The organism is Bartonella rattimassiliensis 15908 (assembly GCF_000278215.1).
Classification (GTDB): Bacteria; Pseudomonadota; Alphaproteobacteria; order Rhizobiales; family Rhizobiaceae; genus Bartonella; species Bartonella rattimassiliensis.
The window spans coordinates 96,547-154,217 of the sequence record NZ_JH725065.1 but is presented as its reverse complement, the minus strand read 5'-3'; the positions used below and the strand labels follow the sequence as shown (position 1 = coordinate 154,217).

General features: G+C 36.2%; 45 protein-coding genes and 1 pseudogene (1 of these 46 running past the window's edge). 22 read left to right on the top strand and 24 right to left on the bottom strand.

The features are described from left to right. Window positions 1-439: the 5' portion of a glycosyltransferase family 4 protein gene (locus tag MCY_RS03595; RefSeq protein ID WP_007347011.1), read on the bottom strand. Its footprint begins 620 nt before the window's first position; the window shows 439 of its 1,059 coding nt (coding positions 1-439); its start codon is at window positions 437-439; its stop codon lies beyond the left edge, outside the window. A gap of 17 nt (window positions 440-456) precedes the next feature. Then, a complete protein-coding gene (gene greA / locus MCY_RS03590) occupies window positions 457-930 on the bottom strand; it encodes a transcription elongation factor GreA (protein ID WP_007347010.1) in 474 nt (157 codons plus the stop codon). Window positions 931-1,213: 283 nt separating this feature from the next. Between greA and MCY_RS03585 the strand changes: the two genes are divergently transcribed. The 3 genes from MCY_RS03585 to MCY_RS03575 all read left to right on the top strand — a co-directional run bounded on the left by MCY_RS03585 (window position 1,214) and on the right by MCY_RS03575 (window position 6,097). Then, entirely contained in the window at window positions 1,214-1,555 is a 342-nt protein-coding gene (locus tag MCY_RS03585; protein ID WP_007347009.1) for an SH3 domain-containing protein, read from the top strand. A gap of 299 nt (window positions 1,556-1,854) precedes the next feature. Then, entirely contained in the window at window positions 1,855-3,984 is a 2,130-nt protein-coding gene (gene uvrB / locus MCY_RS03580; protein WP_007347007.1) for an excinuclease ABC subunit UvrB, read from the top strand. Window positions 3,985-5,374: 1,390 nt separating this feature from the next. Beyond that, window positions 5,375-6,097: a BA14K family protein gene (locus tag MCY_RS03575; RefSeq protein WP_007347006.1), complete on the top strand. Its 723-nt coding sequence runs from the start codon at window positions 5,375-5,377 to the stop codon at window positions 6,095-6,097. A 53-nt stretch (window positions 6,098-6,150) separates the two neighbouring features. Here the strand turns inward: MCY_RS03575 and MCY_RS03570 are convergent, their stop codons facing one another. Continuing rightward, window positions 6,151-6,801 (bottom strand): MBL fold metallo-hydrolase, encoded by a 651-nt coding sequence (locus MCY_RS03570; protein ID WP_007347005.1) that lies wholly within the window; start codon window positions 6,799-6,801, stop codon window positions 6,151-6,153. A gap of 121 nt (window positions 6,802-6,922) precedes the next feature. Between MCY_RS03570 and MCY_RS03565 the strand changes: the two genes are divergently transcribed. Both MCY_RS03565 and MCY_RS03560 read left to right on the top strand, forming a co-directional pair. Next, complete coding sequence (locus tag MCY_RS03565; RefSeq protein ID WP_007347004.1) at window positions 6,923-7,627, top strand: response regulator; 705 nt, start codon at window positions 6,923-6,925, stop codon at window positions 7,625-7,627. 8 nt (window positions 7,628-7,635) lie between these two features. Continuing rightward, the gene (locus MCY_RS03560; protein ID WP_007347003.1) at window positions 7,636-8,976 is read left to right on the top strand and encodes an ATP-binding protein; all 1,341 of its coding nucleotides are present in this window, start codon (window positions 7,636-7,638) and stop codon (window positions 8,974-8,976) included. A 46-nt stretch (window positions 8,977-9,022) separates the two neighbouring features. Here the strand turns inward: MCY_RS03560 and MCY_RS03555 are convergent, their stop codons facing one another. Together MCY_RS03555 and MCY_RS03550 are read right to left on the bottom strand one after the other, a co-directional pair. Beyond that, window positions 9,023-9,523 carry a type III secretion system chaperone family protein gene (locus MCY_RS03555; protein ID WP_007347002.1) on the bottom strand — a complete coding sequence of 167 codons (501 nt, stop codon included), beginning with the start codon at window positions 9,521-9,523 and terminating at the stop codon, window positions 9,023-9,025. Window positions 9,524-9,893: 370 nt separating this feature from the next. Beyond that, window positions 9,894-10,151 carry an accessory factor UbiK family protein gene (locus MCY_RS03550; protein ID WP_007347001.1) on the bottom strand — a complete coding sequence of 86 codons (258 nt, stop codon included), beginning with the start codon at window positions 10,149-10,151 and terminating at the stop codon, window positions 9,894-9,896. 302 nt (window positions 10,152-10,453) lie between these two features. Between MCY_RS03550 and lgt the strand changes: the two genes are divergently transcribed. The 4 genes from lgt (at window position 10,454) to MCY_RS03530 (ending at window position 14,992) form a co-directional block, all read left to right on the top strand. Next, complete coding sequence (gene lgt / locus MCY_RS03545) at window positions 10,454-11,332, top strand: prolipoprotein diacylglyceryl transferase (protein WP_007347000.1); 879 nt, start codon at window positions 10,454-10,456, stop codon at window positions 11,330-11,332. Further along, entirely contained in the window at window positions 11,307-12,386 is a 1,080-nt protein-coding gene (locus MCY_RS03540; RefSeq protein ID WP_026088000.1) for a class I SAM-dependent methyltransferase, read from the top strand. Before lgt ends, MCY_RS03540 begins: the two co-directional genes overlap by 26 nt. A 102-nt stretch (window positions 12,387-12,488) precedes the next feature. Continuing rightward, window positions 12,489-13,271, top strand: a complete 783-nt coding sequence (gene pgeF / locus MCY_RS03535) for a peptidoglycan editing factor PgeF (protein WP_007346998.1) — start codon at window positions 12,489-12,491, stop codon at window positions 13,269-13,271. A gap of 788 nt (window positions 13,272-14,059) precedes the next feature. Further along, window positions 14,060-14,992 carry a ribose-phosphate pyrophosphokinase gene (locus MCY_RS03530; RefSeq protein ID WP_007346997.1) on the top strand — a complete coding sequence of 311 codons (933 nt, stop codon included), beginning with the start codon at window positions 14,060-14,062 and terminating at the stop codon, window positions 14,990-14,992. On the opposite strand, the gene MCY_RS03525 is transcribed toward MCY_RS03530, so the two are convergent. Next, window positions 14,989-16,488, bottom strand: a complete 1,500-nt coding sequence (locus MCY_RS03525; RefSeq protein WP_007346996.1) for a helicase HerA domain-containing protein — start codon at window positions 16,486-16,488, stop codon at window positions 14,989-14,991. The genes MCY_RS03530 and MCY_RS03525 overlap by 4 nt on opposite strands. Before the next feature lie 287 nt (window positions 16,489-16,775). Here MCY_RS03525 and MCY_RS03520 point away from each other — a divergent pair, with 287 nt between their 5' ends. Together MCY_RS03520 and pth are read left to right on the top strand one after the other, a co-directional pair. Further along, entirely contained in the window at window positions 16,776-17,396 is a 621-nt protein-coding gene (locus MCY_RS03520; RefSeq protein WP_007346995.1) for a 50S ribosomal protein L25/general stress protein Ctc, read from the top strand. A gap of 86 nt (window positions 17,397-17,482) precedes the next feature. Continuing rightward, entirely contained in the window at window positions 17,483-18,052 is a 570-nt protein-coding gene (gene pth, locus MCY_RS03515) for an aminoacyl-tRNA hydrolase (protein ID WP_007346994.1), read from the top strand. A 407-nt stretch (window positions 18,053-18,459) separates the two neighbouring features. On the opposite strand, the gene MCY_RS03510 is transcribed toward pth, so the two are convergent. Next, a complete protein-coding gene (locus MCY_RS03510) occupies window positions 18,460-19,203 on the bottom strand; it encodes a L,D-transpeptidase (protein ID WP_007346993.1) in 744 nt (247 codons plus the stop codon). A 255-nt stretch (window positions 19,204-19,458) separates the two neighbouring features. Between MCY_RS03510 and ychF the strand changes: the two genes are divergently transcribed. Next, window positions 19,459-20,562: a redox-regulated ATPase YchF gene (ychF, locus tag MCY_RS03505; protein ID WP_007346992.1), complete on the top strand. Its 1,104-nt coding sequence runs from the start codon at window positions 19,459-19,461 to the stop codon at window positions 20,560-20,562. 155 nt (window positions 20,563-20,717) lie between these two features. Here ychF and MCY_RS03500 read toward each other — a convergent pair whose 3' ends face one another. The 4 genes and pseudogenes from MCY_RS03500 to petA form a co-directional block, all read right to left on the bottom strand. Beyond that, window positions 20,718-21,158, bottom strand: coding sequence for a PRC-barrel domain-containing protein (locus tag MCY_RS03500; protein ID WP_007346991.1), 441 nt, complete (start codon window positions 21,156-21,158; stop codon window positions 20,718-20,720). 99 nt (window positions 21,159-21,257) lie between these two features. Then, on the bottom strand, window positions 21,258-22,160 hold the full coding sequence (locus tag MCY_RS03495; RefSeq protein WP_007346990.1) for a cytochrome c1: 903 nt from the start codon (window positions 22,158-22,160) through the stop codon (window positions 21,258-21,260). Beyond that, window positions 22,154-23,410 (bottom strand): annotated as a pseudogene (locus tag MCY_RS03490) (cytochrome b). The gene MCY_RS03495 and the pseudogene MCY_RS03490 overlap by 7 nt, the downstream one beginning before the upstream one ends. A gap of 4 nt (window positions 23,411-23,414) precedes the next feature. Beyond that, a complete protein-coding gene (gene petA / locus MCY_RS03480) occupies window positions 23,415-23,963 on the bottom strand; it encodes a ubiquinol-cytochrome c reductase iron-sulfur subunit (RefSeq protein ID WP_007346987.1) in 549 nt (182 codons plus the stop codon). 974 nt (window positions 23,964-24,937) lie between these two features. Here petA and MCY_RS03475 point away from each other — a divergent pair. After that, complete coding sequence (locus MCY_RS03475; protein WP_007346986.1) at window positions 24,938-25,414, top strand: tRNA (cytidine(34)-2'-O)-methyltransferase; 477 nt, start codon at window positions 24,938-24,940, stop codon at window positions 25,412-25,414. A gap of 586 nt (window positions 25,415-26,000) precedes the next feature. Here the strand turns inward: MCY_RS03475 and MCY_RS03470 are convergent. Beyond that, window positions 26,001-27,248 (bottom strand): CCA tRNA nucleotidyltransferase, encoded by a 1,248-nt coding sequence (locus MCY_RS03470; protein ID WP_007346985.1) that lies wholly within the window; start codon window positions 27,246-27,248, stop codon window positions 26,001-26,003. A gap of 186 nt (window positions 27,249-27,434) precedes the next feature. Between MCY_RS03470 and MCY_RS03465 the strand changes: the two genes are divergently transcribed. From MCY_RS03465 to MCY_RS03445, 5 genes are all read left to right on the top strand, one after another. After that, the gene (locus tag MCY_RS03465) at window positions 27,435-28,466 is read left to right on the top strand and encodes an AAA family ATPase (protein ID WP_007346984.1); all 1,032 of its coding nucleotides are present in this window, start codon (window positions 27,435-27,437) and stop codon (window positions 28,464-28,466) included. Next, window positions 28,467-29,378 (top strand): DUF58 domain-containing protein, encoded by a 912-nt coding sequence (locus tag MCY_RS03460; protein WP_007346983.1) that lies wholly within the window; start codon window positions 28,467-28,469, stop codon window positions 29,376-29,378. Further along, window positions 29,375-32,170, top strand: a complete 2,796-nt coding sequence (locus MCY_RS03455) for a DUF4159 domain-containing protein (RefSeq protein ID WP_007346982.1) — start codon at window positions 29,375-29,377, stop codon at window positions 32,168-32,170. Before MCY_RS03460 ends, MCY_RS03455 begins: the two co-directional genes overlap by 4 nt. Then, on the top strand, window positions 32,170-34,266 hold the full coding sequence (locus tag MCY_RS03450; RefSeq protein WP_007346981.1) for a glutamine amidotransferase: 2,097 nt from the start codon (window positions 32,170-32,172) through the stop codon (window positions 34,264-34,266). The genes MCY_RS03455 and MCY_RS03450 overlap by 1 nt, the downstream gene beginning before the upstream one ends. 938 nt (window positions 34,267-35,204) lie before the next feature. Continuing rightward, entirely contained in the window at window positions 35,205-36,095 is an 891-nt protein-coding gene (locus MCY_RS03445) for a metallophosphoesterase family protein (protein ID WP_007346980.1), read from the top strand. 1,021 nt (window positions 36,096-37,116) lie between these two features. Here MCY_RS03445 and MCY_RS03440 read toward each other — a convergent pair. The 12 genes from MCY_RS03440 to MCY_RS03385 all read right to left on the bottom strand — a co-directional run bounded on the left by MCY_RS03440 (window position 37,117) and on the right by MCY_RS03385 (window position 51,987). Further along, on the bottom strand, window positions 37,117-37,950 hold the full coding sequence (locus tag MCY_RS03440; RefSeq protein ID WP_007346979.1) for an outer membrane protein: 834 nt from the start codon (window positions 37,948-37,950) through the stop codon (window positions 37,117-37,119). Window positions 37,951-38,516: 566 nt separating this feature from the next. Further along, the gene (locus tag MCY_RS03435) at window positions 38,517-41,462 is read right to left on the bottom strand and encodes a bifunctional [glutamine synthetase] adenylyltransferase/[glutamine synthetase]-adenylyl-L-tyrosine phosphorylase (RefSeq protein ID WP_007346978.1); all 2,946 of its coding nucleotides are present in this window, start codon (window positions 41,460-41,462) and stop codon (window positions 38,517-38,519) included. 76 nt (window positions 41,463-41,538) lie between these two features. Further along, window positions 41,539-42,921, bottom strand: coding sequence for a sensor histidine kinase (locus MCY_RS03430; RefSeq protein WP_007346977.1), 1,383 nt, complete (start codon window positions 42,919-42,921; stop codon window positions 41,539-41,541). Next, a complete protein-coding gene (locus tag MCY_RS03425) occupies window positions 42,918-43,604 on the bottom strand; it encodes a response regulator transcription factor (protein ID WP_007346976.1) in 687 nt (228 codons plus the stop codon). The genes MCY_RS03430 and MCY_RS03425 overlap by 4 nt, the downstream gene beginning before the upstream one ends. Before the next feature lie 72 nt (window positions 43,605-43,676). Then, entirely contained in the window at window positions 43,677-45,188 is a 1,512-nt protein-coding gene (locus tag MCY_RS03420) for a Do family serine endopeptidase (RefSeq protein WP_007346975.1), read from the bottom strand. Between the two features lie 167 nt (window positions 45,189-45,355). Beyond that, window positions 45,356-45,808 carry a cytochrome c-type biogenesis protein gene (locus MCY_RS03415; RefSeq protein WP_007346974.1) on the bottom strand — a complete coding sequence of 151 codons (453 nt, stop codon included), beginning with the start codon at window positions 45,806-45,808 and terminating at the stop codon, window positions 45,356-45,358. A 5-nt stretch (window positions 45,809-45,813) separates the two neighbouring features. After that, complete coding sequence (locus tag MCY_RS03410; RefSeq protein ID WP_007346973.1) at window positions 45,814-47,790, bottom strand: heme lyase CcmF/NrfE family subunit; 1,977 nt, start codon at window positions 47,788-47,790, stop codon at window positions 45,814-45,816. 7 nt (window positions 47,791-47,797) lie between these two features. Then, window positions 47,798-48,277, bottom strand: a complete 480-nt coding sequence (ccmE, locus tag MCY_RS03405) for a cytochrome c maturation protein CcmE (protein WP_019224325.1) — start codon at window positions 48,275-48,277, stop codon at window positions 47,798-47,800. 307 nt (window positions 48,278-48,584) lie between these two features. Beyond that, a complete protein-coding gene (locus MCY_RS03400) occupies window positions 48,585-49,349 on the bottom strand; it encodes a tetratricopeptide repeat protein (RefSeq protein WP_007346971.1) in 765 nt (254 codons plus the stop codon). A gap of 296 nt (window positions 49,350-49,645) precedes the next feature. Then, window positions 49,646-51,064 (bottom strand): ATP-binding protein, encoded by a 1,419-nt coding sequence (locus MCY_RS03395; protein ID WP_007346970.1) that lies wholly within the window; start codon window positions 51,062-51,064, stop codon window positions 49,646-49,648. Then, window positions 51,061-51,729: a response regulator transcription factor gene (locus MCY_RS03390; protein WP_007346969.1), complete on the bottom strand. Its 669-nt coding sequence runs from the start codon at window positions 51,727-51,729 to the stop codon at window positions 51,061-51,063. Before MCY_RS03390 ends, MCY_RS03395 begins: the two co-directional genes overlap by 4 nt. A 21-nt stretch (window positions 51,730-51,750) precedes the next feature. Then, window positions 51,751-51,987, bottom strand: coding sequence for a hypothetical protein (locus MCY_RS03385; RefSeq protein WP_007346968.1), 237 nt, complete (start codon window positions 51,985-51,987; stop codon window positions 51,751-51,753). A 344-nt stretch (window positions 51,988-52,331) separates the two neighbouring features. Here MCY_RS03385 and MCY_RS03380 point away from each other — a divergent pair, with 344 nt between their 5' ends. From MCY_RS03380 to MCY_RS03365, 4 genes are all read left to right on the top strand, one after another. Beyond that, complete coding sequence (locus MCY_RS03380) at window positions 52,332-54,476, top strand: transglycosylase domain-containing protein (RefSeq protein ID WP_007346967.1); 2,145 nt, start codon at window positions 52,332-52,334, stop codon at window positions 54,474-54,476. Between the two features lie 17 nt (window positions 54,477-54,493). Further along, complete coding sequence (locus MCY_RS03375) at window positions 54,494-55,090, top strand: DUF1214 domain-containing protein (protein ID WP_007346966.1); 597 nt, start codon at window positions 54,494-54,496, stop codon at window positions 55,088-55,090. Next, the gene (locus MCY_RS03370) at window positions 55,083-55,622 is read left to right on the top strand and encodes a DUF1254 domain-containing protein (RefSeq protein WP_007346965.1); all 540 of its coding nucleotides are present in this window, start codon (window positions 55,083-55,085) and stop codon (window positions 55,620-55,622) included. The genes MCY_RS03375 and MCY_RS03370 overlap by 8 nt, the downstream gene beginning before the upstream one ends. 1,008 nt (window positions 55,623-56,630) lie before the next feature. Continuing rightward, on the top strand, window positions 56,631-57,416 hold the full coding sequence (locus MCY_RS03365; protein ID WP_007346964.1) for a DUF1499 domain-containing protein: 786 nt from the start codon (window positions 56,631-56,633) through the stop codon (window positions 57,414-57,416). Window positions 57,417-57,671: the final 255 nt, after the last annotated feature.

Here is a 57,671-nt window from a genome sequence, read left to right as displayed (position 1 = left end):
TCACATCCACCCCATGCATAATAACCTTATGAGGAACTTCTAAATAGGCACCCGTGTGTGTACTGCTCGCAATAACTCTATCCATACGGCGAATCAACCATTTGGTAAAAGGCTTATGATGGCGTTGAGAAGCCGATGTGAAAATAAGTTTCAGCTTCATTTTCAAGATATCGCGCAAAAAGATCCCACAAAGCATCTCAATATTGCGTCGTGCATGCCAAATACGAAACGGCTTGCCTTTCGGACCTTTCCAAAGTCTGAAAAGGTCCCTAAAGGCAAGAGCCGGTAAACTTTGAGGTAATCCAAATCCCAAAGTGGATATAAGCACCCCCTGTTCGTGCTGCAATGGAATAAGCTGAATAATCGTAGATGTCACTCCCGATAAACGCCTTTTAAAGTGAGGTGCAATAATCTCAGTTTCTTCCAAAGACACACGCATAACAATTTAGATATAGTTTAAATGTACTGAACCTTAATGATTTCGTAATTATGTGCACCACCGGGCGCATTCACTTCAATCACATCACCCTCTTGCTTGCCAATGAGGGCACGTGCAATAGGTGAAGAAATAGAGATCTTACCAACTTTTACATCAGCTTCTTGATCCCCTACAATCTGATACACCTTTTTTTCTTCAGTATCTTCATCCAAGAGTTTAATAGTTGCTCCAAACTTTATTTTGTCGCCTGAAAGACGCGAGACATCTATAACTTCTGCCCGCGCGATATAATCTTCAAGCTCATTTATACGCCCCTCATTATGACTTTGTGCTTCTTTAGCTGCATGATACTCAGCATTTTCTGACAAATCACCATGTGCACGCGCTTCAGAAATTGCTTCAATAATTCGCGGACGTTCCTGTTGTTGACGCCAACGCAACTCTTCTTTAAGACTTTCAAAACCAGCTGTAGTCATCGGAACTTTTTCCATAATCCGTCCCTTTCTATTACACGGAAAGTTTAATAAAAATACAAAAAACGGCTTCCAAAATTGCTTTTGGAATCCGAAAACTACGATATTTCCCATTATATAGTACAGTATCCTCGTTTTCCATATAAAAATAATGAAAGGAAACAAAACATACACCAATAGTGCTTAAAATATCTCATTTTTGTATTGAAAACGTTAAACTTCTCTCTCCTCCTGAAAATTTCCTAAAGAAGAAAGAGTTGTATTTTTTTTTGTTTTATCATAATCTGGAAAAAGAGGTCATATGTGTTGCAAAGAGAAAATGATAGGAAGTCTTTGCCGTAAAATGAAGAAAATCATATTTTTTTTTATGTTTGGCTCTTTCTTTTTAGCCACAACAATTTCTAAAGCAGCAGATGCCTTTGTTACGAAGAATCTTAATTTTAGAACAGGTCCCAGCACTCAGTATGCACTTTACGGTTCAATCTCTGCAGGAAAATTGGTCTTTGTTAAAAATTGTGAAGGAAATTGGTGTCATATCCGATATAACGCTCAAATAGGTTGGGTGTCATCTCGTTATCTTTCATTTAAAAATGGAAATGATCTTTATCACATATACACGGTGTCTTTAGTTCCAAAACCATAGTCTTTAATTCCAAAACATACCACATATGATTACTCTCCATAACAGCCATAATAAACTGTGCCCTCTTGAACATCATCATAGTAAAAATGCAATAATATTCACGAACAACCACAAATATGTTCCCTCCAAAGAAATAATTTGAAGAATGCGTCTCATAAAAAACTTGATTAATATCCTATGTAATACCCAGTAAACCAAAACGAAACTGCTAAATAACCTTTTGCAGTTATCGCAATAAAATTGTAAAAATTAGTATTTCCTTTAAAATTACCAGCACTTTTCTATCAAAGGATACAACAATGAAAAATGGTGTTACTGCAACAGTAGAAGCTCTTTCTGCTCTCATTGCTTCAGGTAATCCTCTTTTTAAGAATGGTGCATTATGGACACCTCACCGCCCTATTCGTCCTGAAAAGTCTGAAGGCGGTATTCCGTTTCAACTCGAAACATCCTTTAAACCGGCGGGAGATCAGCCTCAAGCTATTAAATCTTTAGTTGAGGGAATTAAAAAAAACGAACGTACGCAAGTGCTTTTGGGAGTTACAGGCTCGGGAAAAACCTATACGATGGCAAAAGTTATCGAAAAAACACAACGTCCAGCTCTTATCTTAGCACCCAATAAAATTTTAGCTGCACAGCTTTATGGGGAATTTAAAAGTTTTTTTCCTCATAACGCTGTTGAATATTTTGTTTCTTATTACGACTATTATCAACCAGAAGCCTATGTTGCACGTTCTGACACTTATATTGAAAAAGAATCCTCTATTAATGAACAAATCGACCGAATGCGCCATGCTGCAACACGTGCTGTCTTAGAGCGTGATGACGTTATAATCGTTGCATCTGTTTCCTGTATCTACGGAATTGGTTCCGTAGAAACTTATACAGCCATGACTTTCCAAATAGAAAAAGGGGATCGGCTTAATCAACGGCAACTCTTAACTGATTTAGTTGCTCAACACTATCACAGACAAGATATCAATTTCATTCGTGGTTCCTTTCGTGTCCGAGGGGATACAATTGAAATTTTTCCAGCCCATCTTGAAGATCGTGCTTGGCGTATCTCGCTCTTTGGCGATGAAGTAGAAAAAATTACGGAGTTTGATCCTCTAACGGGACAAAAAACAGATGATCTTCAATCCATTAAAATTTATGCTAATTCACACTATGTTACACCACGACCAACATTAAATCAGGCAATGAAACTGATCAAAAAAGAACTCGTTCAACGCCTTGATGAATTGAATGCAGCTGGACGCCTTTTAGAAGCACAACGCTTAGAGCAGCGTACAATTTTTGATTTAGAAATGTTAGAAACGATTGGTTCATGTCCGGGAATTGAAAATTATTCACGGTATTTAACAGGACGAAATCCCGGTGAACCACCACCAACTTTATTCGAATATATTCCACTTAATGCCCTAGTTTTTATCGATGAAAGCCATGTAACCATTCCTCAAATTGGTGGCATGTATCGTGGTGATTTTCGTAGAAAAGCAACTTTAGCAGAATATGGTTTTCGTCTCCCTTCCTGCATGGACAATCGTCCTTTGCGCTTTGAAGAATGGGATGCTATGCGCCCACAAACAATTGCTGTTTCCGCAACACCTGGGCATTGGGAAATAGAACAATCTCATGGTGTTTTTGCTGAACAAATCATTCGCCCAACAGGACTTATTGATCCAGAAACAGAAATTCGTCCAGCATGCACTCAAGTCGATGATGTTATCAATGAAATTCATAAAACTATTCAAAAAGGCTACCGCACATTAGTGACCGTCCTCACCAAACGTATGGCTGAAGATTTAACGGAATATATCCACGAACAAGGTATTCGTGTACGTTATATGCATTCTGACATTGATACATTAGAACGTATTGAAATTCTTCGTGATTTAAGGCTTGGCGCCTTTGATGTCCTCATTGGAATCAACCTCCTTAGAGAAGGTTTAGATATTCCTGAATGCGGTTTTGTTGCCATACTAGACGCCGATAAAGAAGGTTTTTTGCGCTCAGAAACTTCTCTCATACAAACCATTGGACGTGCCGCACGCAACGTAGATGGTCGTGTTATTCTTTATGCCGATACAATGACAGGCTCTATAGAACGTGCTTTACAAGAAACACAAAGACGTCGACAAAAACAGATAGCCTATAATAAAGAGCACCATATCACACCAACCAGTATCAAAAAAAACATCGACGATATTCTTTATGCAGACAATGAAAATATCAAAACTCTTACAAATATTCCTGAGTTTATTACGCGAAATAATATAGATCGTAACAATTTAGCAATCCATATTCAATCTTTAGAAAAATTAATGTGTAAAGCAGCAGCAGATCTCAATTTTGAAGAAGCAGCACGACTTCGTGATGAAATAAAACAACTCCAAAAAATAGAACTGGTAATCGCGAATGAGCCTTAAAATAGTATAGTGAAACCCCTCCCATCATCCTATTAACTTTTAGGTAACAAAAATCTTAATCACAAAGATGCAGTCATGGATACCAACATTTAGAAAAATTAAAAAAAGAAAAATAATATTTGAAAAACTTCAAATATTAGTTTTTTCTAATATTATTTTTTAAAATAATTTTCTTTATTAAATATATTAGACTAAAAGGCTATAATTTTTTCTAAAAGCATGACTAAGTTCCAAATCAATAATAACAAATTAAAGAGAATGTTTTTTTATGGCCTCAAAATTGATTTATAAATATAATTTATCGTTTTTTATATTGCATAAGAAGAAAAAGTACCATGATATTCTTTCATTAAAATAATGAAGAATTCTTCAATATAATGATGTCATTCCCCTTGTACCTTTATTAAGTGTCAAGATGATGCTGCATACCCTTTCCGAGCAATATGTTGAAATGGGAGTGAAAATAACAAGAAATATTTTGAATACACACATTGCTTTTCGTCTTACATAAAGAGCATGTCCTTGAAGAACACGATAAACAATAGCCTAAAGCAATATATAATCTTTTCTTTTAAAAACATTGCATGTGAATGCTTTTAAAAATCGTAAAACCGAATTAAAAAAAGGAACTCAACATAAGAGTGATTTTTTATCTTTACGCTTTACATATGGTAACATATGGTATGATTTTTATTGATCAATAAAAATATGCCAGTTTAATGCACTTTAAAAGTTGAAGAATACATTCATAAAAATAAGTAACAAAACTCTTAAACTTTCTCCACAAAACACTTCTTTTTTCACAAACTCTCTGTTAATAAAAAACTATAATAAAATTATAGAAAACAGATGAACAGTATCATGGTAAAATAAAACAGTAACCTTATTGTAAAAATCTTTACGATAACCATTTTTTTTTCAGCAAGCAAAACTGTAAATCTCTTGAAGAAAAATTCTTTGCTCACTAATTTTTTCTTACTCTTCTAAATAACTTAACCTATCGGAAAGTGAATAATGGTTTATCTACCCTAAAATGTAAAATATTTCCTTATCATAAAATTATAAAACTATGATATCATTCATGATATCTTTGATTCAGATTTTATTTTTAAGTTATATGGAATCATCTGATGCAAGAATTATCTATTCAATAAAAAGTTTTGTTATTTTGTAAAAAATAAGATTTTATAAATGTGTTTTTTGCCAATTAACATAAATAAATTAGTGTTTTATGAAAAGCATCTTTATTTTTTGTTTATTTTATCGTTTTTTGTCAACTAAATAGCTCTTTAGTCGTTTTGTCAAAATAAAACCAAAAGTTATTCAGATTATATTCAGTTTGTCACATGTACAATGTAAGAAATATGAATTTAAGTTAAGGAGTGTCGCTATGAAAAAATCTACTAAACTAGCGGTATTATCGGCGGTATCAGCAGCAACCATTTTGTTGCCACTAAGTACAGTGCTTGCCGATAACCAATGGATGCATAGTGAAAATCACATTGAAAAACAAATAAATGATATGAGAAAAAATATGAATAAGCAAATAGAAGACATGAAGAAAGGAATGAATGCACATTTCCCTTCTTATAATTCTAACAGCCGTTCTACTTTTGAAAGACATCACTCTTCTCATGCTCACCCCCATCATCATGTAGACCATAAAAGGCGAGAACACCATCGTCATCATGTTGAACACAAAACATATCGTCATGTCGAGCGCAAAAAAACAACCCATCATCATATACATGAACATCACGTAACGCGCAATAACTCAGGAGACGCCTTAGCAGCAGGTATTCTTGGTCTCGCAGCCGGAGCAGTTCTTGGCAATGTTTTGAAAAAAACAGAACAGCCACAAATTATCTACCAACCCGCGCCACAAAGACAGGTCGTGTATCAAGAAATCCCGCAAGTGGTATATCAACAAGTTCCTGAAACCCAAATCATTTATGAATCCCAATCAACAGCTACATACCAACCGCTCCAGCAACCATGGACTCATGGCTGGCTTAGATATTGCAAGAAAAAATACCGTTCATTTAACCCCCAAACAGGTACTTTTCGAGGATACGATGGACAAGACCACTTTTGCTATGCTCCATTAAATTAACTTTTGCTTTGCTAAATTTCAAATGATTGAAAAACGCTTCAAGCGTTTTTCAATCATACATTGAGCTCTTGAAGAAAAGGATTCCATTGGCGCTCATAACCTAGATAACTTCCAGGACCATGCCCGCAGATGAAACGAACGTCATCACCTAAAGGTAAAATTTTTTCTCTAAGTGATTTCATTAATTTTTCATGAGAACAAAAAGGAAAATCTGTCCGCCCAATAGAACCACGAAAGAGAACATCACCCAATAAAGCGAAACGTTCTTTTTCATTAAAATAAATAACATGACCAGGAGAATGTCCTGGAGTATGAAAAACCTTGAATACATGTTTGGCAAAATGGACACTGTCACCATCTTCTAACCATTGATCAGGAATACAAACAGAAGCATCAGTGATCCCATAGCTTCTTGCACTTTCACGAACAGCATCCATCACAGGCTTATCATCGCAATGTGAACCGATAATTTTAACGCCAAGGGCTTCTTTTGCTTGCATTGCTGCTCCCACATGATCAAAATGACCATGCGTTATCCAAATCGCTTCAACGTTGATACCCTTCTTTTTTATGACCTCTTGAATTCGAAGCCAATCTCCACCAGGATCCACTAAAACTCCTCCTTTTTGTTCTTTATCAAAAAGCAGGGTGCAATTTTGCTGAAAAGGCGTAACGGGAATAATATGGGTACTAAAATAACTCATGAAATCCTTTTTAAGCTTACAAGAAACATTTTCTCCTTTCTATAGAATAGCCTGCTCGACAGCTTTATGCAACTTATGTAAAGTTAGATCTTTTGAAAACTCTGTTTAAAGGTTTTGAAGAATGACCAATCACGTTCAAGTTTTGTGTGACGATGCTCCTCATCTTCTTGTGATTGATGACGATACACGTATTCGCAATCTTTTATTTCAGTTTCTCATTAAAAATGGATTTCGTGTTTCAGTTTCAGCTAATGCCAATGAAGCAAGACGATTGTTAGCAAGTTTAGATTTTGATCTTCTTATTGTTGACGTCATGATGCCTGGTGAAAACGGGATCAGCCTTACCCATTCACTCCGCCAAACAAAAGATGTTCCTATCCTCATGCTAACAGCTTTATCAGAAACAGATAATCGTATCCGTGGATTAGAAGCAGGCGCAGATGATTATCTGGCTAAACCATTTGACCCTCGTGAACTCCTCCTTCGCATCAACGCCATTTTACGACGAGGTGTTCCCCTTAGCCAACCTAAAATTGAGCAAATCGTTTTTGGTCCTTATATATTTTCAATTTCACGGCGTGAACTTAAAAAAGGAGGAGAAATTATTAAATTAACCGATAAAGAACGAAAAATGATGGTCATTTTTGCCGAAAATGTTGGTGACATTATCCCACGTCATCAATTTGCAATAGATGACAACACCATCAGTGAACGTGCCATTGATGTACAAATCAACCGCCTTCGTCGTAAGATCGAAAAAAATCCAGCATTGCCTATATGGCTACAAACCGTGCGAGGAATAGGGTATAAGCTCTCAATTGAATAGGCGCAAGAATGATCAAACCTTTAAGATTGTTTTTTCGGTGGTTAACGAAAAAGATGCCTAAACGGCTTTATGCTCGCTCCTTGATCATTATTATCGCTCCCATGGTACTTCTACAAACGGTTATTGCTTATGTCTTTATGGAACGTCATTGGCAAATGGTGACGGAGCGCCTTTCAACTGCTGTTGTACATGATATTTCAGCCATTATTGATATTATTGAAACATATCCACAACAAAATAACTATGAAGATATCAAGCGTATTGCACAACAACGTATGGGATTAAACATTTCTATTCTCTCTCCTGCCCCCTTACCCCCACCAGGACCTAAGCCATTTTTTGCAATTCTTGATTATTTTCTAAGTGAAGAAATCACCCGCCAAATCAACCGTCCCTTCTGGATTGATACCGTAGGAGATTCTGATCTTGTTGAAATCCGTATCCACCTTGATCATAATATCTTGCGCGTCTTTGCTCCACGCAGCCAAGCTTATGCTTCTAATACCGCTATTTTTTTAAGCTGGATGGTAGGAACAGCTCTTGTTTTATTACTGATAGCAATTTATTTCTTGCGCAATCAAATAAAACCAATTCAACAACTCGCTGAAGCAGCTGAAAGTTTTGGACGAGGTCGTCCTTTACCAAAAGGATTTCAACCACAAGGAGCCGATGAAGTCCGTCGTGCAGGCATTGCTTTTTTACGTATGCGCGAACGTATTGAACGTCAAATAGAACAACGCACTATGATGCTCTCAGGTGTAAGCCATGATTTAAGAACTATTCTTACACGTTTTAAACTTCAGCTAGCATTAGCAAATAATGACTCTGATATTAAACCGCTTGAACAAGATGTCAATGATATGCAAAATATGTTAGAAGATTATCTTGCTTTTGCCAGAGGTGAAGGAAGTGAAAGTGTCAAGAATTTTGATTTAAATGCTCTTATGCAGAAATTCTCCGCCGATGCTTATCTTCACAAACGTCAATTTTTTTATACCATTGAAGGCTCTAAAGAAATACAGGTACGCCCTCGTGCTTTCACACGTTTGGTTAGTAATCTTGTATCAAATGCATTTTGTTACGGTACAATCGTTAAACTAACAGCCAACTCTCAACAAGAATCTTTCATATTGATCATTGACGATAATGGGCCTGGAATTCATAAAAATATGCGTACAGAAGTTTTTAAACCATTTTTCAGAATTGATAAGGCACGCAATCAAGATGCAAGTGGCACAGGACTTGGTCTTTCTATTGCCCAAGACATAGCACGCAGCCATGGTGGCAATATACAACTAGATGAGAGTCCTCTCGGGGGATTACGCGCTATTCTTGATATCCCCCTATGAGCAATCTTTCAGCAAACCATCTGTAAAAAATAATAGACTTGATATTTTAGGCATTCCCTACAGTTTCAAACAAAGCGTACTGCAATGCCTTATAAGCGCTTTCTCCCGATAAAGCCACCATCTGAAAGGCAACATAATGGCTCTCACAAGCTTTAAGTGCGTGTATTAACAACGTTTCAACCTGTATATGGGATGGATGCACTCCACCAGCCAAAAGAAGACCTTGCCGATAAATAACCGAATTATTCCTTTTCCAGTAATCAAAATGCCCCAACAACAACTTCTCATTAATCGCTAGTAATAAGCGTTGTATTTCAGCTGTTCGAGCATTGTCAATAGAAAGGTCAAATGAACAAGCCAAATGAAGCGCTTCGTACTCTTCCATCCATGAAAAAGCAAGACGATAATTTGCCCGTTTTCCTTCTACACAAACACTAATTTCATCTTGCGCATCCCGCTCAAACGACCAATCATATTCACAAGCAATCTGTTCGATAAAGTCAACAGGATGCTCTTTTCTTTCTGTGGCGCAAAATGCAAGCCTCATTACAATCCTCAATCATCTTAAAACATTGTCAACAGAATATAAACCGCTTAAATTGTAACAATACTTTGCTACAATAAGAAACTTTACACCAAACAAGCATACATTAAAAACATTACCCCCCCAGAACACAATCGCACTCTTCAGGGCAACCTGATAATCACAAAACGAATCACCAGATTTCTTCAGTGTATTGATACAATTTCATAGCGCCAGCCCCCCTGATTCAAAAAAATGTATTTTTACCCAAAAAAATCAAAAATAAACAAATGCTCCTCTCTAATAGACTTAAGATTAAGCATTTTTTAGTTTTATGTATCACCTCGAAAAATTGGGGATATTTTTTGAAGATTCCTTTATTTAAGAAATTATTTTACTTTTCTCGTGTCTGCATTTTTTCTAAATCATCAAGGCGACTTTTCAAATCAGCATTATCAGCATGAACTTTTAGCACCATCTCCTTAAAGGTCTCAAATTCTTCACGTGAAACAAGATCAAGTTTATTTGCTACCTTTTCAGCCTGCACACGAAAAGCGGTTCCCGCTTCACGTCGTATACCTTGCGCAACGCCAACGGCATCTGTTGCTAATTTTGCTAATTCATCAAGAATACGGTTTGATCCATTACGCATAACATTTTTCCTTAAATTTTAAATTGATGCACGTACTATAATAACATTCAGGTACGGTAATTTGTTCCTTTCATTCTACTTTCCAGATTTTTCATGACGATTTTGGTTAAAAAATTTTATATTCCTTTTATCACCATAATTTTTTTTATCACCATAATTTTTTTACCATGATAAATTAGTGGAAATCTATTTCCCTTTCTAACTTGTCTCTCTCCTGACTTGACCATTGCGCATCCATCTGTCATTTCTGATTATTAGAGTCACTTCATATCCATCTCACATAATTGCAAAATGTTTAATTCATGAACAATCCTGTCTGTCCAGCCATTGCTTTTCCGTCTTTTCTTAATCCTGTCATTATCCAGATGGGTCCTATAGCTCTTCATTGGTATGGATTTGGTTATATGGTAGGTATTCTTTTTGCATGGTGGTATGCGCAAAAATTATTAAAAAAAACATCTCTATGGCATAGAAACCGTCCCCCTATGGATAAAGAGAAGATCGGGGATTTTGTTGTCTGGTCTGCCATAAGTATTGTTGTCGGTGGCCGTTTAGGACAGGTCCTTGTATGGGATCCCATTTACTATTTCAATCATCCAAGTGCCATCATCGCCGTATGGGATGGGGGAATGTCCTTTCATGGCGGACTCATTGGTATTACCATTACAATGATTTGGTTTGCCCATAAGAATCATATTAACATATATGCTATGTTTGATATCATTGCTGCAGGTGCTCCTATTGGTATCGGTATTGTACGAATCTGCAACTTCATCAACCAAGAGTTATGGGGCAATACGACAATACATCCTTGGGCTGTTTGTTTTCCTCTCGACCCACTCTATCTACCGCGTCACCCAAGCCAACTTTATGAAGCATTCATGGAAGGCTTTTTTCTCTTCGTCATTCTGTATCTTCTGATTTTTGTTTCCAAAGCATTAAAACGTTCTGGTATTGTATCAGGAATGTTTATTATAGGTTATGCAATAGCCCGCAGCATTTCTGAAATTTACCGTGCCCCTCAAGAAGATCCAGAATGGTTTTCGGCCCTTTTCCAGCTTACTGGTTTTACCTATGGCATGGCTTTATCCCTTCCCATGTTTTTTTTAGGGTTTTATCTCCTTCTCCATGCCTTTGCATATAAATCGACAAACAATGACCAGTCTCAAAGAAAAGATTAAAGAAATTATTGCCCTTCATGGACCAATCACCGTTAGCCAATATATAACGTTGGCACTTACAGACCCCCAATTTGGTTATTATCAAACACAAACGCCTTTTGGGTGTGCTGGTGATTTCATAACAGCACCGGAGGTGAGCCAACTATTTGGAGAGATGATTGGCATTTGGATTCTTGCGAGCTGGAAAGCTCAAGAGTGTCCTCATCCTTTTATTCTCGCTGAGATAGGTCCAGGACGTGGAACTTTGATGGATGACATTCTACGCACTATCCAAAAGCTTTCTACAACAGCCTTTAATGCTGCCGAAATTTTTCTGATCGAAATAAGTAAAAAACTCGCAAAAGAACAAAAAAAACGGCTTTGTTGTTATCAAAAGCAAATTCATAGCATTGAAAATTTTAATCAAATTCCTTCAAAACCTCTCTTCCTCATTGCCAATGAATTCCTCGATACACTCCCTATTAACCAATATATTAAAGTCAATGGAGAATGGAAAGAGCGCTGCATTACAATCAATCAAGATGAAGATTTGATCTTTATTGCTACCCCGCATAAACTTCCTTCTTCTTGTCTGCAAACCTATTGTTCTAAGGTTCCTGACGGAACAATTTTTGAACATTCCCCTTTACGAGATCAATTCATGCAACAAATCAGCTACCATTTAGTACAAGTGACAGGTTCCGCTTTACTTATCGACTATGGTGCTTGTGATCTTGCCTTTGGCGATACGTTACAAGCGCTCTCAAAACATAGATTTTGTAATGTTTTTGAAGCGCCTGGTGAACATGATTTAACATCCCATGTTAATTTTTCTTTTTTAAAAAACATAGCCCTTAAACAAGGTTGTTTTGCTGAAATCTTCGAGCAAGGAGATTTTCTTTTTAAAATGGGGTTACTGGAGCGTGCAAAACAACTTGGAGTGGGTAAAAGCGCTTCCTTGCAAGACAAAATCCGCAAAGACATCGAACGGCTTGCTAGTCCAGATCAAATGGGCAAATTATTTAAAGTTTTACATTTTAGTGATAAAAACATTCCCATACCTCCCCAATTTTGATGATAGGAAATTTTGTCAAAAAACACACAACTCTCTGAAATATTCATTGACAAATATGAACATCTCCAACTTCATTTCAAATAATATCCATAAGGAACTTTTATGAGACCTACTCCTCATCCCATCCTTGCAAAAAATCTTTCTGTTTTACAAACGCATGGAATAAAACATGGATTTTTCACACGTCAAGGCGGTGTTTCAAAAAAACTTTATCATAGCCTTAATGTTGGGAAAAATTCAAATGATCAACCTGAACATATTGTACAGAATCGTCTTTTGATTGCCAATTATTTTTCTATTGAGATACAAAATTTAGTCACGGTTAATCAAATACACTCCTGTAACGTTGTCGTAGCTCATCAAGCAATTATCGGTGCACCTCCTAAAGCTGATGCTCTTGTTACAACCACACCAGGTCTCGTTATTGGGGTTCTTACAGCAGATTGTGGCCCCATTCTGTTTGCTGATCCACAAGCTGGTGTCATCGCTGCAACTCATGCTGGTTGGCGAGGCAGTTTAAATGGAATTATCGAGAAAACAATTGCTGTTATGGAAAAACAAGGAGCCAAAAGACAATCAATAACAGCAGTTTTGGGACCTTGTCTTGGCCCACACAACTACGAAGTAACAAGTGAATTCTACAACCAATTTATTGAATACCATAGTAAATTTCAAAAATATTTTTTCAAAACAGAAAAAGTCAATCAATTTCGTTTTAATCTATGGGCATTTATTATAAATCAACTAAAAAAAGCAGGCGTTGATGCTTCTTGTGTAGAGCTTTGTACCTATCAAGATGAACAGCATTTTTTTTCTTATCGACGTGCAATACACCGCAACGAATCTGATTATGGTCGACAAATTTCCGCTATTATGTTGAAATAGATAATAAATATTTTTTCCTCACAAAAAGATCAAAACGGTAAACAAAATAACGCCAATAAAATAAGTAAGCTCCTTTATACTATGCTTTTTTCATAAAAATTCTCATTGGCTTCACAAAACATGAAAACGGTAGCCATGAGAGATAAAACTAACGCATTTTTTCAACATTTATTTATAATAACCTAATTATTTAATAAAATATCATTAAAGCTTTTCTCTAAATTAAGTATTGCAGAAAAAACTAGATTGAATGATTTAAAATATCTCCATTGCCTTCATTATATCTATAAACAAAAGCCATCGACTTTAGAAAACACCTAAAAACACCAACAAAAATAAAAAATATGATCCGCATCACGATAGAAAAAAGCAACCTTAAAACAAATAATATAGAAAAATTTATAACGATGAAAAATATTTTTAAATTAGGCAATAAAATTTATCATATTATGAACTGTCTCATTTTTTTAATAAAAGAGCTATATATTTAAATGGAGCTTTATAACAAAGTTCTTTAAGCAATCTTATTGCCCAATAATCACAACAAATAAATAAGTCCTTCTCTTACAGGTACCTCCATACGAAATTATATCCTTTGTTTTTTCTTAATAATTTCAACAATTAACTCTACAAGGAACAAAATTTGAGAAAAAAAGAAAATACACTGCATAATTCTTTAACAATAATTAATAAAATTGTAATGCTTTTGTAATTGTTTTCTTGCAATTTAGTAAAAAAAAATTAAAAACCGTGTCGCATTCCCACTATAATTATTTAGAGGCTCTACTATGAAACTTTTCTGCGGAAATTCTAATCCACGCCTAGCTGAAGATGTTACAAATTATTTGAATATTCCCTTAGGAAAGGCAACTGTAAAACGCTTTGCTGATCAAGAAATTTTCGTAGAATTACATGAAAATGTCCGTGGACAAGATGTTTTTGTTTTGCAATCCACATCTTATCCCGCGAATGATCATTTGATGGAGTTGCTCATCATGATTGATGCTCTTCGTCGTTCTTCTGCACGTCGCATTACAGCAGTGATACCGTATTTTGGCTATGCCCGCCAAGATCGAAAACCTGGACCACGGACTCCCATTTCTGCAAAACTTGTTGCCAACCTGATTGCTGAAGCAGGCGCCCATCGCGTTTTAACATTGGACCTTCATGCAGGACAAATTCAAGGTTTCTTTGATATCCCTACAGATAATCTTTATGCTGTTCCTGTCATTTCTCGCGATGTCAAAGTGCATTATTCTCTTGAAAATGTTATTGTTGTTTCACCTGATGTGGGTGGTGTGGTACGTGCTCGCTCGCTTGCCAAGCGCTTGAACAGTTTGCTTGCTATCGTGGATAAACGTCGCGAACGCCCCGGTGAATCAGAAGTGATGAATATTATTGGAGATGTATCGGGAAAAGATTGTCTTTTGCTGGATGATATTGTTGATTCCGGTGGAACTTTATGCAATGCAGCAAGTGCTTTGCTTAAACATGGCGCCAATAGTGTCACGGCCTATATCACGCACGGTGTTCTTTCTGGTAATGCGATCGAGCGAATTGCTAATTCAGAAATGAAAGAATTAGTTATTACAGACTCGATTATGCCAACACAAGCCATTGAGAAAGCTCATAATATTCGCGTTCTGCCCATTGCTGATCTCATTGGAGAAGCAATAGCAAGGACAGCAGCAGAACAATCCGTTTCAAGCTTATTTGGTTAAAGTGGTTCTTTGGGATCTCCAGGTGCCGTTTCAACACCAAGACCAGGAAATGCAACAATGCGTTGACCACTAAAGTGCGTATGAATAATAATGAATCCGCGTTCTTCAAAATAGGTTAAAAGCCGACGTGCACGGCTTAAAGAATGAGTCCCGTACAGACGAGCTAAAAATGCATCGGATGGGCATGGCTTCCCGCTCAATGCGGCCTGTGCTACATTCAAGAAGACTCCTTGAACATCATCTTCCAAACTTTCTGATATCTGTAAAATATGTTTCCAGTGCTCACTAACAGCTGTTTGTTCATCGACAAAAGCTTGAGCAATCGCCAATTTACGTCGAAATTGTGAAAGATTAAAAGGAATCTTTGACATACCATGGATACGGCAACGAACCAAAAAATCTTGATAAAGTACCGCTGTTGAACGATAAAACGCCTCAGGATCCTCAAGAATTTCCCGAATAACATGTTCTGCTTGGCCATCACGTTCAATATTAGAAAGTTCAGGAAATAAACTCGGATTTTCTTCCAATAACTCTTGTTTTTTATGTACCACCTCTTCTAACATCTCATGCATTGATTTTTCCCTCACCGGCTCTCGTATTTGTTTAAATGGCGTTAAAATTTCCTCTGGTGAAGCGGTAAAAACGAGTTCTTGTACATCATTCCGCTCTGTTGGCAGTGGCATTAATTTGGGACTAGAAGAGCGTGCAAAAGTCTCAACAGAGCCAATAATGATTGGTAAAGGACGTCGCGATAAAGCGGGGCCTAAAGCTATAAAATGCCCCCGCTCAAGATCTCTAAACATTTCCGCTTGGCGACGCTCCATTCCCAAAAGATCGGCAGCGCGCACCATATCAATATCTAAAAAAGTCCGCCCTATTAAAAAGTTTGAAGCTTCAGCAGCAACATTTTTAGCAAGCTTAGCCAAACGTTGTGTCGCAATAACACCAGCAAGACCACGTTTACGGCCTCGACACATAAGATTGGTCATAGCACTAAGAGAAATCTTACGTGCTTCATCAGAAACTTCCCCTGCCGCAGTTGGAGCAAACAATTGTGCTTCATCAACAACGATAAGCATAGGATACCAATAATCACGCTCCACATCAAACAGTGCCCCAAGAAAAGCTCCCACAGCACGCATCTGTTGTTCCGTATCCAAACCTTCAAGGTTAAATACTACCGAAACCCGATGTTGTCGAATACGATGGGCAATCCGTGTCAATTCTAATTCGCTCCGTTGAGCTTCTACAATAACGTGACCAAATTTATCTGCCAAAGTTACAAAATCGCCTTCTGGATCAATCACACAATGCTGCACCCACTGAGCACTTTGCTCCAAAAGACGGCGTAAAAGATGTGATTTCCCTGAACCGGAATTACCTTGTACAAGAAGACGTGTCGCCAATAATTCTTCCAAATCAAGGAGTGCCGGCATAGATTTATGCAAAACACGACTCTCTGACTTCTCACCCAAGGCAATCTCAACCTTCATAACATCTCCAGTGTTTAATTTTGAACATATCAGCGCATATTGGTTGATTCTCCATCCACACCATAACTTGTAGCATTTCCTCTTTTTTAACGGTAGAAATCATCGATTTTTCCCACAACTCTTGCATCTATGAATAGTTTGAATTATAAAATAAACTTCTGCGTAGACACCCTTGGAGGCAACGCAGAGTGGAGCGATCGCGACTTATCAGCGTATATCTTCATATCCATGCAAAAACTGTTATTGTTTTTGAAGGATCTCCAATCATATAATAAAGGACTTATATTATGAGCAAAAGCTATACTCTTAAGGCCGAAAAACGCGAGCGGGTTGGTAAGGGGTCCTCCCGTGAACTTCGCCGCAACGGTCTTATTCCTGCTGTCATTTATGGTGAAAAACAACCTCCTTTGACAATAACAGTGCCCTATAAAGAAATTTTCTATAAAATTCACGCCGGTGGCTTTCGTACAACTATTGCAACGATTGTTCTTGACAAGCAAAAAATTATGGTCTTACCAAAAGATTATCAATTAGATCCCGTGCGTGATTTTCCTCTCCATGTAGATTTCTTACGTATTTCAGAAAAATCCTTTGTAGAAGTGAATATTCCTGTCCGTTTCCTCAATGAAGATATAGCACCTGGACTTAAAAAGGGTGGGGTGCTCAATATTGTACGACACGAAATTGAATGTACTGCTCCAGCAAATGCTATTCCTGAAGCTATTGAAATTGATCTCTCTAGTTACTCTATTGGTGATTCTATTCATATTTCAGCAGTGCAATTGCCAAAAGGTGTGACTCCCATCATCCAAGATCGAGACTTTACCATTGCAACCATTGCTGCTCCTGCTAACATGGATGTCAGTGATGGAACTTCTGAACAAGAAAATGATGAAGGCCATACATAAACTTCATAAAATTCAACAGGCGGGAATTTTCCCCGCCTTATGATTTATGAGGTATTACCCTCTCTCATATTTTGATGAAAGTGCACATGTGGCTTATTGCTGGTCTTGGAAATCCTGGTTTACAATATCAAAATAGCCGCCATAATATTGGTTTTATGGCTGTTGATGCTATTTATCAGTCTTTTTCTTTTTCTCCATGGTCAAAGAAATTTCAAGCAGAAATTTCCAATGGTTTCATAAACAATGAGAAAATTTTTCTTATAAAACCGCAAACTTTTATGAATCTCTCTGGTCAAGCTATCGGTGATGCTTTGCGGTTTTATAAATTAGATTTGAAGAATTTAATCATCATTTATGATGAGTTAGACCTATCACCAGGAAAAGTCCGTGTAAAAATTGGCGGAGGAAATAATGGGCATAATGGTATTAAGTCTATCGATGCCTATTGTGGCACTGGCTATTGTCGTATACGCATAGGAATTGGTCATCCTGGAAGCAAAGAACTTGTTCATCAGCATGTTCTTGGAAATTTTACCAAATCTGATCAAGAGTGGTTACACTCTCTCTTAGGTGCGATTGCAAAAAATATTGCTCTCCTCATAAAAGATGAAAAATCTCTCTTTATGAATGAAATTTCACAAACAGTAAAAAAATAATAACTTATCTTAACAGCTCATTTCTCTCGTTGATAAAAAATAAACTCCTCTCAAAGGAAATTTATATAAATATTAATTTGTAATATTTTTTTAAACCTGTAACAAAAATTTCAAATATCATAAGATTTATTTTACATTTGTTGACCATAAAATAATCAAAACCATTGGTCTGTGCCTCACAAGTTAGAGGCATATGGATAGAAGCTCTTGAAAAAAAAAGAAAATGCCTCCCTATAAACCTGTTCAAAGGTAAAAGTTGTTGGCAATATTAGAAGCTGGAAAATAAAATAATGATACCAGCTTGTACATATTTTTGAAAAAGTTTGTATTCTCTTTAATTTGAGAAAGAGAAGATTGAACAGCAAACTAAAATACTCAAATAGCTCTCTCCAATCTTCTTCCAAAAATTAAAAAAATTCATTTGGCTGAATAGTCGACTGTAGTGGATCGTAACCATTTGAGTGTTGACTGTAAACTGTAGGTACACTCCTATTGTTTTGCAACACCACGACACGCGAACCAATAGGAACACGATCATAAAGATCAATAATATCTTGATTGAGCAAACGGATACATCCACTTGAAATAGCACGTCCAATTGACCAGGATTCATGTGAGCCATGAATACGGAAAAGTGTATCTTTCCCATTTTTGAAAAGATAAAGTGCCCGTGCACCCAATGGATTATCGGGTCCTGGTGGCATTCCTTTCCCCAAATGACCATAACGTTCTGGTTCTCGAGTCATCATGGCTGCAGTAGGAGCCCAATTTGGCCACCGGCGTTTACGCTGTACAACTCCTTCACCTTCAAATGCGAGGCCTTCCTTACCGACCCCAATCCCATAACGTAAAGCCTTTCCATTCTCACCAATAAGATAAAGAAAACATTCTTGCATATCTATAACCAATGTTCCAGGTGGATAAGATGTATAATAAATCACTTCTTGTCGCCAAAACTTCGGATCAATTGTCGCAAGATCAACAGCAGGTAATAAATAAGTCTCATTCGTTACAGGAGCATACAAAGCCTGGATTTCTGGCGGAATATAGCGGGCTTGTTGAAAAGAAGCCGATGACATATCTGATTGATGTGTAGCACATCCAGCCAAAGCTAAAAGTGATGCAATTAAAAAGACACAACGAGATAACACTCTTCTATTTTCTCCGATTAATTATTTATGCAAATTTGCGTACCATGAAAAACTTAGCACACTATTAACATTAACTCGAAGTTTTCTTAATTATTAAAATAAGACGAACTTTAAAAGGTAAAAAAGTAGATTATTCATTGCTGGAGACTTTTTTCTCACTTATCGCAATACTAAAGACTATAACTCCTCTGAAAATATGCTATAGATGAAAAAGTTTTACCTTGTTTAGAAAATCAACAGAAAAGAAAAACTCTCATGGGCTTTAAATGCGGTATTGTCGGATTACCTAATGTTGGGAAATCAACTCTTTTTAACGCATTAACAAAAACAGCCACTGCACAGGCTGCCAATTATCCTTTTTGCACCATTGAACCTAATACCGGTGAAGTTGCTGTTCCAGATTTAAGAATGGAAAAAATTGCATCGATTGCGGGTTCAAAAGAAATTATTCCCACACGCATTAATTTCGTTGATATTGCGGGGCTTGTACGAGGTGCTTCAAAAGGCGAAGGTTTAGGAAACAAATTTTTAGCCAACATCCGTGAAGTCGATGCAATTATCCACGTTTTACGCTGTTTTCAAAATGAAGATATTACCCACGTAGAAGGACGTATTGATCCTATTTCTGATGCGACAATGGTTGAAACTGAACTCATGCTAGCGGATTTAGAAAGTCTTGAAAGACGAATCGTACAAATCCGTAAACGAGCAATTGGAAAAGACAAAGAAGCTCTCACAATTCGGCCGGTTATGGAAAAAGTATTAAATATCCTGCAACAAGGAAGTCCTATCCGGTTATTACTCAAAGATATCTCTTCAGATGAATACCATATTCTGAAAAGTTTAAATCTTCTCACTTCCAAGCCTGTACTTTATATTTGCAACGTAAGCGAAAATGATGCTGCTCATGGAAATAGTCTTACCCAAACAGTTGAAAAAATGGCAACAGAACAAAATGCGCAAAGCATTATCATTTCTGCTTCGATCGAAGCAGAAATCACGCAACTTAGTGATACTGAAGCATCAGAATATCTTAATGCTTTAGGTCTCTTTGAACCAAGTTTAAACCGCCTTATTCGTGCTGGTTACCATTTACTTAATCTCATTACTTACTTCACCTGTGGGCCTAAAGAAACACGAGCATGGACAATTACGCGTGGTACAAAAGCTCCCCAAGCAGCTGGCGTTATTCACTCAGATTTTGAACGAGGCTTCATTCGTGCCCAAACCATTAGCTATAATGATTACATTGCTCTGGGTGGAGAAAGCGGTGCAAAAGAAGCAGGGAAAGCCCGCGATGAAGGAAAAGAATACATTGTACAAGACGGCGATATCATGTTATTTAAACATAATACCTAATCTTCGCTCTCCCTTCGTATTTTATATTAAAAATTTTTTAATAAATTCATGAACACTTGTCGCAAAAGCTTCAAGAATCTCTTGAGCAAAAAACAGCTGCTATCATATTATTATGATAGCAACTGTTTTATTCATTAAAGAATGAGAGTATAAAATTAGCGTGTCCAACGTCCTTCGTATTTAAATGTTGGAGCGTCCTTTAAAGAATCCTTTGTCGCATTTGTAATAAGTCTCCACTTACCATAATCATTCGTCATCTGGATTGTTTTTGGAGAAATAATCACATACCTCTCTCCTATACCAAGGAAACCGCCAACAGCAATAACAAATCCCGCAATATTATTTTCACGTAAAATAATATCTTTTACTTCACCAATATTTTCATCTTCTATATTATAGACATTGGCACCTATAAGGCTAGAAGCAACAAAATCTGTTTCTAAAGGTGTCACGTAATGCACAGAATTATCTATCCCTACCTGTACAATACCCGTAGAAGAAATCATTTCAGGTTTAGAGGGTATTTCAAAAGACTGAGCATAAGTACTAGAAACTATCAAAATTGACATCAGAGTAGTACATGCAATTTTTTTCATTTTAACATCTCCGTTTTTACTTTGCTTTTACTTTATAAAGTCTCAATGCATCATAAACAGATTTGTTCCTTATGCTCTTTATACTGTTGAAAAATCATATCATTTTTTATTTATTTTGACTTTTATTTCTTTTCTACATTCTTCTTCTAAACTACGCCAAATACGACATTTTAAAATATAAACGAGCCCTGCAAAAATGATTAAAAATAAAATAACACGAAAACCGGTTTTTTTTCGAATTTCCATGTGGGGATCCGCAGCCCACATCAAAAAAGCAGAAACATCACGCGCGTAATGTTCAATAGTTTGAGGAGTTCCATCTTCATAAATAACGATACCATCACTCAAAGGAGGTGCCATAGTTAAAGAATTACTGGCAATAAAATAAGGATTATACCAATAACCATCAGCAATTTTTATCTTCTTGGGTGCCTCTTGATATCCTGTTAAAAGAGCTGTAATATAATCTGGGCCGGTCGTATCATAATGAGTCAATATATCGGTAATTAAAGCAGGAAACGGCGAAGGTATACTACGTGCACGTGCTATCAATGATAAATCTGGAGGATAAGCACCATTCAAAACAAATCTTGCTTCTTCTTCATGTGCAAAGGGAGAAGGAAAATAATCTGTTACAACCCCAGCTCGTTTAAAAAACTTTCCTTCTTGATTAGGGCCATCGGGCACTTCATATTGCCCTGCCAAAGCTTTAATCTGTTCTTGATCATACCCAAGAGCTTTTAAATGGCGAAAAGCCACATATTTTAGCCCATGGCAGCTGGAACAAATTTCTTTATAAACCTTTAATCCACGCCTCAATTGCGCTTTATCATAAAGCCCAAATGGCCCTGAAAAACTCCATTCTTGTTTTTTAGGAATTTGTAAAGAAAAAGAAATCAGTTCCTCCTCTTGAGCCAATTGAATATCAGTATGACTGGCCGTACTTTGAATAGAAAAGCTCATAGCAACAATAACAATTAATCCAACAAAAACATTTACCATAGTCTCTTTCTTTTCTGCTTCAGATCGTGCATAATTGAAAAAGGAAGAGAACAATTTTTTTCAAACGTAGGTAAAACCGGCAAAATAACCAAAAAGAATATAAAATAATAAACCGTAGCCAATTGCGTCCATAAAAGGATGTTCTCACTTATTTCTCTTGACCCCAGCCACCCAAGAAAAATGACATCAAAAACCAACCCCCAAAAGAAAATTTTATAAACAGGTCGATACCTTGCTGAACATATTTTAGAGCGATCTAACCATGGAACAAAAACTAAAACACAAATCGAACTAACTAAAAGAACAAAGCCCATAAAGGTTGAGGGAAAAATAACAATATCAAAAGTTATAGAACGCAGCATTGCATAAAAAGGCAAAAAATACCACTCTGGAACCACACGAAGTGGTGCCTTTAAAGGATGGGCTACGCTATAATTTTCGGTTTGCCCCATATAATCAGGCATATAAAATAAAAACCAAGCAAAAAAAATCAGAAAAACAGTAATGGCAAAAATATCTTTGATGAACGCATAAGGCAAAAATGGCACCGTTTCCTTGTTTAATTGTATAGCAAGACCCGTTGGATTTCCTTGCCCAACACAGTGGATTGCCCAAATATGAAGCCACACAAAAAGAAGCAAAACAAATGATAAAACATAATGGAAAACATAAAAACGATTCAATGTTGGTTGTCCTACGCTATAACCACCAAGAAATGTCTCATGCAACCATGCCCCCACCAAAGGTATCGTTTTTAAAAGACCTGCAATCACTGAAGCGGCCGAAATAGACATCATCCCCCAAATCAGCACATAACCAAAAAATGCGATTGCCATCATGATGATATAAATAAAAATCCCTGTAACCCAAACCATTTCTCGCATATTTTTATAAGAACCATAATAAAGACCACGCGCCAAATGGATATAAACGGCAATAAAAAAAAACGAAGAACCTACACAATGCCATGGACGAAAAAGTCAGCCAAACTGCCCTTCACGCCGAAATCGTTCACCCGTTTCAAAAGCTAAATGAATATCTGGAACATAATGCATAGCTAAGACAATACCGGTCAAAAGCTGTGATAAAAGCATAATGGCCAAAATACCGCCAAATGTATAAAAGTAATTAAGGTTACACGGAACAGGAAAAATTACAAATGCATTATAAAAAAAACGAGGAAGAGGAAAACGCTTATCAAACCAACGAGAAAGAGCATTTTTAGGACAATAAGGAAGAAAATTTGCCATAACCTTATCCTATTTTGAGCAAAGTATCAGAAAGAAATTGATAAGGTGGAATAGCCAAATTATAGTTAGCTGGACCCGATCTGACTCTTCCAGCTGTATCGTAAACAGACCCATGACACGGACAAAACCACCCTCCAAATTTCCCTGACTGCCCAAGTGTTACACAACCTAGATGTGTACAAAGATTAATGACAATAAGCCAATTTTCACGCCCTTTACCTGCTGAACGTGCAAAATCCGTCGCTTCCTTTTCACCTTCAAAATTAGGATTGCGAGCTTGACGATCTTTTAGAAGCCTCAATTCAGTATCGCGCGCATCAGCAATTTCTTTTGCTGTACGATTTCGAATAACAACAGGTTGTCCTCGCCACTTTACCGTCACCGACATTCCCTCTTCAATACCAGAAACATCAACCTCAATGGAAGAAGATGCCAAAACATTCTCATCTGGACGCAACTGACGGATAAAAGGCCACGCAACCACCCCTATTCCAACTGCTCCTGCAACAGCTGTTACCAAAAACAAAAAATCTCGTCTTGTTTGCTCACTCATTGCCTTAATTTAAAGAGACACTTTGCTAAAACATTTTTTTATCATACCCTCCCCCTTGTACAATGCCTGCTCATTCAGTTGCCTTAACCATGAAAATATCACCGTAAAAAACTCCTACTATTTGTATGCTTTATAACTAAAACTGGTTTAATAATGATTTGCCATCTTATAGAGTGAATAAAATCCCTAGAATATCGTAAGTTTCTTTTATTGCAAACCTATTCATATTAAAGCAACCAAAACCACTCTTCTGCCTGTTTCAAATAGAGATAACGTGTAAATAAAAACTTTTAAAGAAAGAAAAAAGAAACATAATATTAAATCTCAGTGAATAAACTGCTCCACTTATCGATAATCTCTTCAAAGAAATTTACAGAATATAGTTCCATCCTCCAACTGGTTGTATGAATATTTTCCTGCTTATACTTTTATATAAATATATAAAAATTCTGTTTTATCGATTTTAACTAAAATGAATGATCCAACCTCTTTTTGAAAATATCCTTCTTTTCATCATAATAAGCCAATCCATTTTATATATCATTCAGTGTTCACTACAGCATTTAGCATTTGAGATGATGCATGAGAGACTTTCTTTAATATTTTCTTTCGTATTTTTATCCCCACAACTCTCTTCCTGTAATATGCAAGCCAGTGTTTTTGATTGATTCAACATGAAACAGATTTGAAATGAGAAAATTTTACGATATTCAGAGTTCTAATTCAAATTGAATATTGAATAAAGATAAATTATCATTATATATCAATATGTTGATTAATAAAATACCTAATTAAGAAACTCCTTTTTATCTCAAACAAATCCATGTCAGTAATTTTTTTCTGAAATTTAAAACAAATAAAAAAACAAATGCAAAAAAACATGTATTCCTCAAGCATATTTTTTCGAACATATTTTTTAAATAAATTATGACGCTTCTTTACAAATATGAAAGAAAAGTCATATTATATGAAATATGACACTTCATATAGCTCTTTTCCAACCTGATATTGCTGGTAATACTGGAACAATTTTACGTCTTAGCGCTTGTTTTGGTTTACATGTGCATATTATTGAACCCGCTGGTTTTAATCTGTCGGATCGTAATCTTAAACGCGCAGGTTTGGATTATCTTGAATTTGCCTCCCTAAAACGACACATTGATTGGCAACATTTTATAAGCTCCATGAAACATTTTAACCGTCGTGTATTGCTCTTAAGTACAAAAGCTAAAACATACTATACGCAGATATGTTATCAAAAAAATGATGTTTTACTTTTTGGTCGTGAATCAGCTGGAGTTCCTGATTACGTTCATGAATCGGCAGATTGCACATTAAAAATTCCTATGCAATCACGAGCTCGTTCTCTAAATCTCGCCATGAGCGTGGCTATAACAACAGGAGAAGCACTACGCCAAATTGGCTATCATGAAAGAGAATATCATTTATAGAAACACAACAATTCCATTAAAATCTTTAATAGAATGTTAAAAATGCATAAACTATGATTTTAAAAGTAAGCAAAAAAATTTATAGCGTGTTAAAAGTAATTAAAAGAGAAGACTTGTCAATTATACTTTTGGAATAAATTACAGAATATCTCTAAAAGCCTATAACTTATCACGAAGAAAAATATACGATCATATAAATACAAATTAAAGCTTATAACACCTGCCATTTCTCAATAATTAAATGCTGATAAAATAAATAACTATAAAATTATATTGCTGCAAAATAACAAGAACTCTTCAATAAAGTTACTTCTCTTACAAAGAACAAAACGCTATTGTGTTGCTCAGTCATACATCTGATATGCATAAACATTTCCTAGGCGCCGTCACATCCATCGCATACCATCACCTGTGAATGATATAAACATCCATAAGGAAACATTTCTTTCCTTAGAATTGTTTTTATGCATATTGTTTTCCTCGCTCATAACAAGTTAAAGTAATAATTAAGCGAACCTTACAATATTCGAAGCTCTTAATTTTATATGAATAATTATGAATTAATATTTTAACTTAAAAAGCAATATTATAAATTAATTTTTTCTAACAATGCATGACGATCCATTAAAAATTTGCTTTCAATCCATATCATTTCCAGCTCTTTAAGCTTTTTTCCTAAAATTACTCCTTTAGCAAATCCCTTCTTTATTAAATCATTACCATTAATAGGAAAAATTGGAATCTGCCATTTTTGGGCAAGCTGATAAAGCTTGACATAAGCTTTTACTTTTTGCAAAGCGTCACTTTCTTCCAGAGTATCAACATATAACTCAGCAACAGACAATGATAATTGATCTAAAACCGGCTGTCGTCCATGAAAATAAATCAGTTTTTGCACAAAATGATCAGAACAGTTTTGGCTTATTCTTTCTAACTCTGCCCATTCCTTTAACCGCGTTGTTTCCTTATGGGAAAAACGCAAGCGCTGTGCCATTTTATGAAGACGTATAGGGTCAGGAGGAAGAAGACTTTCTAGCCGTAACAATGGATCAACTCTCCAACCAAAAGCCTGCTCTGTTTTCACCAATGCGTGAATGGCATCAATACCCCATTTTTCTGTTTCAGGAAAAATGAGTGTCAAAATTCTGCTTTGTCGCATCCATAAAAGAGCACGTGTCGGATCAGAAGCAGCAAGAAGCTTTTTCATTTCTGCCCAAATACGCTCAGAGGAAAGTTTTTTTAAACCGTGTTTTAAACGAACACATGCCTTCAACCCTTGTGCATCAGGTCGCCCTACTCCATACCACGCAAAAAAGCGAAAAAATCGTAAAATACGCAAATAATCTTCACAAATACGATCTTCTGCAACCCCAATAAAACGAACTGTTCGGCTCGCAATATCACTCAAACCTCCCACATCATCATAAAGGTTGCCAGCAGCATCACAATAAAGCGCATTTATTGTAAAGTCACGCCGTTCAGCATCTTTTTTCCAATCGCGACCAAATGCTACTTTTGCATGACGACCATCTGTTTCAATATCGCTGCGCAGCGTTGTCACCTCATAAGAACATGAATGCGCAACCACTGTTATTGTACCAAAATCAATCCCTGTAGGAATAGCTTTAAATCCTACTTCTTCTACACGCGCAATAACCTGTTGCGGCAAGCAGGTTGTTGCAATATCAATATCACTAATAGGCTGCTCTAGCAGTTGATTGCGTACAGCTCCCCCCACAATACGTGCCTCTTCGCCATCCAAAGACAAAACATGAAGAAGCGCTTGGATATCACTTTGTCGCAACCACATAGCTTGTTTGAAGTTCTGCCTCATAGTTTATCCTTTAACCTTTCAAAAACACACCTATTACTTCCCAAAAACTGTTCTCTGCTATACACGAATATAAAAAAACAGCATATGTTACTTCTTTTCTTTTCATTTTCTGTTACAAACAATAAGATATCCATTATCATGCAGAAAAAATTACTATTTTTACAACAAATGCCTTAAGGAAGAAATATGAGTCACCGTGATCCATCACCCAGTTCTGTGAAAAAAGTTAATACCAACCGTGAGGCCCAAGTAATTATTGATGATATCGATATGGCATATAAAGAACTGGATATTCTACAACAAGAAATTGACAAAGTTATTTTTGGACAAAGTCATGTGATTGAATATGCCTTAATCGCTATTTTTGCTGGTGGTCATGCCCTTCTTGTCGGTGTTCCGGGTCTTGCTAAAACACGTCTTATTGAAACATTGGGAACAGTTTTAGGACTTGATGAAAAACGCATCCAATTTACCCCTGACTTAATGCCATCAGACATTATCGGTTCTGAAATTATGGATTCCGATAAAAATGGTAAACGTTCTTTTCGCTATGTTCAAGGTCCTATTTTCACGCAACTTCTCATGGCCGATGAAATCAACCGTGCCTCTCCACGGACACAGTCAGCCCTTTTACAAGCTATGCAAGAATATCATGTTACCGTTGCAGGTACCCGTTATGATTTGCCACAACCTTTTCATGTTCTTGCAACGCAAAATCCTCTCGAACAAGAAGGAACCTATCCACTTCCTGAAGCACAGCTGGATCGTTTTTTGATGCAAATCGATATTGACTATCCTGATCTTACAACAGAACGACGGATTGTTTTAGAAACAACAAAAGAAAAAAAATCAAATGCAAAACCGATTTTGTCCGCCCTAAAATTGCAAAAAATTCAAAATATCGTTCGCAAAATGCCTCTTTCAGAAAATGTTATCGAAGCTATTTTAAAAATTGTCCGATCAGCTCGCCCTCATAAAGACAATAACCTTGCTAATACTTATGTTTCTTGGGGACCTGGTCCACGGGCATCACAAGCCCTCGCACTTTGTAGCCGCGCCCGTGCTCTTTATTATGGACGTTTAGCTCCCTCGCTTGATGATGTTGAAGCATTGGCTTATCCTGTATTACAACACCGCATGGCGCTCAATTTCTCCGCACGTGCTGAAGATATAACTGTAAAAAATATTATCAATAACCTTGTGAAAGATGCTCTTTGAATGGCTATTGGCAAAAAAGTTTTACAAAAGTCTCCCTTATCGTTGGCAGCTGTACTGCATAAAGATATTGGTAAAATGCCATATTTCCTTCTACAAGCACGTCATATTGCTAATACACTGATAACCGGATGGCATAGGCAACGGAAACACGGTAATGGAGAAAATTTTTGGCAATTTCGCCCTTATGTTGAAGGAGAATCTATTGCTCGTATTGACTGGCGTCGCTCAGCACGTGATGAAAATACGTATCTACGTGAGCGCGAATGGCAAATGACACAAACCGTTTGGCTTTGGCCTGATCAGAGCGCATCGATGCATTACTGTTCACGCTTTTCTAAAATCTCTAAAGGCAATTATGCTATCATTCTGACTCTTGCCGTGGCAACACTTCTCGCACGTAGTGGTGAACATATTGCTATGCCCAATTTAATGCCCCCCACAATGACATCCAATGTAGTAGAACAAATAGCTTTCGCTTTAGAAAATCGTTCAGATGAAAATTCATTTCCGGATCTTTCAACGATTACACGTTCTTCACATGCTATTATAATAAGTGATTTTCTCGATTATCCTGAAAAAATCATCCAACATTTAACCGTTTTATTCACAAAAAAAGTAACAGCTCATTTAATCGAAATTGCTGACCCCGCAGAAGAAAATTTTCCCTACGCAGGTCGTACAGAATTTTTTGACCCTGAAACGAAAGAAAAACACGTTTTCGCAAAAGTAGAAAACCTTCGTAACAACTACTGTAAGCTATATAAAGCACGACGACAAGAATTAGCAAATTTTTGCGCACGTCAAGGATGGTCTTATCACGTTAGTACAACGGATAAACCCTTAACAAAAACCATTTTGCATCTTGCAAATACAATGAGCGACTCTTCATTGCAAAAAAGGAGGACGCTTTGAGTTTTTCCGCTCCTTTTCTGTTACTAGGACTTTTATTCCTACCGGTCATTTTGTGGCTATTGCGGATAACTCCCCCATCTCCGCGTAAAGAGCTTTTTCCTCCTTTACGTTTCTTACCCAAACTAACTCAGCTGCAGGAAACCACAAAACATACACCTTGGTGGTTGCTCTTGTTGCGTTTAACCATAGCCGCACTTGTTATCATAGCTTTAGCCGGTCCCACTTGGAATCAAAAAACAATAGACTTGTCTGGATCCCAACCCCTTGCCCTCATCATTGATAATGGTTGGGTATCTGTAAAAGAGTGGAAAAAACGCATCTCTACTGCTGAAATAATCCTTGCACAAGCAGAAAAACAGCAAAAAAATGTTTATCTTGTTGCAACAGCTGAAAATGATATCTCCAATATGGAGCCTCAATCAGCAAAGATTATAAAACAACACTTAATGCATTTGCAACCACATCCTTGGCCTGTCAACCGTGTGCATATACTCAAAAAACTCAGCGAAATAACCAAAGGAAAACCTCTTGATATTGCTTATTTAAGCGATGGATTACAAACAAATGAAGATGAGCAAACTTTTGCTCTGATTGAAGAATTAAAACCTAGAAACTTTTTATGGTATTTGGCTGATATTTCCGATTTAATCAGCATAACAGCCATAGAAAATAACAATGGAAATATGGTTGCGCGTATTATCCGCTCAACAACACACAGCCAAGCTCCCGCTACACTCAGCCTCTATGATTCAGACAATCAACTTCTCGGTCAATTTACGAAAAGTTTCTCAGAAGGAGAAACAACAGCCCTGGTTCCTTTTGATATCCCCCTTGAATTACACAACGATATCGCGTGGATAAAAATCAATAACCAAAACCATGCTGCAGCAACCTTCCTAGTAGACAGCCATAACAAGATAAGCCGTGTTGCTCTTCTCTCACCAGATACCAATGAAATGGCACAGCCTTTACTTTCTCCATTTTATTATATTATTAAAGCATTACAAGGTCACACACAGCTTATAACAGCTGCGGGAAGAGAGCTTTCAATGGATATTGATCATTTGCTTAAACAAAATCCATCTGTTTTGATTATAGGCGACATTGTTAATATCCCTGAAAAAGCGGAAAAAAAACTTTCTGATTTTATAAATGAAGGGGGAACACTCATTCGCTTTGCAGGAGAAAAGCTCAGTAGCGCAGAACATTACGATAGCCTCCTTCCAATACCGCTGCGTCAGGGGCAACGTTCTCTTGGAAGTATTATGTCTTGGACAAAACCACAAAAGCTTGCACCTTTTGCAAAAAATAGCTTTTTCTTTAATCTTCCTTTTCCAGAAGATGTCACTGTCTCGCGCCAAATCTTGGCAGAACCAACTCCAAACCTTTTTGAAAAAACATGGCTTAGCCTTTCGGATGGAACCCCTCTTATTACAGCGGCAAAATGTGGTAAAGGTACACTCATTTTCATTCATATTGCCCCTGATCTAACATGGTCTAATCTTCCTCTTTCTGGCTTTTTTGCACAAATGTTGCAAAAACTAATTACATTAGGATCTTACGAAACCCCAAACCCAACACACAGAGAAAAAAGAACAATATTACAAAGCCCTTGGCGAATTATAGCCGCTGATGGACAACTACAAGTACCGTCTTCTGATGTTGTTCCACTGAGCTTTAATGCTCAAAATCCTCCCCGTCCTTCCTATCATACTCCACCAGGACTTTATGGTGTTAAAAATGATTTTTATGCGCTCAATCTCTTAACCCATTCATCACGCTTGATGAAACAATCATCATTACCAACTTCACTTAACAAGAGTCCTTTATCTTACGATACAAAAGAAAAAAATCTTATCGGTCCATTTTTAGGATTAGCTACCTTATTATTCGCCTTTGACAATTTTCTCATTTTATGGATAAGAGGTATTGTTTCCTTCAATAAACGACATAATATGTTTTTTCTTTCTCTCATAATTCTTATTGCCTTGTTTTCATATGATCCAACCCTTCATGCACAAACCATAGAAAATCATCATGATGATGTACAAGCTGCTGGTGCAACGCACCTTGCCTATGTTATAACAAACAATCATGAAATTGATACAACGAGTAAAAATGGTCTAGAAGCCTTAAGCCAATTTATCGCAGAGCGCACAATGCTTTCCCCGGGCTCTGTTACAGCACTTGACCTCGATAAAGATGAACTCTCCTTTTATCCCCTTATTTACTGGCCAATTGATGTTCAGAGTTCTATACCAACCCCTAAAATTCTTGAAAAAATAAATAACTTTATGAAACATGGAGGAACAATTTTATTTGACACACGTGACCAGATAAAGAGTAACCTTAATCTTGAAGGAAAGTCCACACCAGAAACGCAAAAATTACGAACTATCTTAAAAGAGTTAAACATTCCATCCCTTGAGCCAGCATCAACAGATCATGTTGTTGCACGTTCTTTTTATATTATGCCAGATTTTCCTGGTCTCTACCGTGGTTCACCTTTATGGGTTGAATCTTCATCAACGAACAAAAAAAATACAAATTCTCTTGCCAGCGGCGATAATGTAAGTTCCCTGCTCATCACCGCAAATAACTTTGCCAGCGCTTGGGCTCTCGATGAAAAGGGAAAATGGAAATATCCCCTTGTTCCCAATGATCCAATGCAACGCCTATGGGCATTTCGTGCAGGTTTAAATATTGTTCTTTATGTGCTTACAGGAAACTATAAAGCAGACCAAGTTCATGTTCCTGCACTCTTGGAACGCTTTAAAAGAGAAAGAAGGTAATGATACCACTTTTCACTTTTCAGCCTTTATTACCACTCTTTTGGATTCTGCTGTTAAGCGGAATATCCATTCTTTTTATCATTGTTGGTTTTGTAACAAAGCGTCAGGGGTCTTTATTTCGTCTAATGGCATTGAGTGCCCTCATTCTTACTTTGCTCAATCCCATGATTATCAAAGAACAGCGCGAACCGCTGAAAAGTACGGTAGGTATTGTCATTGATCGCAGCAAAAGCCAAACATTTGGAACACGGATAAGCGACAGTGATGAAGCGCGCGCGCAATTAATCGAAACATTGGCACATTATCCACAATTTGAACCACGTTTTATTGAAGCTGGAAAACTTGCTGATAATCAATATTCTCCCTCAACGAATTTGTTTGATGCTTTAACACAAGCTGTCTCTGATGTACCGCCCTCTCGTTATGCAGGAACCATTTTTATCACTGATGGACAAGTGCATGACATCCCTGATCTATTAGATCTTCATTATGAAGCGCCTCTCAATGCTCTGATCACAGGACACTCAAATGAATTTGATCGTCAAATCAAGTTTATTTCTCCTCCACGCTTTGCTCTTGTTAACAAACCACAAATGCTTTCCATTTTGGTAGAAGATAAAGGTCTTCCCCAAGAAATAATACCCCAGAAAGCCGATATTACGGTAAGCGTCAATGGACAAAAGGTTGGCCAATATTCTGTGACTCCTGGCGTCATTTTTCAAACCGAAATTATCCTTCCTCATGCTGAAAAAAATATTATCGAAGCAACCACCGATCCACACAAAGGTGAACTAAGCTTTGAAAACAACCTTGCCATAACAACCATTGAAGGTATCAGAGAAAATTTACGCGTTCTGCTTATTTCAGGTGCCCCTTATAATGGAGAACGGACATGGCGTGACCTTTTGAAAGGCGACTCCAATATTGATCTTGTTCACTTTACTATTTTACGCCCCCCTACCAAAGCGGATAATACGCCTTTAAGCCAATTATCTTTGGTGGTCTTTCCAACAAGAAAACTCTTCGTTGAAGAGATTAATAACTTTGATCTCATCATCCTTGATGGCTACCAGCACTCTGCTGTTCTCCCCTTAATCTATTATGATTATATCGTACAATATGTCCAAAAGGGTGGTGCACTGCTGATGGTAACAGGACCTGAATTTACCCAAGCAAACTCACTTGCAAAAACACCGCTCATAAGCATTCTACCGGCATTGCCTAATGGAAAGATTATTGAAAAACCTTTTCGCCCTGCATTAACAAAGGAAGGTGAACGCCATCCTGTCACAAGGGGTCTTGCAACACCTGACTATCCCGCTTCTCAATGGGGGCATTGGTTGCGACAAATTGCTATTCAAAACATAAATAACGGTATCGCCCTCATGAAAGGAGCTAATGATCAACCACTTTTACTTCTCTCCCACGTTGATAAAGGGCGTGTAGGTATGTTGCTTTCCGATGAAAGCTGGCTTTGGGCACGAGGTTTCGAAGGCGGCGGTCCTTATGCAGCTCTTTATCGACGAATTGCCCATTGGCTCATGAAAGAACCAGAACTTGAGGAAGAAAAATTAAGCGCAAGCAGCAGCCTTCATCATTTAACAATTCGCCGCCAAACCCTCAAAGAATATCCAGCCCCCGTTGAAATAATCTTTCCCTCTGGGAAAAAAGAAAATATTATTCTCACCAAAGAGCAGGAAGGTCTCTTTACCGCAACTATGACAACTGATGAAACAGGAATTTTTACCATTAAAAATGGTGATTTAACAATACTTTCTTCTGTAGGGATTATCGACAATCCTGAATTGTTTGATTTAATTTCAACAAAAGAAAAACTAGCTCCCATTATTAAGCATACTGGTGGCTACATCGGACGTTTAAACGTTAAGGGGAAAGAAAACATTCATCTTCCTCCATTCAAGTTGATACAATCAAAAATAAGTCCATCCCATTCCCCAGCACATTCAATTATTCTGAAAGAAGCGAAAGAAACCCGTTTAATCAATACTTCTTATTTTTCGATATTTTCTGGTTTTTTTGCACTACTTGCTTGCCTTTTACTGTTGAGCAGCATGTGGTATCGTGAAGGCCGTTAAAAAGTCTGAGATTTTGTATAATGATTTTATAATTCAGTTTATCCTTTTGTGTCTTTACTTATCTTTTATAATTATTTAACATATTGATTTATAATAATAATTTATCATTCTTGTTGTATATTGAGTAATAACTTTAAATATAGTAGAATTTTCCATATTTTAAATATCCTCAAATTAAATCAATAAAAATCATTCTCTTGCATATCGTTAGAAGAAGAGTATTATATGGGTAAGAAAACATTGAAGAAGAGAGAGTAATATCTCTTATGAATCCTCCAAAAGCAAAGATTTTTACAAAGTTGGAGGAGAAATAGCATGATGGTTTTGATTTGCAGTTTGTATAAGCGTAGAGATGATTGTGTACAATAAGCTTTATCAACTTCATAAGAAGCTTTCTCGTTATAGCACCGAATATCTTCGTAAAATTGACTCAAGCGCTTTGGAAAACGTTTTTTTATAAATGTGTGTCTGTACAACACAATGATATTTGGATATTTTATCCCGAACATTTTGTTTGATATGTTTTATTTGGCGTGGAATATAGCCGCCCATTAATTAGAGAATAATACATTGCAGCGCAAAGCCACGAAAACTCTTGATAGTTTAAAATACAACACATTCTTTTGCATTTCACACTTAAATGATTAGATTTTTTATAATAATGTGTGATCGTATAAAAGCTGTTTAAATGTCCTAAAACTTTATGATTACCTTTCTAAAGTTTATCCTGTTATACAAAAAACATATTGGTTACAACTCATGATATGTTGTATTATATTGCTTTTTTCATTTTAAAAATCAATACAGCATTAATTTTATACAAAATTTTCTCATATTTTTAATAAGATATTCTTCATTTTATAATCTTTACTTGTTTTTCAGCACCAACTTATCTTATGTTTCCTCTTTTAGTCATTTTTAACATTCTACGAGATTTTATGTTTTATCTTGCCCATATATCGGATATACACCTTTCACCTCTTCCGCAACCTTCCCTCTTCGAGCTTACTGGGAAACGTCTTACCGGTTACCTGAATTGGCAAAAAAACCGTAAGAATCAAATGGCAACTAATGTCCTAGAAACTTTAATAGATGCCTTGTACAAAACAAAGCCTGATCACCTTGTAATCTCTGGCGATCTTGTAAATCTTGCTCTCGATAAGGAATTTGAACAAGCTTATCGTTGGCTACTTAACTTAGGACAACCTCAAGACATTTCTTTGACATTTGGAAATCATGATGCTTATGTCCGTGGAGCTTTACAAAAAGCATGTACTCTCTTCAAACCTTGGATCACAGGTGACGTCCCTCAAAAAAGCGCCTTCCCTTTTCCTTATATGCGCATTCGCAAAGATATCGCCATCATAGCAGCTTCTTCAGCCATTGCGACACCACCTTTTCAAGCTTCTGGTTATTTTGGTAAAATGCAAGCGCAAGCTTTATCCCATCTTTTAAAGGAGGCAGCACAGCATAACCTTTTTCGTGCCATCATGATCCATCATCCTCCCTTTCCCAAGGCAGTATCTTGGCATAAAAAATTACGAGATACAAAACGTTTTCTAGATATTATTAAACATCATGGTTGTGAACTTATTCTTCACGGACACACTCATTTACCCACATTAAAGTACATTGAAGGACCAATCAAAAAAATTCCTATTGTTGGTGTTCCTTCCGCATCACAAGCTTTTGGTGATAAAACACCACCCGCAGGCTTTAACTTATTTTCCATTGAACGGTTACAAAACCAATGGCATTGCCAATTGCAACGTTATAGCATTATTAACCCCCAAAATGAGATTGCATGCACCAAAACAATTAATTTTTAAACACTTTGTAAAAACGCTTCCTTCAAAAGATAAATCTTTCCCTCCTTGGTATATAGACTAATTTCTCTCAGAAAGTTCCATCTGCTAATCTACTTACGTAATTTATTTTATAAAATTATTGGTTTATTTTCTTTCTGTCTCAAAGGACTAAAATTTTTACCATATCTGATTAATAAATAATCCGAATTCTTATCAAACACTCAACCTGCTGATCGCACATGTGATTTACTTCACAAAATACTACAAACAAACCTTAAAGAAACCCTGCTTTAAACTTCATCACACGTATCCAAACGCATTTAATGCGTAAAATCCTTAGATTACTACCTTAGATGATGATATTTTATAGCATAATAGAGTATTATTCAGATTCTATGCTTGAATATCAATGACTATAAAAACCCGGTGATAACTAAAATATATGTTTCAATAATCCATTCCACTTGTAAGACGCAAATAAATGATATCGATTTATTTATGAGAAATAGATTTGAAATGCTTCCCTATTATTACTAGGTAGTTATGATCATGCATTTTAAAAATTTATAAAAAATAAGCAATTATATCTCAATAATAAGCATAGATAATAATTTTATTATATCTCGATATAATTTCTGATCTTTTACCTATTTTTGCTATAAATCACTTTATAATATTTTTAAAAATTATTGTATATTTATGCATTATTATCTATAATAAGTTATCTAATAATAAAAAATTATAATATGAACATTTTTTAGTTATTTATTTCCATAATTCATATTAAATATAAATGGTAATAAATACCAATTTATATTATATTGCGAATAGAATTTTATATGCTTTATAATTTTTTTGCGATTTTTTGTTATGAAATAAAATATTTTATTAGCCTAAAATAGGAAAGTAGATTGTATGAGAGGTATTTCGAATAAAACGATACCTCTTCTTAAGTATAAGTAAAGGATATTTTTCAGCATATATTAAAAAATAAAAGCCTCATTTGAAAATGAGACTTTTAAATTGTTTAATTTTGAAAAAATTAAAATTTATAAGCTACACCCACGCGGAAATCGTTTGTCTTGTAGCCCATTTCAAATTTATCATGTACAAACTTCTTCTTGCCAAAATCTGAATAACGATATTCTGCACGCACAATAACATTATCAGTCATTGCAAAATCAACACCCCCTCCAAGAGTATAACCAACCATGGTCTTTTTTTCATCATGCTGCAAATCAGAAGGATCAATTACTCCACTTTTTTTGCTATCAGCTATTGTCGTAAAAATATTCTGAAGCTGCGTATAAGCAATCCCTCCAGAAACATAAGGCATCATACGCTCAATCGCAAAACCAACTTTTACCCGTGTAGCACCAGACCATTTTTGTTTTAAAGTATGACGTACAGCCTCAATAAGTAACGCTGAAACTTCATCCTCATGAGAATCTGTTGTTTGACTTGTTTTTTCTAAAGATTTTAATGTTTTTCTAGGTTGAGCTTGTTTCGGTAGAGGGATATCCTTTGTATTCTTTTTATCAAACCACATAAGATCCGTATCAATACCTATAATAAAACCATTATCGATATCAATATTGGAACCTGCATAAATTCCTCTTATAAAACCAGAAAGTTTAGGTAAATTCTCTTTTCCAATTGTATCCCATATCTTTTGAGTTTCATCTTTTAAATAACTTTCAGTTGTTTTACCTGAAAAGTTGCCGATCTGTCCTCCAAGATAAAATCCTGTCCAAGAAAAAGCAGACGTTGCAATAACAGGAACAGGCTGTTCAGGAATAACAATATCCGCCGCCTGTACTACAGAAATTGAAATTAAAGAAAATATAGATGTTGAAATTAAATATTTTGTAATCATAATTGCTCCTCTAAAAGCTAATGTGATACATAAATAATAGTCAATATTTTCACACTTTTTTCAAAAAATCTATAACAAAAATGACACAGTTTAAAAATTAAAGTTCATATTTTAATATAAAATAATCTTTTAATAAATAATTTTGAAAAAATTTAAATAATATTATTATCTAAAAACATACAATAAAAACGCTATCGTAAATATTATTGTGTATACTATATTTCAATTTCTAAATGTATATGATATAAGATTGATCTATAAATGATCTATATAATTTTCTTATAAATATAATAAGTACCATTCAGTTGAAAGATATTTACTTATTGCTTTTTGTACAAAGTATAACTCATAAAATTAGATAATTTAATTAATAAATTCTTTCATGACACTTGAAAAAATCATTAGATGAATAATTGTTACTCTATAGATATATCAAAAGAAGCGTAGAATGAAATAAAAATTAAGATAAAAATGAAATTAATAATTCTTATTCTTCTATAATATCTTTTTATGTTTTATCTAAAAATCAGAATATAATAATTTTATGAAATTATTATAGAATTCATTTAATGTTGCATAACTTTTGTAAAAACTGAACAGACCAGTTTTCCAGTTTCTGCAATTAATTTTTCAACACGAAGCAAATCAGGCTCCCCAACGCTATTTAACAAAAGATCACTTAATCCAGGTGGCATATCAGTATAATCAAAAGAATTATTTAAGCAAAGCCGTATAATTTGACTCAAATTGGTATAGAGACTATATGCATAATGTAAATCAGCAATACACGACTGATTAAGAAAGCTGTTTGGTAAGTGGTCTAAAATATCTGCTATCGTCCTTCCAATTTGAAACTCAATGACGTGTGTAATAAGAGCAAATTGAGCGATAAACTCCAAATCCATAATGCCACCAGACATCGTTTTAAAATCCCATTGATTTTTGGGCGGCTTTTCTTTTTCAATCAAAGAACGCATTTCACATACTTCTTTTGCAACTTCCTTTTTATTACGAGGAATCGCAATAATTGCGCATACTTCATTTTCTAGCTTTTGTAAAAAATCAGGATTCCCTGTAATACCTCGAGCCCTTGTTAAAGCAAGATGTTCCCAGATCCATGCTTCTTGGCGATAATATTTTTTAAAAAATGGAAAAGAAACAGCAACAGGTCCTTTATTGCCTAAGGGCCGTAACCTTAAATCAACGGCATAAAGAATACCTTGGCTTGTAAGAGTGGATAAAGCAGAAACGAGGCGCTGTGCTAAACGCGTATAATATTGAGAGATATAAAGAGGCTTTTCTCCATCAGATATTTCTGCATCTTCATCATGTTCATAAAGAAAAATAAGATCAATATCCGAACCAGCTGTTAATTCACGACTTCCAAGCTTTCCCATACCCAATATGCCAACACGCCCCCCTTTAATATGACCATGAAGACGAGAAAATTCCTCTTGAACGGCAGCAAAGGTTTTTGTAATCATAAGGTCAGCAAGTGCCGTAAAAGCAAAACCCGCTCTTTCTCCTGTAATTGTACCATTCAAAATTCGAATGCCAATCAAAAAACGTTGTTCATCTGCAAAAACCCTTAAATGGTCGAGAATTTCCTCATAAGAAAGAACATTTTCAAGAAAATATTCAAGCCGTTTTTCTAAATACGTTTTTGTCGGTAACTCTGAAAGGGTATTTGTGTCTAACATTCCATCAAAAACATGAGATCTGCGTGTAATAATTTCTGCAAGACGTGGAGCAGCTCCCATAATAAGTACAAGCATATTCAAAAGAGAGGGATTAGACTGCAAAAGACTAAAAAGTTGTATTCCTGAGGGTAAGCCTTGTAAAAAACTATCAAACCGCAACATCGCTTCATCAGCTCGTTTTGTCCCGCCAAAAGCTTTCAAAAGAGCTGGGGTTAATTCCGTTAATCTCTCGCGCGCTTCTACCGATTGCGTTGCTTTATAACGACCACAATGAAGTGTGCGCATAATACGACAAATATCACTCGCTCTTTCAAAACCTAAATGACTTAACGTTATTAATGTCTCCGGATCATCTTCTTCTCCTGTAAAAACTAAATTGCCAATTTCTAAACCAAGTTCTTTCTCATTCTCAAATAGTGCTGCATAATGTTTTTCAACAATCTGAAGTGTTTTTAATAAATCATGGATAAAGCTGTTACTGTCTTGATAACCCATTAAATATGCAACACTCGTGAATTGAGCAACATCATCTGGAAGAAGATGGGTTTGTTCGTCTGCAAGCATCTGAATACGATGTTCTACATTTCGCAGAAAAGCATAACTTTTTATAAGGCTATCTCTCGTTTCCTCACTGATCCAACCAAGCGTGTGAAGTTCTGCTAACATTGCAACTGTCTGACGTCCACGTAATTGAGGAAAACGCCCACCAGCAATGAGTTGTTGTGTCTGAACAAAAAACTCAATCTCACGAATACCACCACGACCTAACTTTATATTATGGCCATAAGCTGCAATTTGACCGTAACTTTTATGCGCATGAATTTGACGTTTGATCGAATGAATATCAGCAATCGCAGCATAATCTAAATATTTCCGCCACACATAGGGAAAAAGCTCTTTGAGAAAATTGAAACCTGCCTTCTTATCGCCAGCAACTGGACGAGCTTTAATCATAGCTGCTCGTTCCCAATTTTGCCCACGCCCTTCGTAATAACGCAATGCAGTCCTCACTGGTAAAGCCAAAGGTGTCGATCCTGGATCAGGACGAAGACGAAAATCAAGACGAAAAACATACCCTTCCTCAGTACGTTCTTGAATAATACGGATTAATCGACGTACCATTTTAGAAAATACGTTGACACTTTCAGAAAGATTACCAATATGAGATGACGTTTCATCAATGAAAACAATAAGATCAATATCAGAAGAATAATTAAGTTCCCCTGCTCCTAATTTTCCCATTCCTAAAATAATTAAACCACAGTCCTTTTCCGGATTCTCGCGACTTAACAAACTGATCTTACCATGATCATGTGCTTCTCTTAATAGAAAACGCAACGCTACACCTAATGCTGCTTCACCTAAACGTGTCAACCAAGCACATGAAACTTCGTAAGTAAAAACACCACCCAAATCAGCTAAAGCAATAAGAACATGTGCTTCTCGTTTTTTACGTCTTAAAGCAGCCATCAATAAAGTTTCATTTATAAATTCAGCCTTATCAATAACCGTAATATCATCGACAATTTCGCTCAGCCTTGTTTCTATATCAACGTGCAATAAAGGACTAAGATATGATGGATTGGCAATTAAAACTTCACGCAAAAAAGGAGATAAGGTCATAACCGCACTGATAAAATCAATCTGCGTTCCATTCTCTGAAATGAGAAAAACAAGCGGTTCTAATCCTTCTTTCCTTGCTTGTTCTTCCATGTCTTTTAACCATTGGCGATCACTTTTATTGAGAGAGCATAAAGGGAGAAGCTGTGTTTTTAAAAAAGCTTGTTTCGTCTGATCTCCCTTGAAAAGCATTTGGCCTTCCTTTCTATCGCATTATACTTTTAAAATAGCCGTTACGTATAAAAAGAAAAAAGTGAAGAAAATATCGTTAAGGAAATAACAAAATAGCCCTAAGCCCGGGATTTGCATTTTCAAGTAATAATTCACCCCCGTGCAACTTCATAACCGCTTTTGCTATACTTAAACCAATCCCAAAACCAGGTCGTGTACGGCTTTCTTCAAGACGAACAAAGCGTTCTGTTACTTTATCACGTTTATCCTCTGGTATTCCTGGGCCATTATCGCGCACAACAACTAATAAATGTTCATCACGATATTCCATTGATAAGCAAACCTTCACTTTTCCGTCATCTTTAGACGCATATTTAATCGCATTATCGATCAGATTAAAAATTGTTTGCGCAACAAGCTCACGATTCAATTTAAGCTCTTTATCAAATATATCTCCTAACTGAAGTAAAACACCTGACTCTTCAGCAAAAGGTTCATAAAGCTCAACAGCATCTTCAAGAATCAGTTTCATATTCATCATCTCAAGATGCTCAATTGCACTGCTAGCTTCAATGCGTGAAATCATTAAAATCGCATTAAACGTACGAATAAGTTGATCTGATTCAGTAATAACACTATCAAGGACCTGACGATATTCAAGCTTTGTCTTGTTTCTCGAAAGTGCCTCTTCAACGCGATTTCTAAGGCGCGTTAAAGGTGTTTTCAAATCATGAGCAATATTATCTGATACTTGACGCAAACCAATATTTAACTCTTCTATGCGATCTAACATAACATTAAGATTAGTTGACAATCGATCAAACTCATCCCCTACCCCAGAAACAGGTAAACGACCACTAAAATCACCATCCATCAAACGCTGTGATGCAGCCGTTACCTGGTCAATTCTTTGTAAAGCTCTTCTGCCAACAAAAAACCATATGAGTAAAGCTCCTCCAACCATTGCTGCAAGTGCGATAATTACAGCTTTACGAATAACCGCCGCAAAACGTTCTGGCTCATCCAAATCACGCCCTATAAGAATCTTCATAGCATTAGGTAAATCAACAATAACTGCCAAAGCGCGATGTTCACTTGTTTGGCCATGTTCCCCAAAACGAGAATACCAAAAAGAGGTAGAAATAAAACCACTCTGATTTAAAAGACCTAATTCAATACGTGCTACATTTCCTGCTAAAATACGCCCCATAGGATCCGTGACAAGATAAAGAAACGCCCCTGGTTGTCTTGAACGATAATTAATAGTACGCATTAATAAAGATAGACCACCATAATTATAAGCATTTTCAATATACTTTAATTCTTCATGTAAAGCCTGTTTAGTTTGCTCTGTTAATAACGAAGCAGAAAACACCATCATATAGATAGAAAGTCCTGTTGCCACTAATCCAAACAATAAAATGTAAAGTGCTGAAAGCCTTAGCGCTGTCGTGCGCATTATATTCACCAAACGACTCATGCTTTATTATCTGGCGCTTTCAGCATATATCCAGCACCACGCACAGTATGGAGAAGTGGAACATCAAAATCTTTTTCAATTTTTGCCCTCAAACGGGATATATGGACATCAATAACATTTGTTTGTGGATCAAAATGGTAATCCCAAACATTTTCCAAAAGCATAGTACGTGTAACAACCTGCCCTGCATAACGCATTAAATATTCAAGTAAACGAAACTCTCGTGGTTGCAATAAGATGGTTTTATCACCCCGCTTTACTGTATGTGCCAACCGATCAAGCTCAAGATTACTGACGCAATAAACAGTTTCTGCTTCTTTAGGATTCTTTCGCCGTTGTAATACTTCAACACGCGCAAGAAGCTCAGAAAAAGCATAAGGCTTTGTCAAATAATCATCCCCCCCTGCACGTAACCCCGTTACACGATCATTAACTTGCCCTAAAGCTGACAAGATAAGAATCGGTGTTTCATTGCCTTTAGCACGCAATTCAGCAATGATAGAAAGACCATCGCGACGCAAAAGCATTCGATCAATAACCATAACGTCATAATTTTCCGTAGTTGCTAAAGCATATCCCGTATCTCCATCATACGCAACATCAATAGAATGCCCTACTTCCAAAAAAGCCTTTTCGAGATAACGCCCCGTCTCATGATCATCTTCAATAACAAGTATTTTCATAAAACGCATCTCCATCATTTTATTGTGCTGTAGAACAAATGTTTAATAAACATTTGTTCTACAGCTAAAGCCTTATTTCTTGAAAATTGGAAGAGCAACAAAACGATTTTGATCATTTGTTCGCACTTGTAAGAGGATAGCTTTTCGTCCTAACCGCTGAGCATTTTCGATTGTGCTGATAATATCAGAGGCTTTTTTAACCGATTTATTATTCACTGTCACAATGATATCACCAGGGCGTATCCCTTTATCTGCAGCATCTGAATCGGTATCGACATCCGTTACGACCACCCCTACACCATCATCAGAAGGAATAACAATCAAACCATAATCTTCTAATCTTTCATCTAAATCACCGCGTCCATTTGAAGATTTTGAGCCCTCTTTCTTATTTTCATCTTCAGACATTGAAGCGAGTTTGACTTTGATATTCTCCTCTTTACCTGATCTCCAAATCCCTATGGTTACTGTTTCTTCTGGTTTAATATTTGCAATACGTTTCGCCAACTCACGCGCATCAGCAATCTTTTCATTATTCACTGAAAGAATGACATCACCAGCCTTGATACCGGCCTTTTCTGCTGGTCCTTTTAACGGATCAGTGACCAAAGCACCTTTAGCTTCTTTCAAACCTATTGAATCGGAAATCTCCTTTGTTACCGACTGAATCTGAACGCCTAGCCAACCCCGCTGGACTGAACCTTTTTCGATAAGTTGTTGTACGACCTGTTTCACAGTCGCTGCCGGAATAGCAAAAGCAATCCCAACATTTCCTCCAGACGGAGAAAAAATGGCTGTATTAACCCCAACAACCTTTCCATTAAGATCAAATGTTGGACCACCAGAGTTCCCTCTATTAACAGCGGCATCAATCTGAATAAAATCATCATAAACACCTGTACCAATATCACGTCCACGTGCCGAAACAATACCGGCTGTCACAGTTCCACCAAGACCAAATGGATTCCCGATGGCAACAACCCAATCTCCAACACGAAGCTTTGAATCATCTCCAAAATCAACATAGGAAAATTTTCTTTTATCGTTCACTTTTAATACAGCAAGGTCGGTTTTGGGGTCTTTCCCAATGAGCTTGGCATTCAATTCTGTACCGTCATCAAGAACAACAGTATAACTGGTCCCATCAGAAATTACATGATCATTGGTCACAATGTAACCATCAGACGAAATAAAAAAACCAGATCCAAAAGCGACAGGACGGAGTCTTTGGGAATGATGAGGGAATTTATTTTTAGGCTTATCAAAATCATAAAACTCTTTAAAAAGCCTTTTCAAAGGATGTTGATCGGGTAATTGATCAATCCCTGGACCACTAAAAAAGTTGCTAAAGAACCAATCTTCTTTCTTTTTATTGCTCTTCACTTGCACTGCAACAACGGCGGGCTTCACTTGAGCAACGATCTCTGCAAATCCTTGTTGTTGCACCAATGAAGAAAATACAGAACTTGCATGAGCCTTTGTCGTCCATAAGCTTGCTGTACATCCACTAAAAAATAGTGCACTCTCCAACACTGCGGAAAAACTTACTGCGACAAATGTTTTAAAGAAAGTTTTTTTTAACATTTACTCTATGCTCCTATTCAATCATACCTTTATCCTAATTTAATGACTTATAAAATATCAGACCTTACCGTTTTCTGTCTAAATTATTAAAGTTTTGTAAGGTTTCAGTATCCTTCAATATAATGAATGATCATTGCAGATAATCTGAGTTTTATGTAACATCTTTTTTAATGCAATAGCATTTTTGCCTGTTCTTTTTCATCGATATAAATCATTATTTTCTTACGATTAAACCGTCTTAACTGGAGAAATATGACACTTGCACCAATGATAATAATCATCAAAGGCGAAAACCATAAAAACCAAGTTGTTTTATTCAATGGTGGTTTCAAGAGAATAAATTCACCATATCGCTCAACAAGAAAGTCAACGACTTGCTGATTACTATAGCCCATTTTTAATTTTTCCCGAATTAAAAGCCGTAAATCACGTGCCAGAGAAGCATCTGAATCATCAATTGACTGATTTCGGCAAACAGGACACCGTAAACGCGATGAAATATCGCGTGCTCGCGATTCTAAAACTGTATCAGTTAAAATCTCATCCGGCTCTACTGCTATAGCCAATCGAAAAGGACATATTGCGGTTAAAAAAAATAAAATCCAAAGATTTTTTTTCATCTCAATCATCTTCTCCAAAAATTTAAAGCAAACAGTATCCTATTGTACATGCTAATGCGAAACCGATACCCCAGAAGAGAAAGACATCCTCCCATAGCCATCATGAATGCCCCTAACCAAACGCATATTACATAAGGCTTCCACCATATATGCACAACAAGCCCCCGATTATCGATACGTCCCGGCACAATATAGAGCTGCGATAAGCCATAACTTTGAAGACCAACTTCCGTTGTTGACACATTTTGGCTTGAATAAAACCGCTTTGAAGCTATTATATAATCTATAATGTTTTTATTTTCGTATAGCTTAAAATAAAACTCCATTGCCGAATAATTTGGACCAACACCGTCATGCACTGCAATAAAATGAAGCGTTTTATCCGCTATCGTCACCTTATCTCCTATATTCATGGTTAAAATACGCTCTTGACTAAAACTTGCTACAAAGACAATACCAAATAATGTAACACCTAATCCCATATGTGCCATTGCTGAACCAAAAACAGACCATGGCAATCCAATAAATCTCTTAACGCGTACTAAAAAAGCTTTCTTGCCATATCCACTCTTTCCCCACAGATCCGCTAAACTCCCTAAAAAAACAAACGCTGAAAGCCCAATGCCTAAAACTGCAAAAATATCACGTAAAGATGTCGCATAAAATAATATAAAGCAAATAATACCAACCAATACAAAAACACACCACAACCGTTCAAAAACTGCGAGAAAATCACCGCATTTCCATGCCATCATTGACCCAAATGGAATAAACAACAATAGAAGAAGCATTAATGGTCCGCAGGTAAGGTTAAAAAAATCAGCCCCTACAGAAATTTTTTGCCCTGTTAACATCTCAATAAAATAAGGATAAAGCGTCCCAATCAAGATTGTTGCTGTTATTGTTATCAGTAATAAGTTATTTAAAACAATAAATCCTTCACGCGAAATTGGTTGAAAAAATCTTTCTGTTTTTAAAAGCGGGATGCGCCAAGCAAAAAGAAAAAAAGCCGCTCCCGTAAAGAAAAATAAAAGTGCAAGAATTGCTTGTCCCCGGGCCGAATCAATAGCAAAGCTATGAACAGAAACTAAAAGCCCCGAACGGACAAGAAAAGTTCCCATCAAAGAAAGGGAAAAAGTAAGTAGTGCTAAAAACAAAGTCCAACTTTTCAATATTTCTCGTTTTTCGAGAACAAGAATAGAATGTAAAAGAGCTGTTCCTGAAAGCCAAGGCATAAATGAAACATTTTCAACAGGATCCCAAAACCAATACCCCCCCCATCCTAGCTCATAATAAGCCCAATAAGAGCCAACCATAATACCCAATGTCAAAAAACACCAAGAAAGTAAAAGCCAAGGACGAAGCCAACGCGCCCAAATTCTATCAACATGTCCCATAATCAATGCAGAAACTGAAAAAGAAAAACAAAGTGAAAAACCAACGTAGCCTAAATAAAGCAGCGGTGGATGAATGGCTAACGCAATATCTTGTAAAAGAGGATTGAAACCATTTCCCTGTAATGCTGGTGGATCTACACGTAAAAACGGATTGGATACAAAAAGAATAAATAAAAGAAAAGCACTTGTAATCCAACTTTGGCAAATTAAAACAAGTGTCTTAAAATCTTCTGGCAACTGTTGGCTAAATAATACCATCAATGCACTAAAAAAAGCTAAACTTAAAACCCATAATAACATAGAGCCTTCGTGATTGCCCCAAACGCCAGTGATTTTATAGAGCATCGGTTTTTCTGAATGAGAATTCTCAACAACATTCAAAACAGAAAAATCAGATACGACATGAGCGTAAATCATCACTAAGAAAGATAAAAACAATAATATAAAGGTGATATATGTTAGAGGAACAACTGTTTGCATTAACAAGCGCTCTTTCCACCAAAAACCTAAAGTAGGTAATAAAATCGCTAATAAACTTACTGAAAAAGCTGCTGCTAAAAAAATATGACCCAGTTCAACAAGCACAATCGAATTATTTCTCCATACTGTAATGTTTTTTTAAACGAACAGCTGTTTCTTTAGGCATATAAGTTTCATCATGTTTCGCTAAAATACGACTACCTATAAAAAACCCTTGTTTATCGAAATGTCCTTCTACAATCACCCCTTGTCCTTCACGAAAAAGATCTGGTAGGATACCATTGAAAAATACTTTTTTACGCTTTGTGCTATCCATTACAAAAAAAATAACGCCACTCTCTCCAACATATTTAACAGTTCCCTTTTCAACAAATCCACCTAAACGCAAAGGGCGCCCGGTTAAAATATCTTCTCTTGTAATTTCAGAGGGCATTCTAAAAAAACTAACCGCATGACGCATTGCATACACGATGAGACTTGTTGCAATTGCCATAACTAAACAACACAATAAGATGATCAGTAAGCGCTTTTTTTTTCGCTGCTTTAAAATAATCTTAAACGAAGAAAAATTCTCTAAAAATTGATTGTTCATGGACATTCTACGAAAAAAATTGAAACACGTTCTATAAGCATCCATTCCTATATTTTATTTTTTTTAAGAGTTTTGCATGTCTTCCATATAGAGGCAACTTTTTATCCGATCTCTCATCTTTGCCGATAAGCTTATTAATATTTTTTACTTTTTTAATCTACAAACTAATTTTTATTGAATATACAATAACTTATATCGCACTCTTTAAATTATTCATTTCTGTTCTTCAATTTCCTCCACACATATCTTCCCCTTCTAGAATGATCACTTCCCTTATCTTTCTAAGCGACTCTTCTTTTTTATTTCATCATCTCAATTGGCGATGATTACTTTTCTTTGTATGCTCACTCGATAAATTGCGTAACTGAATCATCATTTTTTCAACCCGTGATCGTCCGGCAAAATTTTCAGGCATTGTATCAAGAAAGCTTTGTAAAAACTGCACTGCCTGCGCAGTTTTTCCTGCTTGATGAAACGCATCAGCTAACAATAGGCGTGGATAAAAATCTGTTGGTGCTAAATCTGCTGCTTTTTGAAAAGCATTTTGTGCTTCTTGCGTTATCACCCCCCCTTCATAACCAACCAATGCTAAACCATATCCTACAAGCCTTGGAGCTGTTTCTCCATTCAAACGAAGTGCATCTAAATAAGTATTTACAGCCTCCTGAAAATAGCCTTCTTCAAGATACCCTATCGCTAATGCATCTGCTAGTTTGCCATCATAAGGTGAACGAAAAAAAAGCACTTGTAAACGAACAAGCTTTTCTTGCTTACTAAGAATTTTAGGATCCTTATCCATTAATTCGCTAAAAAAATAACTTTTTACTTCTGGATTGCCTGTCAGGCCATAAATACTCCATGTCATAAGAAGAACAAACAAAACACTTAAAGTTTTAAGGATATCTTCTTTTTTAGTATACATACAAAGTTTGTTAAATTTAATTGTATGCATATAATTCCTATAACCATCTGTGGTTTGAACTTTTTTTATCTCATTGTCAAAACGTAGTGAAAGAAAAAGAATACTTGCCAGAAAAATTAGAAAAAATGCTGCAAAAATAAGTAAGAGCATATAATTTTTTTCCAATATGAATAGAAAATAACTCACTTACATTTTACCCTCTTTTATTAGAAGAGTTTCGTGAAAAGAATAATGTGAAATGATAAAAAATCACCTTTTTATGAAATATATTATAAAACCTATTATGCATTTTTATCTTATATATCAATTAAATAAAGAAAATAGGGCTTTCTTTCTATAATTTAATTATAAATACTGATATTCTAAATTTCTCCCTACTGTTTTGTATTATTTGAAAATGCTTCTTTACAAATTTTATAGACATTTCCTGAATGAGAAAAAATATGTTATTCTCCTACCTTGGGTAATAGGACTTTTGCATACAATCCACCTAAAATAGAACGCGATAAAAAAAGATTGCCACCATATTCATGGACCATATCTGAAACAATTGCTAATCCTAAACCTGTCCCCGGTTTACTTTCATCAAACCGCCGCCCTCTTTTTAATGCTTCATCAATTTTGTCTTTTGTTAAACCAGGACCATCATCTTCTATAAAGATACTAAAATATTCTGTTTCTTCAATGTTTTCTTCTAAACAGCAAGAGATCAAAACCTTTGCGCAAGACCACTGAATAGCATTTTCAATCAAATTTCCTATAATTTCTTCTAAATCTTCTTTTTCTCCAGAAAAAACAATATCATCAACATCCATAATAAATTGAATTTGTTTTTCAGGATTAAGCTTTTTCATAACCCGCACCAAACGATCAATTACACTGCGAACAGACGTATGATAGATAATACTATCGCATTGTGCTGCAATACGCGCACGCTGAAGATAATGATTGATTTGAGCTTGCATTATTTGCGTTTGCTCTCTCAACAAAAAAGCCTGTTCTCCCCGCATCTTATCTGTCTCATTCATAATAACTGACAGAGGAGTCTTTAACGAATGTGCGAGATTACCAACCTGTGTGCGAAATCGCTCAATAATACGCTGATTATTATTAATGAGAGCGTTCATCTCTTGGGCAAGCGGCATGACTTCGCTTACTAAATCCGTATTCACATAGTGAACTCTTCCTTCACGAATATCATTCAATGCGCGCCGAATAAGCTTCAACGGTTGAAAACTAAAGATAATAATAGCAATGTTAACAAGAACACTCCCGATACCAAAACTCCAAAGAAAAATTTGTAAAGTTCGCTTAAATTCCTTTACTTGAGCATGAGCTTCATCGATATTCCCAACAAGCCGAAAACGTGCAATATGATTTTTATTATCAAGAACAACATCACTCTCAATCACTTGTAACTTTTGTCCACTGCTCCCCTTTATCCGATAAGAACGAAAGAATTTATTGTCAAAAGGTATATCGACATCACTCGGTGTAAATATTTCTTCTGTTCCCAATGATGGGGATGTCAATCTTCCTTTTAAATTATGGGATATCGCAACAACTTCCCAATACCATCCTGTTGTTGGATCAGAATAACGAATATCATCAATTCCCGCCCCTCCTTTCAAAGCTCCTTCCGGTGACACCGTAACTGTTGCAATAAGACTGTAAAGTTGAGCAGAAAGGATACGCTCTAGGCTTTGTTCGGTTGAACGCTTATAAAATAAAATACTCACTGCAGAAATCGATAAAAGAGAAATAACAACCCATAATGTTGATAAGATCATAACACGTAAACTGAGAGATCTCGTAATTACAAAACAAAACTTCCTAAGCCAATTATTCTCTTTGAAAACATTCATTCATCACCTAGCGTTCTCACGCGATACCCCATACCTCGAATAGTCTCAATCAAATCCACTCCAAGCTTTTTCCGTAACCTCCCTACAAAAACTTCCACCGTATTCGAGTCTTTATCAAAATCCTGATCATAAAGATGCTCTGTAAGCTCCGTTCTTGAAATGACCCTGTCACAATGATGCATAAGATACGAAAGAAGTCGGAATTCATAAGATGTTAGTTTAATCAATTGACCATCCACAAAAACACGAGATGTCTTCGTATCCAACAAAACATTCCCGCAACATAAGGCACTTGTCGCATGTCCTGTCGCACGACGAATTAGCGCTCGCAAGCGTGCCATTACTTCCTCCAAATGAAATGGCTTCACAACATAATCGTCAGCCCCTGCATCAATACCGTGCACCTTATCAGACCAACGATCTCGTGCCGTTAGCATTAAAACAGGCATGGTACGCCCTTCTTGACGCCATTTTTCAACAATACGAATACCATCAATTTGCGGTAAACCTATATCAAGTATCACCGCATCATAAGACTCCGTACTGCCTAAAAAATAAGCCTCTTCACCATCAAAAGCACTATCAAAAACATATCCTGCACGTCTTACAGCTTCTGCTAATTGATGGTGAAGACTTCGATCATCTTCAACGATTAAGATACGCATCAGAACACCATCTGCTAAAGGCTAATCAGCAGGAACAAAAAACTCAACACGGCGCAACTTCTCACCATTACGAGCTGGAACAACAACCACAATTGCACACATATCCGCTCCAGCCTCAACAACCAGTTTTGAACGGACGAGAATCCCCTTCTCCTGAGTTGCAATCTTCTTGCCCACCTCAGAACAGCCAGCCGCCAGAACGTAATCTGCTCCCCCAAAAGCTGCTAACATTACAAATAAAGAAATTTTTTTCATCATAAATACTTCAATAACCTATTTTCTTCCTTCTGAAGAATAAAAGAAATAATGTTTTTTTGGGGGTCGATTTAAAAATCACAAATGGAAAATAGTTCATCCTCTAATCTTACAGAAAAACGCGTTAATAATACTCCAAATTTTTAAACCTTCAAAATAAAATTTTGTTAATAATAAGGAGAAAATTTATGTAATAAAATAATAAAAAGCTTAATACACTTTCTCACAAAAAATGAATAATTCTAAATACTTTTTCTATGTTAGAACTATAGCAAAAAAATATTTCTACTCCATATAGTTATTTTAGATTTGTTTGGTTGTATTGCTTTGTCATAGGCTCTTTTTAAATGTTTAATTTTTTTAAAAAAAAGAAAGGACAACAGCATAAGCCATTTCACAGCCCTGCTCTCATCGAATTAGATGCACGATTAGACACAGCGCTTTATCGCATTCGTTCTGCTAACAGTTTTTTCTGGAAAAAGGCAAAAATCATCTCACAAAATTTTCATCTTCAAGGATGGAAACGCTTTATCGTTGAAGTTCTAGATGAAATACTGACATTAGGGTTAATAGGGTTTACTCTTTTCACCATTTTAGGTATTTCTATTTTTGAGCTTACCAAAACAGATTGGTCTTCTCCTAAAAACTTTTCCATTCTTTTTCTAGATCGCTATGGAAATCCAATTGGACACCGTGGTGCACTCCCGGCTATCTCTGTCCCCGTTGAAGAAATGCCTGATACTGTCATTAAAGCGGTTCTCGCTACAGAAGACCGTCGTTTTTTTGATCATTGGGGAATTGATTTTCAGGGACTTACACGAGCAATTTCACAAAATATACAAGCTAAAGGTGTAGTACAAGGTGGATCAACTCTCACACAACAATTGGCTAAAAATTTATTCTTAACAAATGAGAGAACCATAACACGTAAAATAAAGGAAGCTTATCTTGCTCTTTGGTTAGAAGCCAATTTTAGCAAAAAACAGATTTTGCAACTTTATCTTGACCGTGCCTATATGGGAGGAAACAATTTTGGTATTGCAGCAGCTGCAAAATTTTATTTTGGAAAAAACATACGTCATGTATCTTTAAGTGAATCGGCTATGCTCGCAGGGCTCTTTAAAGCTCCAACAAAATATGCTCCTCATAGCCACCTCTTTGCTGCTCAAACACGCGCCAATATCGTCCTTTCTAATCTTGTTAATAGTGGCTTTATGACGGAGAGCCAGATTATCAAAGCACATCGCTACCCTGCTAGGGCACTTCTCCAAATAGAAAATAATCAACCTGATTATTTTCTTGATTGGGCATTTGAGGAAATCAAAAACATGCGTAATCAACTTCCAAGCCATAGTTTAATTGTTCAAACAACCCTTGATCCAGCACTTCAAAAAGTAGCAGAAGAATCAATTGCATATCATTTACATCAATATGGTCAACAATATCGCGTAACACAAGCCGCTACTGTTATACTTGCCAATAACGGAGCCGTATGTGCAATTGTTGGAGGACTAGATTATAAAAAAAGTCAATTTAACAGAGCAACTCAAGGTGGACGACAAGCTGGTTCTTCATTCAAACCTTATGTTTACGCAACCGCACTAGAACATGGTCTATCACCCTCAACAACCGTTTTAGATGCTCCAATCAATTGGGGTGGTTGGACCCCCAAAAATAATTCTGGTCGTTATCTGGGAAAAATTGATTTAGCAACAGCTTTAGCCTTTTCCATTAATACAGTTCCTGTTTATCTCACCTATCAATATCTTAACCGCGATACCCAACCCATCATAGACCTTATCAAGAATATGGGGATTAAAGCGCATGTTTTATCACATAAAACGATGGTTCTTGGTACTTCTAATATGACCCCCATGGATCAAGCAACTGGCTTTAATGTCTTTGCGAACGGCGGGATAGCGGGTAATCGTCATGGATTCATACAAATCAGAACAATCGATGGTCGTGTAGTATGGGACTTCGAGCATAACGGGAAAAAACTACACCGAGTTCTTAGTGGACAATCAGCCGCTTATATGAATCAAATGATGGTGGGCGTCACAACACGAGGATCGGGTAAGCGTGCTGCTTTACCCATGACTCTTGTCGCTGGGAAAACTGGAACATCACAATCTTATCGTGATGCTTGGTTTGTTGGTTTTACGGGAAATTATACTGGAGCAGTATGGATGGGAAACGATAACTTTTCACCAATGAATCGTGCTTTTGGGGGGGGAGTTCCTGCCATGATATGGCATCGTATCATGCTCTCTGCACATCAAAATATCATGCTCAAACAGCTCTATGGTGTTAAAGATTCTCTCCTTTCTTATCACCCTCCAATACTTTCCTCCCATACAGATCCTGAATCTTCCTCCCCAATACCCTCTACACTTTCTCCTGAAACATTAAATATCGTGCGATTAATTAACAAAGATCTGAAAAAAACATCTACAATCTCTTTGAAAATGACTGGAGACTCAACATTTTGAATTCAAAATATTCACTGATGTTTTTTAATATCACCATTTTCTTTTTTATCTTCGTTTTCTCCATTTTATGTGGAAAATTGAGTGTCGATTATGTGCTCAATTCCTTTCATCATTTTGGACGCTTTACAATTGGAAAATGGAGTGCTTATCCACAAGTGGGAACCGTCAATATGGATCCTTACACCCGCGCCCGCACTGCCAAACGAGGCATTGTTTCACTCGGACACACTGAAGGTATTCAATTCCAAATTTGGCAAGATAATCAAGGGCGTCCACTCCACCCTTACTGTCATTATTTGCTCAAAGGTTACATTCCTGAAACCCGCCTTTTTACCCTTTATACAGCTGATAAATCTCTTAAACCCTATACTTCGTCGAAAGAAATACCTTTTGAACTCCACACGAATGCTATTACTTATGAGCACGATGGCTCATTGCGCATCAATATTTCACCTACACCGCAAACCGGCAATTGGCTTGCAGTAGTTAGTCAAAAAGAATTTGGGCTTATTCTTACCTTATACGATACCTCAATCATCTCTGCAACGGCGTTACAAAAGCTCACAATGCCCTCAATAGAACAAATCCCCTCAGGACAAATAAATTGTGATTAAATTTATTCATACTGCACTTCTTACAATCATTGGCGCTATTATTGTTCATATTTGTATTTTATTTCTAACGCCTCATTGGACACAAAATAATATATGGACAACTCTTAAAAAATCTGGCCCCCTTTATCAATTTGTTGATTTTACTCCGGATAATCCTATTCAACAATTTGCTGATCCACTTTTTCTTCTTAAAGTATGCAGATTTAATCTTGAAAATGGACCTGTTCATTTAAAAGCTTTGAAAACACGACAATTTTGGTCACTGGCAGCCTACACACACAACGGAATTATTTTCTACAGCCTTAATGACCAAACAGCCCCTGATGCTACACTCGATCTTATCATTGGAAAACCAATACAAATAATAGAACTCAAAAAATCAAAACCTAAAAAAAATGCCAATTCAGTTTTAGTTGCTAAAAATTTGAATGAAGGTTTTGTCATTTTACGTATTTTTGTCTCTTCTTCTCTTGCAAAAAAAGAAAGTGAAGCTTTTCTCTCATCTGCTATTTGCCGCATATTTTATGAATAAAAATATCCTCACTTCCCACTTATAGAATGACCTACTTTCTATAAAAACTAAAAAAAAACTTAAAAATGGTTATATTTTTCCTCTACTAATCGAAGATTCGAATTCAGGTTTGTCTAATTTTAGATCCCTAAATTTTTTATTGAAATAGACAAAGTATTTTTAACCCTCTCACAGAATCTTCTATTAAAATACAAAACATATATAGAGAGAAAAAATCAGCCCATTGATGATCGATATAAGATAGAATAAAATTTTTATTTATACACGCATATTATATTTGTACAATACTTTGATTTATAATGATAATTTATTTTTCTACACGTTGAATAAGCACTCCGAATATCGTAATATTCTTTCATTCCAAATCTTTTCATGTTGAATCAATCAAAACCCTTCGCTTGCATATTACAAGTGAGAGTGGCAGGTGAATAAAAACTGTATAATAAAAATACCCCTTATGAATCGTCTGCTCAAAGGCTGTGCAATATTGAGAGTTAACAAATAGTGATGGTGCTAGTTTTCTCCTTCATAAACATAATAAAGATGGATATGCTCAATCGCTTTATTGTTATAGCATTCACGAGCACCGTCGGGAAATGAGACTTAAGAGCATTGAAAGATGTCTCTTACAAGCGTGTGAATGAACAATTCAATGATGTTCTTTTATTCAATAGGCTTATCCGACAGGAAAAACTCCCTGCAACGAGAAGAGAAAAGAATAAATTTTTAAACAAATATGCTAATAACAACTGGAAAAATTGTTATTTAAGCATATTTTTATATCTTCATAAGGATTCCTATAAAATTCAATCAATGATATAATAAATTGTTAAAGAAGTACTCATTATCTTTAATGAAGCGCTAAAATAATTGCTGAAAATTGATAAGATATCACACATCCTTGACCTTAAAAATAAGTGCTTTACTTTTGTTATGAGCTGAAACTTTTTGTGAGATATGCAATCTGAAAAACTTTGCTTATAGTTTAAAGTTGAGGGGAAAAACTTCATGAAGAAGAGATATGTTCGATTAATTTCAAGAGCAGCGATATGGTCCCCTCGATTTGGTGGTTTAGCCTTCTTTATTTTATTATTCTCAGCTATTTTACAACGCTTTTCTGTCATTAACGTAACTGACTTCATAATTTTGATAGGTATCTCTACTTGCTGTGTGATTATTTCCCTTTTTTTCGCTATAAAAGCACTTCATAGTTTGTGGATCTATGGCGCCCTAGGAGGAATGAAAGCTTTAAAAGGGATCGTTTATTCATTAATAACTGCGACACCATTGATGTTCTTTTTTGGACTTTGGTTTACCTTACCTGCTCTTTATGATGTTTCTACCGATACACAAAGACCACCGGCTTTTTTTCGCACAATACGTCCCAGTAATGCTTTGCCACTTAAAAGTACCTTAACTGAACAAGCAACATTACAGATGTCACAATGGCCAGAAATGTCGGGACGCCGTTATGATGGCTCACCTAAACGCATTCGCGAATCCGTTCTCAATGTTTTAGAAGCCTACGATTGGCCTATTGTCGCACAACGAGAATTCAAAGGCGAAGAAAATGAGATTTATATTGAAACAAGAGCTAAAACTTTTTACCTTAGTTTTATTTCAGACATTGTCATTCGTTTAACTGATGAAGGTAATACAACCTTTGTTGATATGCGTTCTGCTTCTCGATATTTGCCAAGAGATTTGGGAACCAATGCTGCTTTTATTATCGATTTTATGGATGCCCTTGATACAGAAATCGCTTCCCTTCCTCTCTCACAAGACGATGGATAACAATCAAGAGAGATAAGGCATTTTATGTCCATAACAATTGCCTATTTTTCAATAAACATGATACATAAACAAACAATCACTTTTCAAAAACTATAAACTGATAATCCTTATAAAAAAGACAATAATCTCAAAACAAGCCATGCTTGAAATAATTAAAAAGTTTAAAAAATAGAACTCTTAATGACAATACTGATTTTAAAGGTTCTATCCCAATGTAATCAGTAAACATTTTTTTAAAAAGATCATTAATATATT

Excerpts from the sequence above, each read along its gene's own strand:
- greA (WP_007347010.1), bottom strand. The coding sequence starts at position 930 with ATGGAAAAAGTTCCGATGACTACAGCTGGTTTTGAAAGTCTTAAAGAA.
- MCY_RS03585 (WP_007347009.1), top strand. The coding sequence starts at position 1,214 with ATGTGTTGCAAAGAGAAAATGATAGGAAGTCTTTGCCGTAAAATGAAG.
- uvrB (WP_007347007.1), top strand. The coding sequence starts at position 1,855 with ATGAAAAATGGTGTTACTGCAACAGTAGAAGCTCTTTCTGCTCTCATT.
- MCY_RS03575 (WP_007347006.1), top strand. The coding sequence starts at position 5,375 with ATGAAAAAATCTACTAAACTAGCGGTATTATCGGCGGTATCAGCAGCA.
- MCY_RS03570 (WP_007347005.1), bottom strand. The coding sequence starts at position 6,801 with ATGAGTTATTTTAGTACCCATATTATTCCCGTTACGCCTTTTCAGCAA.
- MCY_RS03565 (WP_007347004.1), top strand. The coding sequence starts at position 6,923 with ATGACCAATCACGTTCAAGTTTTGTGTGACGATGCTCCTCATCTTCTT.
- MCY_RS03560 (WP_007347003.1), top strand. The coding sequence starts at position 7,636 with ATGATCAAACCTTTAAGATTGTTTTTTCGGTGGTTAACGAAAAAGATG.
- MCY_RS03555 (WP_007347002.1), bottom strand. The coding sequence starts at position 9,523 with ATGAGGCTTGCATTTTGCGCCACAGAAAGAAAAGAGCATCCTGTTGAC.
- MCY_RS03550 (WP_007347001.1), bottom strand. The coding sequence starts at position 10,151 with ATGCGTAATGGATCAAACCGTATTCTTGATGAATTAGCAAAATTAGCA.
- lgt (WP_007347000.1), top strand. The coding sequence starts at position 10,454 with ATGAACAATCCTGTCTGTCCAGCCATTGCTTTTCCGTCTTTTCTTAAT.
- MCY_RS03540 (WP_026088000.1), top strand. The coding sequence starts at position 11,307 with ATGACCAGTCTCAAAGAAAAGATTAAAGAAATTATTGCCCTTCATGGA.
- pgeF (WP_007346998.1), top strand. The coding sequence starts at position 12,489 with ATGAGACCTACTCCTCATCCCATCCTTGCAAAAAATCTTTCTGTTTTA.
- MCY_RS03530 (WP_007346997.1), top strand. The coding sequence starts at position 14,060 with ATGAAACTTTTCTGCGGAAATTCTAATCCACGCCTAGCTGAAGATGTT.
- MCY_RS03525 (WP_007346996.1), bottom strand. The coding sequence starts at position 16,488 with ATGAAGGTTGAGATTGCCTTGGGTGAGAAGTCAGAGAGTCGTGTTTTG.
- MCY_RS03520 (WP_007346995.1), top strand. The coding sequence starts at position 16,776 with ATGAGCAAAAGCTATACTCTTAAGGCCGAAAAACGCGAGCGGGTTGGT.
- pth (WP_007346994.1), top strand. The coding sequence starts at position 17,483 with ATGTGGCTTATTGCTGGTCTTGGAAATCCTGGTTTACAATATCAAAAT.
- ychF (WP_007346992.1), top strand. The coding sequence starts at position 19,459 with ATGGGCTTTAAATGCGGTATTGTCGGATTACCTAATGTTGGGAAATCA.
- MCY_RS03500 (WP_007346991.1), bottom strand. The coding sequence starts at position 21,158 with ATGAAAAAAATTGCATGTACTACTCTGATGTCAATTTTGATAGTTTCT.
- MCY_RS03495 (WP_007346990.1), bottom strand. The coding sequence starts at position 22,160 with ATGGTAAATGTTTTTGTTGGATTAATTGTTATTGTTGCTATGAGCTTT.
- petA (WP_007346987.1), bottom strand. The coding sequence starts at position 23,963 with ATGAGTGAGCAAACAAGACGAGATTTTTTGTTTTTGGTAACAGCTGTT.
- MCY_RS03475 (WP_007346986.1), top strand. The coding sequence starts at position 24,938 with ATGACACTTCATATAGCTCTTTTCCAACCTGATATTGCTGGTAATACT.
- MCY_RS03470 (WP_007346985.1), bottom strand. The coding sequence starts at position 27,248 with ATGAGGCAGAACTTCAAACAAGCTATGTGGTTGCGACAAAGTGATATC.
- MCY_RS03465 (WP_007346984.1), top strand. The coding sequence starts at position 27,435 with ATGAGTCACCGTGATCCATCACCCAGTTCTGTGAAAAAAGTTAATACC.
- MCY_RS03460 (WP_007346983.1), top strand. The coding sequence starts at position 28,467 with ATGGCTATTGGCAAAAAAGTTTTACAAAAGTCTCCCTTATCGTTGGCA.
- MCY_RS03450 (WP_007346981.1), top strand. The coding sequence starts at position 32,170 with ATGATACCACTTTTCACTTTTCAGCCTTTATTACCACTCTTTTGGATT.
- MCY_RS03445 (WP_007346980.1), top strand. The coding sequence starts at position 35,205 with ATGTTTTATCTTGCCCATATATCGGATATACACCTTTCACCTCTTCCG.
- MCY_RS03440 (WP_007346979.1), bottom strand. The coding sequence starts at position 37,950 with ATGATTACAAAATATTTAATTTCAACATCTATATTTTCTTTAATTTCA.
- MCY_RS03435 (WP_007346978.1), bottom strand. The coding sequence starts at position 41,462 with ATGCTTTTCAAGGGAGATCAGACGAAACAAGCTTTTTTAAAAACACAG.
- MCY_RS03430 (WP_007346977.1), bottom strand. The coding sequence starts at position 42,921 with ATGAGTCGTTTGGTGAATATAATGCGCACGACAGCGCTAAGGCTTTCA.
- MCY_RS03425 (WP_007346976.1), bottom strand. The coding sequence starts at position 43,604 with ATGAAAATACTTGTTATTGAAGATGATCATGAGACGGGGCGTTATCTC.
- MCY_RS03420 (WP_007346975.1), bottom strand. The coding sequence starts at position 45,188 with ATGTTAAAAAAAACTTTCTTTAAAACATTTGTCGCAGTAAGTTTTTCC.
- MCY_RS03415 (WP_007346974.1), bottom strand. The coding sequence starts at position 45,808 with ATGAAAAAAAATCTTTGGATTTTATTTTTTTTAACCGCAATATGTCCT.
- ccmE (WP_019224325.1), bottom strand. The coding sequence starts at position 48,277 with ATGAACAATCAATTTTTAGAGAATTTTTCTTCGTTTAAGATTATTTTA.
- MCY_RS03400 (WP_007346971.1), bottom strand. The coding sequence starts at position 49,349 with ATGCTCTTACTTATTTTTGCAGCATTTTTTCTAATTTTTCTGGCAAGT.
- MCY_RS03395 (WP_007346970.1), bottom strand. The coding sequence starts at position 51,064 with ATGAATGTTTTCAAAGAGAATAATTGGCTTAGGAAGTTTTGTTTTGTA.
- MCY_RS03390 (WP_007346969.1), bottom strand. The coding sequence starts at position 51,729 with ATGCGTATCTTAATCGTTGAAGATGATCGAAGTCTTCACCATCAATTA.
- MCY_RS03385 (WP_007346968.1), bottom strand. The coding sequence starts at position 51,987 with ATGATGAAAAAAATTTCTTTATTTGTAATGTTAGCAGCTTTTGGGGGA.
- MCY_RS03380 (WP_007346967.1), top strand. The coding sequence starts at position 52,332 with ATGTTTAATTTTTTTAAAAAAAAGAAAGGACAACAGCATAAGCCATTT.
- MCY_RS03375 (WP_007346966.1), top strand. The coding sequence starts at position 54,494 with ATGTTTTTTAATATCACCATTTTCTTTTTTATCTTCGTTTTCTCCATT.
- MCY_RS03365 (WP_007346964.1), top strand. The coding sequence starts at position 56,631 with ATGAAGAAGAGATATGTTCGATTAATTTCAAGAGCAGCGATATGGTCC.